41 protein-coding genes, 3 tRNA genes and 1 pseudogene (1 of these 45 cut by a window edge) are annotated in these 48,119 nt (G+C 62.5%); 32 read left to right on the top strand and 13 right to left on the bottom strand.

The window, feature by feature from the left end; genetic code table 11:
* Positions 1 to 312 precede the first annotated feature (312 nt).
* On the top strand, positions 313 to 1,248 hold the full coding sequence (locus tag NMG80_RS03390) for an IS481 family transposase (RefSeq protein ID WP_254016827.1): 936 nt from the start codon (positions 313 to 315) through the stop codon (positions 1,246 to 1,248).
* 87 nt (positions 1,249 to 1,335) lie between these two features.
* Here the strand turns inward: NMG80_RS03390 and NMG80_RS03385 are convergent.
* Positions 1,336 to 1,410, bottom strand: a tRNA-Asn gene (locus NMG80_RS03385).
* Between the two features lie 221 nt (positions 1,411 to 1,631).
* Between NMG80_RS03385 and NMG80_RS03380 the strand changes: the two genes are divergently transcribed.
* From NMG80_RS03380 to NMG80_RS03340, 9 genes are all read left to right on the top strand, one after another.
* Positions 1,632 to 1,892 carry a hypothetical protein gene (locus NMG80_RS03380; protein WP_254016826.1) on the top strand — a complete coding sequence of 87 codons (261 nt, stop codon included), beginning with the start codon at positions 1,632 to 1,634 and terminating at the stop codon, positions 1,890 to 1,892.
* 252 nt (positions 1,893 to 2,144) lie between these two features.
* A tRNA-Cys gene (locus tag NMG80_RS03375) sits at positions 2,145 to 2,218 on the top strand.
* Positions 2,219 to 2,330: 112 nt separating this feature from the next.
* Complete coding sequence (locus tag NMG80_RS03370; RefSeq protein WP_254016825.1) at positions 2,331 to 2,999, top strand: protein-L-isoaspartate O-methyltransferase family protein; 669 nt, start codon at positions 2,331 to 2,333, stop codon at positions 2,997 to 2,999.
* A gap of 186 nt (positions 3,000 to 3,185) precedes the next feature.
* Positions 3,186 to 4,586 carry a TolC family outer membrane protein gene (locus tag NMG80_RS03365; RefSeq protein ID WP_254016824.1) on the top strand — a complete coding sequence of 467 codons (1,401 nt, stop codon included), beginning with the start codon at positions 3,186 to 3,188 and terminating at the stop codon, positions 4,584 to 4,586.
* Between the two features lie 216 nt (positions 4,587 to 4,802).
* Positions 4,803 to 5,690 carry a PopZ family protein gene (locus tag NMG80_RS03360; RefSeq protein WP_254016823.1) on the top strand — a complete coding sequence of 296 codons (888 nt, stop codon included), beginning with the start codon at positions 4,803 to 4,805 and terminating at the stop codon, positions 5,688 to 5,690.
* Between the two features lie 218 nt (positions 5,691 to 5,908).
* Complete coding sequence (locus tag NMG80_RS03355; protein ID WP_254016822.1) at positions 5,909 to 8,692, top strand: valine--tRNA ligase; 2,784 nt, start codon at positions 5,909 to 5,911, stop codon at positions 8,690 to 8,692.
* A gap of 435 nt (positions 8,693 to 9,127) precedes the next feature.
* Complete coding sequence (locus NMG80_RS03350) at positions 9,128 to 10,360, top strand: OmpP1/FadL family transporter (protein ID WP_254016821.1); 1,233 nt, start codon at positions 9,128 to 9,130, stop codon at positions 10,358 to 10,360.
* Positions 10,361 to 10,656: 296 nt separating this feature from the next.
* Positions 10,657 to 12,381 (top strand): dihydroxy-acid dehydratase, encoded by a 1,725-nt coding sequence (gene ilvD, locus NMG80_RS03345; RefSeq protein ID WP_254016820.1) that lies wholly within the window; start codon positions 10,657 to 10,659, stop codon positions 12,379 to 12,381.
* Entirely contained in the window at positions 12,368 to 13,204 is an 837-nt protein-coding gene (locus NMG80_RS03340) for a tetratricopeptide repeat protein (protein WP_254016819.1), read from the top strand. The genes ilvD and NMG80_RS03340 overlap by 14 nt, the downstream gene beginning before the upstream one ends.
* Before the next feature lie 81 nt (positions 13,205 to 13,285).
* Here the strand turns inward: NMG80_RS03340 and NMG80_RS03335 are convergent, their stop codons facing one another.
* The 4 genes from NMG80_RS03335 to erpA all read right to left on the bottom strand — a co-directional run bounded on the left by NMG80_RS03335 (position 13,286) and on the right by erpA (position 15,220).
* Positions 13,286 to 13,576 carry a hypothetical protein gene (locus NMG80_RS03335; RefSeq protein ID WP_254016818.1) on the bottom strand — a complete coding sequence of 97 codons (291 nt, stop codon included), beginning with the start codon at positions 13,574 to 13,576 and terminating at the stop codon, positions 13,286 to 13,288.
* A 98-nt stretch (positions 13,577 to 13,674) separates the two neighbouring features.
* Complete coding sequence (xth, locus tag NMG80_RS03330; protein WP_254016817.1) at positions 13,675 to 14,469, bottom strand: exodeoxyribonuclease III; 795 nt, start codon at positions 14,467 to 14,469, stop codon at positions 13,675 to 13,677.
* Positions 14,470 to 14,476: 7 nt separating this feature from the next.
* Positions 14,477 to 14,869 (bottom strand): VOC family protein, encoded by a 393-nt coding sequence (locus NMG80_RS03325; RefSeq protein ID WP_254016816.1) that lies wholly within the window; start codon positions 14,867 to 14,869, stop codon positions 14,477 to 14,479.
* Positions 14,870 to 14,872: 3 nt separating this feature from the next.
* Positions 14,873 to 15,220, bottom strand: a complete 348-nt coding sequence (gene erpA / locus NMG80_RS03320; protein ID WP_006335221.1) for an iron-sulfur cluster insertion protein ErpA — start codon at positions 15,218 to 15,220, stop codon at positions 14,873 to 14,875.
* Positions 15,221 to 15,313: 93 nt separating this feature from the next.
* On the opposite strand from erpA, the gene NMG80_RS03315 reads away from it, so the two are divergent.
* From NMG80_RS03315 to NMG80_RS03255, 13 genes are all read left to right on the top strand, one after another.
* A complete protein-coding gene (locus NMG80_RS03315) occupies positions 15,314 to 16,528 on the top strand; it encodes a deoxyguanosinetriphosphate triphosphohydrolase (protein WP_254016815.1) in 1,215 nt (404 codons plus the stop codon).
* Positions 16,529 to 16,595: 67 nt separating this feature from the next.
* Positions 16,596 to 18,353, top strand: a complete 1,758-nt coding sequence (argS, locus tag NMG80_RS03310) for an arginine--tRNA ligase (RefSeq protein WP_254016814.1) — start codon at positions 16,596 to 16,598, stop codon at positions 18,351 to 18,353.
* Between the two features lie 104 nt (positions 18,354 to 18,457).
* On the top strand, positions 18,458 to 22,285 hold the full coding sequence (locus tag NMG80_RS03305; RefSeq protein ID WP_254016813.1) for an SPOR domain-containing protein: 3,828 nt from the start codon (positions 18,458 to 18,460) through the stop codon (positions 22,283 to 22,285).
* Positions 22,286 to 22,416: 131 nt separating this feature from the next.
* Positions 22,417 to 23,436, top strand: coding sequence for a beta-N-acetylhexosaminidase (gene nagZ / locus NMG80_RS03300; RefSeq protein WP_254016812.1), 1,020 nt, complete (start codon positions 22,417 to 22,419; stop codon positions 23,434 to 23,436).
* 126 nt (positions 23,437 to 23,562) lie between these two features.
* Entirely contained in the window at positions 23,563 to 24,363 is an 801-nt protein-coding gene (locus tag NMG80_RS03295) for a segregation and condensation protein A (RefSeq protein WP_077372688.1), read from the top strand.
* Positions 24,360 to 25,139 (top strand): SMC-Scp complex subunit ScpB, encoded by a 780-nt coding sequence (gene scpB, locus NMG80_RS03290; RefSeq protein ID WP_254016811.1) that lies wholly within the window; start codon positions 24,360 to 24,362, stop codon positions 25,137 to 25,139. The genes NMG80_RS03295 and scpB overlap by 4 nt, the downstream gene beginning before the upstream one ends.
* Before the next feature lie 179 nt (positions 25,140 to 25,318).
* A complete protein-coding gene (locus tag NMG80_RS03285; protein ID WP_023802572.1) occupies positions 25,319 to 25,540 on the top strand; it encodes a twin-arginine translocase TatA/TatE family subunit in 222 nt (73 codons plus the stop codon).
* A gap of 29 nt (positions 25,541 to 25,569) precedes the next feature.
* Positions 25,570 to 26,259, top strand: coding sequence for a Sec-independent protein translocase protein TatB (tatB, locus tag NMG80_RS03280; RefSeq protein ID WP_254016810.1), 690 nt, complete (start codon positions 25,570 to 25,572; stop codon positions 26,257 to 26,259).
* A 44-nt stretch (positions 26,260 to 26,303) separates the two neighbouring features.
* Positions 26,304 to 27,113: a twin-arginine translocase subunit TatC gene (tatC, locus tag NMG80_RS03275; RefSeq protein WP_254016834.1), complete on the top strand. Its 810-nt coding sequence runs from the start codon at positions 26,304 to 26,306 to the stop codon at positions 27,111 to 27,113.
* A gap of 128 nt (positions 27,114 to 27,241) precedes the next feature.
* Positions 27,242 to 28,546, top strand: a complete 1,305-nt coding sequence (gene serS, locus NMG80_RS03270; protein ID WP_254016809.1) for a serine--tRNA ligase — start codon at positions 27,242 to 27,244, stop codon at positions 28,544 to 28,546.
* Positions 28,546 to 29,304 (top strand): 5'/3'-nucleotidase SurE, encoded by a 759-nt coding sequence (gene surE, locus NMG80_RS03265; protein ID WP_254016808.1) that lies wholly within the window; start codon positions 28,546 to 28,548, stop codon positions 29,302 to 29,304. The genes serS and surE overlap by 1 nt, the downstream gene beginning before the upstream one ends.
* Positions 29,301 to 29,966: a protein-L-isoaspartate(D-aspartate) O-methyltransferase gene (locus tag NMG80_RS03260; protein WP_254016807.1), complete on the top strand. Its 666-nt coding sequence runs from the start codon at positions 29,301 to 29,303 to the stop codon at positions 29,964 to 29,966. Before surE ends, NMG80_RS03260 begins: the two co-directional genes overlap by 4 nt.
* 199 nt (positions 29,967 to 30,165) lie before the next feature.
* The gene (locus NMG80_RS03255; protein ID WP_254016806.1) at positions 30,166 to 31,671 is read left to right on the top strand and encodes a LysM peptidoglycan-binding domain-containing M23 family metallopeptidase; all 1,506 of its coding nucleotides are present in this window, start codon (positions 30,166 to 30,168) and stop codon (positions 31,669 to 31,671) included.
* A gap of 207 nt (positions 31,672 to 31,878) precedes the next feature.
* Here the strand turns inward: NMG80_RS03255 and NMG80_RS03250 are convergent, their stop codons facing one another.
* Positions 31,879 to 32,754 carry an ATP-binding protein gene (locus tag NMG80_RS03250; RefSeq protein ID WP_254016805.1) on the bottom strand — a complete coding sequence of 292 codons (876 nt, stop codon included), beginning with the start codon at positions 32,752 to 32,754 and terminating at the stop codon, positions 31,879 to 31,881.
* Positions 32,755 to 33,032: 278 nt separating this feature from the next.
* Between NMG80_RS03250 and yajC the strand changes: the two genes are divergently transcribed.
* From yajC to NMG80_RS03230, 4 genes are all read left to right on the top strand, one after another.
* Positions 33,033 to 33,371, top strand: coding sequence for a preprotein translocase subunit YajC (gene yajC / locus NMG80_RS03245; protein WP_065007771.1), 339 nt, complete (start codon positions 33,033 to 33,035; stop codon positions 33,369 to 33,371).
* Positions 33,372 to 33,695: 324 nt separating this feature from the next.
* Entirely contained in the window at positions 33,696 to 36,248 is a 2,553-nt protein-coding gene (secDF, locus tag NMG80_RS03240) for a protein translocase subunit SecDF (RefSeq protein ID WP_254016804.1), read from the top strand.
* 15 nt (positions 36,249 to 36,263) lie between these two features.
* Positions 36,264 to 36,653 carry an Mth938-like domain-containing protein gene (locus NMG80_RS03235; RefSeq protein ID WP_254016803.1) on the top strand — a complete coding sequence of 130 codons (390 nt, stop codon included), beginning with the start codon at positions 36,264 to 36,266 and terminating at the stop codon, positions 36,651 to 36,653.
* 1 nt (position 36,654) lies between these two features.
* Positions 36,655 to 37,506, top strand: coding sequence for a phytoene/squalene synthase family protein (locus NMG80_RS03230; protein ID WP_254016802.1), 852 nt, complete (start codon positions 36,655 to 36,657; stop codon positions 37,504 to 37,506).
* Between the two features lie 276 nt (positions 37,507 to 37,782).
* On the opposite strand, the gene NMG80_RS03225 is transcribed toward NMG80_RS03230, so the two are convergent.
* Positions 37,783 to 38,073: a type II toxin-antitoxin system ParD family antitoxin gene (locus NMG80_RS03225; protein ID WP_254016801.1), complete on the bottom strand. Its 291-nt coding sequence runs from the start codon at positions 38,071 to 38,073 to the stop codon at positions 37,783 to 37,785.
* Between the two features lie 73 nt (positions 38,074 to 38,146).
* Positions 38,147 to 39,556: a methylenetetrahydrofolate--tRNA-(uracil(54)-C(5))-methyltransferase (FADH(2)-oxidizing) TrmFO gene (gene trmFO / locus NMG80_RS03220; protein ID WP_254016800.1), complete on the bottom strand. Its 1,410-nt coding sequence runs from the start codon at positions 39,554 to 39,556 to the stop codon at positions 38,147 to 38,149.
* Positions 39,557 to 39,656: 100 nt separating this feature from the next.
* Here trmFO and NMG80_RS03215 point away from each other — a divergent pair, with 100 nt between their 5' ends.
* On the top strand, positions 39,657 to 40,256 hold the full coding sequence (locus NMG80_RS03215; RefSeq protein ID WP_254016799.1) for a hypothetical protein: 600 nt from the start codon (positions 39,657 to 39,659) through the stop codon (positions 40,254 to 40,256).
* 373 nt (positions 40,257 to 40,629) lie between these two features.
* Here the strand turns inward: NMG80_RS03215 and NMG80_RS03210 are convergent, their stop codons facing one another.
* Together NMG80_RS03210 and NMG80_RS03205 are read right to left on the bottom strand one after the other, a co-directional pair.
* The gene (locus tag NMG80_RS03210; RefSeq protein ID WP_023802557.1) at positions 40,630 to 40,770 is read right to left on the bottom strand and encodes a DUF1127 domain-containing protein; all 141 of its coding nucleotides are present in this window, start codon (positions 40,768 to 40,770) and stop codon (positions 40,630 to 40,632) included.
* Positions 40,771 to 40,824: 54 nt separating this feature from the next.
* The gene (locus NMG80_RS03205) at positions 40,825 to 40,965 is read right to left on the bottom strand and encodes a DUF1127 domain-containing protein (RefSeq protein WP_254016798.1); all 141 of its coding nucleotides are present in this window, start codon (positions 40,963 to 40,965) and stop codon (positions 40,825 to 40,827) included.
* A gap of 237 nt (positions 40,966 to 41,202) precedes the next feature.
* Between NMG80_RS03205 and NMG80_RS03200 the strand changes: the two are divergent.
* Together NMG80_RS03200 and NMG80_RS03195 are read left to right on the top strand one after the other, a co-directional pair.
* Positions 41,203 to 42,322, top strand: a pseudogene (locus NMG80_RS03200) (DUF2157 domain-containing protein).
* On the top strand, positions 42,319 to 42,900 hold the full coding sequence (locus tag NMG80_RS03195; RefSeq protein ID WP_254016797.1) for a GDYXXLXY domain-containing protein: 582 nt from the start codon (positions 42,319 to 42,321) through the stop codon (positions 42,898 to 42,900). Before NMG80_RS03200 ends, NMG80_RS03195 begins: the two are co-directional and overlap by 4 nt.
* 214 nt (positions 42,901 to 43,114) lie before the next feature.
* On the opposite strand, the gene NMG80_RS03190 is transcribed toward NMG80_RS03195, so the two are convergent.
* Positions 43,115 to 43,197: transfer RNA gene (locus NMG80_RS03190), tRNA-Leu, on the bottom strand.
* Positions 43,198 to 43,540: 343 nt separating this feature from the next.
* Between NMG80_RS03190 and NMG80_RS03185 the strand changes: the two genes are divergently transcribed.
* Together NMG80_RS03185 and tig are read left to right on the top strand one after the other, a co-directional pair.
* Complete coding sequence (locus NMG80_RS03185; RefSeq protein WP_254016796.1) at positions 43,541 to 44,389, top strand: hypothetical protein; 849 nt, start codon at positions 43,541 to 43,543, stop codon at positions 44,387 to 44,389.
* A 656-nt stretch (positions 44,390 to 45,045) separates the two neighbouring features.
* On the top strand, positions 45,046 to 46,518 hold the full coding sequence (tig, locus tag NMG80_RS03180; protein ID WP_254016833.1) for a trigger factor: 1,473 nt from the start codon (positions 45,046 to 45,048) through the stop codon (positions 46,516 to 46,518).
* 53 nt (positions 46,519 to 46,571) lie between these two features.
* On the opposite strand, the gene NMG80_RS03175 is transcribed toward tig, so the two are convergent.
* Both NMG80_RS03175 and NMG80_RS03170 read right to left on the bottom strand, forming a co-directional pair.
* Complete coding sequence (locus NMG80_RS03175; protein ID WP_254016795.1) at positions 46,572 to 47,321, bottom strand: FadR/GntR family transcriptional regulator; 750 nt, start codon at positions 47,319 to 47,321, stop codon at positions 46,572 to 46,574.
* A 65-nt stretch (positions 47,322 to 47,386) separates the two neighbouring features.
* Positions 47,387 to 48,119, bottom strand: the 3' portion of a protein-coding gene (locus NMG80_RS03170) for an SDR family oxidoreductase (protein WP_254016794.1). 44 nt of this gene lie beyond the right edge of the window; the window shows 733 of its 777 coding nt (coding positions 45-777); its start codon lies beyond the right edge, outside the window; its stop codon occupies positions 47,387 to 47,389.

The raw sequence follows: 48,119 nt of genomic DNA, 5'->3' as shown, positions 1-48,119 counted from the left end.
CTTGCCGTTTATGGACGCACACTAACTAGTGTCTCACCCAAGGGTGCAGTCCAATGGGTTACACTTTCCGGAGCCGAGCCGATGTCCGTTCAGGCGCAATCCCGCCGTGTGCATGTCTTTTCACGATGCCGCCGCCGAATCTACGATGAGGGCTTGCAGGCCTAGGCGAGGGCAGGGCGCCAAGCTAACTTACCGCTGACTTCGATTGGCCTCTCCGCTGTTAGCTAGCTGTGACCTTTCCATAGGTTGTCCATCCGGCCCGGACCGGGAAAGCTGAGGTTGTCGAAGCTTCAGTGATTCTCGGAGGACCGGATGAACATCCACAAGAATGCCCGTCTGACGCCGCGCGGTCGAGAGCGAATTGTAAGGCAGGTCGAGAGCGGGCAGACGCCGCAGGCCGTGGCCGAAGCCGCAGGCGTCTGCCCGCGGACGGTCCGCAAGTGGGTCGACCGATATCGCCGCGAAGGATCGGCGGGATTGCGAGATCGCTCATCCCGGCCGCATCGGCTGCGCCAGCCAACGCCTCAGGCGGTTGTCGAGACGATCGAACGGCTGCGCCGCCAGCGCTGGACGGGCAAGCAGATCGCTGCCGAGGTCGGCGTCTCGCCAGCAACCGTCAGCCGTGTGCTGCGCCGACTGGGCTTGAACAAGTTGAGCGCGCTGGAACAGGAACCTGTGCGCCGCTATGAACGCGAGCATCCCGGTGAACTCATCCATCTCGATATCAAGAAGCTCGGCCGGATCGGCTCTGTCGGACACCGCATCACCGGGCGATATCCTGGTGCAATCAACCGCCACCACGGCATCGGCTGGGAGTTCGTCCATGTCTGCATAGACGATGCCTCGCGCATCGCTTTCGTCCAGGTCATGCCCGACCAGCGCAAGGAGAGCACCGTTGCCTTCCTCGAGGCCGCCGTCGCTTACTACGCCAGCCTCGCAATCAAAGTGCAGCGGGTGATGACCGACAACGGCTCCTGCTACCGATCACGGGCTTTCCGGGCAGCCTTGCAAACGTCTCGGCCTGCGCCAGATCTTCCCCAAGCCCTATACGCCGAACGCTTCATTCAGACCAGCTTGCGCGAATGGGCCTATGCCCGCGCCTACAACACTTCCGACGAACGCAACGCCGAGCTGCCGCGATGGCTCCACCGCTATAACTGGCATAGACCTCATGGCAGTATCGGCTCAAAACCGCCCATCAGCCGACTCGGTCTGGCCGGGAACAACCTATTGAGGCTCCACAGCTAGCTATTCCAGCAGAAGCGAAGCGGATCAATGCGTAGGGAAAAATTCGTACGCTGGCGCGCAATATCGCGCGCTGGCGTGGAAGGGCGTTGGCTCCCCGGGCCGGATTCGAACCAGCGACCAACCGGTTAACAGCCGGTTGCTCTACCACTGAGCTACCGGGGAACAGAGGCTCTCATGTGAGTGGCGCAGCCTATAGCAAACCCGTTTCGGCTTTGCAAAGAAGCATTTCGTATTTTTCGGCGCTTTTTCGCGCCACGATTTCTGGCAATCATGTGCGCGCGTCCTCATATGAGCCGTCTGGCGGGGTGCGCGGAACCGAAAAGGCGGTTGCGGCTTTCGTCAGCTGATGCTTTTACTTTGCCCGAACGGACCACTAACCAGATATGAGCGCAGCAAGCCACAACCACCCACCGGCACGGAAAATATCGGTCTTCGGCCGTCAGTTCACCATGCCGCGCTCGCGCGGCCTCAGGATTGCAATCGGCGTCGTGCTGATCTTCGGCGGCATTCTCGGCTTTCTGCCGATCCTGGGCTTCTGGATGATTCCGATCGGATTGCTGGTGCTCTCCTACGAGTTTGCTGTGGTGCGCCGCCACCGGCGCCGGCTCGTCGTGTGGTGGGAACGGCGGCGGCGGCCGAACTGACGGGTTTTGCACCGCGGCCAGCCTGAAGGGGCGGCTCAACTCAACCTGGCTAATCCCCGGAACTCTTTTCCCAGCCCTCGCTGCTCTCCTTCAGAATGGCGGATCTTCTGCTTACCGCACGTAAGGACGGGGCCCGGGCTTTCCTTTGCGTGGCATCATGGCCGAGGGGAAACCGTCCGGAATGCACCATGGCCGCTTGACGGCATTTTCGCCGCAACCTATTGGAACCGGGTGGAACGCCGGGAGCAATGAGGCCTCGTGGCGGAGTGGTTACGCAGAGGACTGCAAATCCTTGCACCCCGGTTCGATTCCGGGCGAGGCCTCCAAATGCCAAGCTCCCGTGCATCCGCTCCGGGGGGCCGGTCGACATGAGCCGCGGTCCTGGCGCGGCAAGCGGAGTGGTCTTGGGCGGATTGGCTTGGGCAGAGTGGTTGGAAGATGAGCGCTGATTTCGCCGAACGTCGGGTGAAAATGGTCGACGGCCAGATCCGCACCACCGATGTGACCAGCGCGCCGCTGCTCGAGGCGATGCTTGTCGTGCCGCGCGAAGCCTTTGTCGCCCCCGGCCAGCGCGATCTGGCCTATATCGACGAAGACATCCGCATTGCCAATGGAGCGGACGGCCCACGCTATCTCATGGAGCCTTCGCCGCTGGCCAAGCTGATGCAACTGGCCGAGATCGGCCCTGGCGATTCGGCGCTCGATGTCGGTTGCGGCACCGGCTATGCGGCAGCGATCTTGTCGCGGCTGGCAAAATCCGTCGTTGCGCTGGAAAGCGATCCGGCATTGGCCGAGACCGCGATGTCGACGCTTTCGGCGCTGGGCTGCGACAATGTCAGCGTGGTCAAGGGACCGCTGCCGGAAGGCCATGCCGCGGGAGCACCCTACGACGTCATTTTCATCGGCGGCAGCGTGGAGAAAGTGCCGGAGACGCTGCTCGACCAGCTTGCGGAAGGCGGTCGGCTCGTCGCCGTCGAAGGGCAGGGGAATTCGGGCGTGGCCCGATTGTTCCTGAAAACAGGGGGGGGTGTAACCGGTCGAGGCGCCTTTAATGCGGCAATTAAGCCACTACCGGGATTCGAACGTATTCGTGCGTTCGAGTTCTGAGTGATTTTGGCTTGCAGCAAAGCCGTTGTCATGTTCGCTTGCGCTTGAACAATCGTTGCTGATCCGCACAATCGGGGTTTTCTTTTGGGGGCAGACAGCAGGGAACCTGAAACACACCGCGCCGGCTGCCCGAATGGGAGAAGCCGGCGCGGTGTGGTTCCCATGCAAAACGAACGAGGGAATAACGTGCCGTCTTTACGCAAGAGTCTTTTTGCCGCCGTCCTCTTCTCGGCGACCGCGCTTTCTCCGCTAGGCGCCTCGGCGGAAACCATTCTTGGTGCACTTTCAAAAGCCTATCAGAACAATTCCCAGCTCAATTCGGCCCGCGCCGGCGTCCGCGTCACCGACGAGGGCGTCGCCATCGCCAAGTCCGGCTGGCGCCCGGTCATCACCGGTTCTGCGGACATCGACTTCTCCAGAAGCCATTTCGATGCCCGTCGCGGGCCGAGTCGAGACCTTTCGTTAACCACCGGCAACTTCGGCGTCCAGATCGACCAGACCTTGTTCGACGGCTTTCAGACCAGGAACAACGTCGCCGCCGCCGAATCGCAGGTCCGCGCCTCGGTCGAGAGCCTGCGCAACACCGAAGAGAACATTTTGTTCAACGCGGCAAGCGCCTACATGGACGTGATCCGCGATCGGCAAGTGGCGGTGCTGACGGAACAGAACCTGCAATTCCTAACCGAGCAGGCACGCGCGGCGCGCTCGCGCTTCGAGGTCGGCGAAGGCACCCGCACCGACGTTGCGCAGGCCGATGCCGAGCGCTCCTCCGCTGTGGCGGAACTGGCCGCCGCCCGCGCTCAGGCGCTGGCGAGCGCTGCGACCTATCGCCAGATCGTTGGCGACGAGCCAGGCAGGCTCAGGGCCGCTTCGCCGCTGGCGAAGCTGTTGCCGTCGAACCTCGATGCGGCTATCGCGATTGCATCCAGCGAGCACCCGGCCATCCTCGCCACCCAGCACCTGGTCGACGCGGCGGCGTTTTCGGTGAAATCGGCTGAAGGCGCACTGCTGCCGCAGCTTTCGGCTTCCGCCGGCGTTTCCAGCGCCTATCGCAGAACAGCTCCGGGCTCCGCCGATACGGGGCAAGACGGCACAACCAATTCGGCCAGCATCGGCGCCACCTTGACTATACCGATCTATTCGGGCGGGCGGACGTCGGCGATAGTGCGTCAGAATAAGGAATCACTCAGCCAGGCCCGGATCGAGGTCGATGTCAGCCGCGACACCGTGCGGCAGGCCGTGACCTCGGCGTGGACGCAATATACCGCCGCTCAGCAAACCGTGGTGGCCAACAGGCAGGTGATCGCCGCCGCGCAGCTTGCCCTAAGCGGCGTCATTGAGGAGCGCAATGTCGGCCAGCGCACCACGCTCGACGTTCTCAACGCGCAGGCTACCCTCATCACCGCCAAGATCAACCAGGCCGGCGCCGAACGCGATCTGGTGGTGGCGAGCTATGCCATCCTGTCGGCTATCGGTCGTCTTTCGGTCGAGCGTCTCGCCCTTCAGGTAGTGAAATACAAGCCCGAAGAACATTACAATGCGGTCAAGGACAAGTGGATCGGCCTGCGCACGCCAGACGGCCGCTGATCACCTCACCAGTTTCAACTTCCGTCCAGTTTCAAGCTATTTAGAGCCCGCGCGTCCAAAAAAGGAGGCGCGGGCTCTAATCTGTTGAAATCCAACATGCCCTCAGATTGGGGATTCTCGTAAGGCGATCCGTCGGTTACGCTGTTGCCATGATTCGAATCCGGCTTTGGCCGGACAGGAAATCTGCAACGAGTCACAAGGGCGGCGGATGTGACGATGGCGACGGCAAGCAGCGTACAGCGCGAACCTTCCATGGAGGAGATACTGGCTTCCATCAGAAGGATCATCGAGGACAACGACACCGGCCGCAAGCAGCCGGACGAAACGGATGACCTGCTGCAGGATCTGACGTCGGTAGCTGTGCCGGCACCGGCGGCAGGCGGGACGCCGCCGGAGGTAGGCGGGACGCCACCTGAGGTGAGTGCGTTTCGCGCCGAGTTGCGTCCTGGGTTCGACGCCAGGAGGCCGGCCACGCTGACCGAGGTGCAGGCGCAGCCGTCGGCCGTCAAGCCTGTCTTCGCGCGCGTGGAGCCGCCGGCGCGTTCCGATCCGGCTCCGGTCAAATCGCCCGTGACGTTTGCTGGCGACAGGGTCGCGGCCGAAGCGGCCGCGGCCGCCAAGCTGGAGCCGGATGCGTCTGCGACGGCAAGGGTTGCGGAGACGACCGACAGTATCGTTGCCGGGTGGCGGCGTGATATCGCCGCAATTGGCGAAGCGAAGATCGTGGCCAAGCCGGACAGGGCCCCAGACAGGGCTGAGCTGCGACAGACGCCGGACGCCGAACCGAAGGCTGAGGTTTTGGAGGACGCGGCCGAACATGCTTTCGAGCCGGCCGCGCCGCGAAGCGGGTTGGCGCGCCCGGCGACGAGCGAGGCACCGTCCACGCGTCCGGCGATTCTTTCCGAACATACGGGCCGGCAAGTTGCCGCCGCCTTCGGCGAGCTTTCCGATGCGTTCGCCAGCCGCAGCAAGAAAACCTTCGACGAGATGGCCGAGGAGATGCTGAGGCCCATGCTGCAGGACTGGCTGGACAACAATCTGCCGACGCTGGTCGAGCGGCTGGTGCGCGAGGAAATCGAACGCGTAGCGCGCGGCGCACAGTAATAATTCCGACGGTCGACGGATGAACCCTGCCGCGGTGGGCGACGTCTTCGTTGATGCGCGATGCAATGCCTACGACCTCGGCAGTGGCATTGCCTGCGATCTTGTCCGATCTATCTGTATGCAGGCGAGCCCGCTTGCCTGCCGCTCGCGGTTGACTTGGCCAAAACCTTCCGATTTACACCGGACCAGCAAAAACCCGACAGCCCGGACGCCTTTCCATGCTCGAAAAAACCTACGACGCAAAAATCGTCGAGCCGAAGATCGCCAAAGTCTGGGAGGAGGCCGACGCGTTTCGTGCCGGCGTAGGCGCCGAGGAGGGCGCGGAAGCCTTCACCATCGTCATCCCGCCTCCGAACGTCACCGGCTCGCTGCATATGGGCCATGCGCTCAACAACACGCTGCAGGACATTCTGGTGCGCTTCGAGCGCATGCGCGGCAAGAACGTGCTGTGGCAGCCCGGCATGGACCACGCCGGCATCGCCACGCAGATGGTAGTCGAGCGCCAGCTTATGGAGAAGCAGATCCACCGCCGCGACCTGACGCGCGATGAGTTCATCGAGAAGGTCTGGGAGTGGAAGGCCGAATCCGGCGGCGCGATCTTCAACCAGTTGAAGCGGCTGGGGGCCTCGGCCGACTGGAGCCGAGAGCGTTTCACCATGGACGAGGGTCTGTCCAAAGCGGTGCTCGAAGTGTTCGTCACCCTCTACAAGGAAGGCCTGATCTACAAGGACAAGCGCCTTGTGAACTGGGACCCGAAGCTCTTGACTGCGATTTCCGACCTCGAGGTCGAACAGCAGGAGGTCAACGGCAATCTCTGGCATTTCCGCTATCCCGTCGAGGGCGAGGTTTTCGATCCGGAAAATCCAAAAACCTTCATCACCGTGGCGACGACGCGGCCCGAGACGATGCTGGGCGATACGGCGGTGGCGGTGCATCCCGACGACGAGCGTTTTCGGCATCTGGTCGGCAAGAACCTCGTCCTGCCGATCGTTGGCCGCAAGATCCCGGTGGTGGCGGACCAATATTCCGATCCGGAGAAAGGCAGCGGCGCGGTCAAGATCACGCCAGCGCACGACTTCAACGACTTCGAGGTCGGTAGGCGCCACAAGCTGCCGGCCATCAATATCCTCACCGTCGAGGCGGCGGTCACCCTCACCGACAATGACGAGTTTCTCGCCGGACTGGAGGTAACACCCGAGCGTCAGGCCGTCTGGGATGAGCTCAACGGCCTCGATCGTTTCGTCGCGCGCAAAAAGATCGTTGAGCTGATGGAGGCGGGCGGCTTCCTCGAAAAGGTTGAGCCGCATCGCCATGCCGTGCCGCATGGCGATCGCGGCGGCGTGCCGATCGAACCGTTCCTGACCGAACAATGGTATGCGAACGCGGCGGAGCTCGCCAAGCCGGCGATCGCCTCAGTGCGCGAGGGCCGCACCAGGTTCGTGCCGAAAAACTGGGAGAAGACTTATTTCGACTGGATGGAGAACATCCAGCCCTGGTGCATTTCGCGCCAACTCTGGTGGGGACACCAGATCCCGGCCTGGTACGGGCCGGACGGCCGCATCTTCGTCGAGAAGACCGAGGAGGAGGCGCTCGCCGCCGCAATTGAATATTATCTGGCGCTGGAAGGGCCGTGGAAGGCCTGGGTCGAGGACAAACTCGAAAATTTCAAGCCGGGCGAGATCCTGATCCGCGACGAGGATGTGCTCGACACATGGTTTTCCTCGGCGCTGTGGCCGTTCTCGACGCTCGGCTGGCCGGACCAGACGCCGGAGCTGAAGACCTACTACCAGACCGACGTGCTGGTAACCGGCTTCGACATCATCTTCTTCTGGGTCGCTCGCATGATGATGATGGGCCTGCATTTCATGGGGGAGGAGCCGTTCCACACCGTCTATGTCCATGCGCTGGTGCGCGACAAGAACGGGCAGAAGATGTCGAAGTCGAAAGGCAACGTCATCGACCCGCTCGATCTCATCGACGAATATGGCGCCGACGCACTGCGCTTCACGCTGACGGTGATGGCCGCGCAAGGGCGTGACGTGAAGCTCGATCCGGCTCGTATCGCCGGCTACCGCAACTTCGGCACCAAGCTGTGGAACGCGACGCGTTTTGCCGAGATGAACGACGTCGCGAGAAACGACGAGTTCTGGCTGAACGACGCCAAGCTGGCGGTCAACCGCTGGATACTGACCGAACTGACGCGCGCGGCGCGCGAAATTACCGATGGCATCACTTCATACCGGTTCAACGAGGCTGCGGGCGCGGCCTACCGCTTCGTCTGGAACCTGTTCTGCGACTGGTACCTGGAACTGCTGAAGCCGGTGTTCACAGGTCCGGACGAGGCTGCCAAGGCCGAGAGCCGGGCTTGCGTCGCCTTCGTGCTCGACGAGATCTACAAGCTGCTGCATCCGATGATGCCATTCATGACCGAAGAGCTGTGGGCTGAGACATCGGGTGGGGGCAAGGAACGGCCATCGCTGCTTTGCCATGCCGCGTGGCCGTCGCCCGACTTCGAGGACGAGGCAGCGGCCGCCGACATCAACTGGCTGGTCGATCTGGTCTCAGGCATCCGCTCCGTGCGCTCGGAAATGAACGTGCCGCCGGCGGCGATCGCGCCGCTGATGGTGATCGGCGCCAATACCGCAACCCGGGAAAGGCTTGAGCGTCAGGCCTCGGCCGTCAAGCGACTGGCGCGGGTCGGCGACATCTCGCTTGTCGATACGGCGCCCAAGGGCTCCGCCCAGATCGTGCTCAACGAGGCCACCATCTGCCTGCCGCTCGGCAGCCTGATCGACCTTGCCGCCGAGGCGGCGCGGCTGCAAAAGGAGCTGGTCAAGGTGACCGAAGAGATCGCCCGCCTGCACAAGAAGCTGTCCAACGACAAATTCGTCGCCAACGCGCCGGAAGATGTCGTGGAAGCCGAGCGCGAAAAACTCGCCGAATATCGCGAGGCGCAAGAGAAGCTTTCAGTGGCTCTGACACGCGTGCGCGAAGCCGGTTGAGCCATCCCTGGTGTTTGAGAAAAAAATTGGCTGAGGAGCGGATTTGCCAAACTCGGCTTCCGCTTTTTTGGCCTGATGCTCAGGAATCGCAAGTCCTGCGAACTCGCTTTTCGGACCGCCTTCCTGCACGAAAAATAGGCATTCCGCAGCGTAAATCTTGACGTAAACGGAATGTTTTAGCCCCATTGTTGCCATAATGTAACAACGGGCTCGGTTGCCGCAAAACGGGCGGTTTTTGCGCCGTTCCAGGTGAGTTTTCCGAGTTTTTTTCTCGATTTGCAACCGAACGGGCCATTTTCCGGCTCTGCGGTGAAGCTGTCACGCTGTCTGAAATGCGGTCGGCGAAGGTGTACATGTACGCATCGAGAATTCGTTGTTGCGCCGTTAACTTGAATTGGGTCTAGCTTAGTCCATTCGTACTAGGGGAGGAGATTCATGAACAATTTGCGTCTGAAAGCGCTGCTGGGGGCGGGGTGCTTTTCGCTGTTGACGTCGGGCGTTGCCAACGCTGGCGGCTTCGACCGGGGCGGTGTCAACATCGACCAGTTGTTCGATGCCGCGCCATATTCGTTCGACGCCGGCGTCACCTATGTTTCGCCACAGCGCAAACTGAAGAATGTGCAGCGCCTGGATTCCCCGCCAAACCCAGTTGCGTTGTCGTCCCCGTCAGTGGACGTTGGTGGCGACTATGCGGTGCCGCGCATCGGCATCAAGGCCAACATTTTTGAACCAGTGGATTGCCTTGCGACCTATACGGAACCGTATGGCGCGGAGGCGGACTTCGGAATGAACAACGCCTATTCGCCATCAGCGGTCGAATACTACGTCAGAACACATGATTTCGGCTTTACCTGCTCCTACAAGGTGAATGTCGGCAAGGGCGCCCTGCGGTTCATCGGCGGGGTCTCCTACCAGGAGGTCGATGCATTTCTGTCGCGCCAGACCTTGCTGGCCTTCGGCAATACCGGCCTCGGCAAGTTCCAGCTTTCCGACGAGGCGTGGGGCTGGCGTGCTGGCGCCGCCTATGAAATTCCCGAAATCGCCCTTCGCGCAAGCCTGGTCTACTCTTCGAGCTATAAATATGACGAACTGTCGGGAACCGTCGACACGACCGGTTTCAGGGGCGCCTTTCCGGCGGATCTGATTCCAGGCGCCACCGGGGTCTTCCCTGTCTCCGCCTCGGCTGAGATACCCCAGGCCGTGGAACTCAAGCTGCAGAGCGGCATAGCGCCCGGCTGGCTGGCGTTTGGTTCGATCCGCTGGCAGGAATGGAGCAAGCTTGGCGTCATCCCCATCAACGGTGTGCGCAGCCCTGTAACCGGTGCTCCCTCGCCAGTTTCCTTCGACCTGCTTTATCGCGACGGCTGGACGGTTTCGGGCGGCATAGCGCACAAGTTCACCGACCAATTGTCGGCCGCGGTTTCGCTGACCTGGGATCGTGGAACCTCGACGACCTCCGGCTATCAGTCGGACACCTGGTCCGTCGCCAGCGGCATCTCCTATTCGCCGAATGACAAGATCGAGGTCAGACTTGGTGGCTCGATCGGTGTCCTGACCAGTGGGTCGTCGACCTTCACCGGCGTTGGCGACACGGCAAATGCCGTCTCCTACACATATGACGACGATCTGCTCCTTGCCGGCTCAGCTTCGGTTAAGGTCAAGTTCTAAATACATGTTTTCAAATAGTAAAAAGCCGGGTCATACCCGGCTTTTTTACTTGAGGGGCTTCCCGGAGACCAAGCGGCGTTGCAATTACGCCGCTTCCCTCTGCCTCACGCGATCGTGATGTTTTGGCAACAGTTTCTGAACATCCCTCGCGCCACGACGGCGCCCGCCGACATTGCCTACTTCCCGCCATAAACCCGGCGCACCTCGAATTTGTCCGCACCTCGAATTTGTCCCGGGACACGTGCCAAAAGGCTCGGCAGTGGGGCAGGTCGCACCGCTCGCGGCAAGGGAAGAGTATGAACGCAAGAGTCATCTCCAAGGCCAAGCTGCCCAGCCGCTATGTGACCGTCGGTCCGGCGCGTGCGCCGCACCGCTCCTATCTCTATGCGATGGGCTTGTCGGCGGCCGAGATCGCGCAGCCACTGGTCGGCGTCGCGAGCTGCTGGAACGAGGCGGCACCCTGCAACATCTCGCTGATGCGCCAGGCGCAGGTGGTCAAGAAGGGCGTCGCCGCGGCTAACGGCACGCCGCGCGAATTCTGCACCATCACCGTCACGGACGGCATCGCCATGGGCCACCAGGGCATGAAATCGTCGCTGGTGTCGCGCGAGGTCATCGCCGATTCGGTCGAACTCACCATGCGCGGCCATTGTTACGATGCGCTGGTCGGCCTTGCCGGTTGCGACAAGTCGCTGCCCGGCATGATGATGGCCATGGTGCGGCTCAACGTGCCATCGATCTTCATCTATGGCGGCTCGATCCTGCCCGGTTCCTACAAGGGCAGGCAGATCACCGTGCAGGATGTGTTCGAGGCCGTCGGCCAGCACTCGGTCGGCACGATCGGCGACGCCGAACTCCTTGAAATCGAACAAGCCGCTTGTCCGTCGGCCGGCTCCTGCGGCGCCCAGTTCACCGCCAACACTATGGCCACCGTCGCCGAGGCCATCGGGCTGGCGCTGCCCTATTCCTGCGGGGCGCCGGCGCCCTATGAGATGCGCGACCGCTTCAATTTCGCCTCCGGCGAAAAGATCATGGAACTGATCGCTAAGAATATCCGCCCGCGCGACATCGTCACTCTGAAGGCGCTGGAGAACGCGGCGACCGTGGTCTCGGCCACCGGCGGCTCGACCAACGCAGCGCTGCATCTGCCGGCGATCGCGCATGAGGCGGGAATAAAGTTCGACCTGTTCGACGTCGCCAGGATCTTCGAGAAGACGCCTTATATCGCCGACCTGAAGCCGGGCGGCAAATATGTCGCCAAGGACATGTTCGAGGCCGGCGGCATTCCGCTCTTGATGAGGACGTTGCTCGACCACGGCTACCTGCATGGCGACTGCCTGACCGTGACCGGCCGCACTTTAGCCGAAAATATGGAGCACGTTGCCTGGAATGATAGCCAGGATGTGGTCCGTCCCGCCAACCGACCAATCACCCAAACGGGTGGCGTCGTGGGCTTGAAGGGAAACCTTGCCCCCGAGGGCGCGATCGTGAAGGTCGCGGGCATGTCGGAGCTTAAATTCTCTGGTCCGGCGCGCTGCTTCGATTCGGAAGAGGAATGTTTCCAGGCGGTTACGGATCGCAGCTACAGCGAAGGCGAGGTCCTCGTGATCCGCTACGAAGGACCGCGCGGCGGTCCGGGCATGCGCGAAATGCTATCGACGACGGCGGCTCTCTATGGCCAGGGCATGGGCGGCAAGGTGGCTCTCATCACCGACGGGCGTTTTTCGGGCGCGACACGCGGTTTCTGCATCGGCCATGTCGGGCCGGAAGCCGCCGTGGGTGGCCCGATCGGGCTGCTCAGGGATGGCGACTTGATCTCGATCGACGCGGTGAACGGCACCATCGAGGTGGCGCTGTCCGACACCGAACTGGCGACCAGGGCAAAGGCATGGAAGGCGCGCGCGACCGACTATCAGTCGGGCGCGATCTGGAAATATGCACAAACGGTAGGGCCTGCCCGCGACGGGGCGGTCACCCATCCCGGTGGTGCGAGAGAAACACATTGTTATGCGGATATCTGAGTTGCTGAGGTTGTCTGTCTTTTCGGCACTGGTCGCGATCGCCACTTTTGGCGCGACCTTGGGCGCCGCGGGCCAGGCCATGGCCTTCGACGACAAGGTGTTCGACGACAAGACCGGCGTGAAGCCGCAGTCGAGCCCGTGGGCGGTGTTCCAGTTCGGCTTCTCCGCCTACAAGAACGGCCGCAAGGAGCAGGCTGCTGAGGCTTATAAATACGCGGCCGAAAACGGCCAGATCGGCGCCACCTGGAAGCTTGCGCGCATGTATGCCGAGGGAGACGGCGTGGAGCGTGACGACTACGCGGCGTTCAAGTTCTTCAGCGAGATCGTCGATCAGGACGTCGAGCCCGGTTCGCCGGAAGAGAGCTATGTCTCGGATGCGCTCGTGGCGCTCGGCGACTATCTGAGGAAGGGCATCCCCGGCAGCCCGATCAAAGAGAACGAGGCGGCCGCCCAAGAGTACTACATGCGCGCCGCCGCCAACTACCGCAACCCGAATGCCCAGTTCGAGATGGGCCAGATCTTCCTGAATGGCAAGGGCGGCGTCAAGGCGAGCATCAAGCAGGCCGGACGCTGGTTCCAGCTCGCTGCGGAAAAGGGCCATGCCGGCGCGCAGGCGACGCTCGGCCACCTGCTCTTCCAGAGCGGCAAGATCGTTCGGGGGCTGGCGATGATGACCGCGGCGCTTGAACGGGCCGCGCCTTCCGACCAGCCATGGATACGCGGCATGCAGGAAGAGGCGTTTGCCGCCGCGGGCGAGGCCGACCGCCGCACCGCGATTTCGCTGGCCGACGACATCCTCACCAAGGGCGCTGGCGACCAGTAGTCGCGGAGCCAGCACGATGCCAACCGCCAGGAAAGACTGGGTCAATTGTCAGGAAGGTTGGGGAATCTCGAAAAGTCGAGATCAATTCTCGGTCGGTTTCGTCGGAACGAGACCGGACTTCGGCGTTGAAATCGGCGTGGCCGGCGGCGCTAGCGTGGTTTCAGGACAATCGTCCCGAATTCTTGTCCACGACGTGTTGTTGAGCACCATGTCGCAGCGGGCGAGATGGCTCCGGCCGGAAAGCGTCAGGCAGGCGACCTGGCCGATCTGGAATGATGTTCCGTTGGCCAGGCATGCAGGATCGGCAAACGCCGGCGTCGCCGCGAGGGCGAGCGCGGCGGCACATGGGCAAATCGCAAACCTGATCGTCATCCTGAACCCCGGCCGAACCCGGATTGCATCGGAAACCCCGATTGTGGCGATATGACGGTCTATCAACCGGGAGCCCGGCGGTCCGGGCTCCAAAATGATCAGATTGGCGCAAAACCCAGTTCGACGGCCACCGGCACGTGATCAGAGGGTTTTTCCCAGGCGCGCACGTGCTTTTCGATCGACCCCGAGGAAAAGCGATTGGCGGCCTCGGGCGAGAGCAGCAAGTGATCGATGCGGATGCCGTTGTTCTTCTGCCAGGCGCCGGCCTGATAATCCCAGAAAGTAAAGATGTCCGGCGAGTCGGTGACCGCGCGCACGGCTTCGGTGAAGCCGAGGTTCTTCAGCCGGCGGAACGCCTGCCTGGTCTGCGGCTGGAACAGCGCATCGCTGAGCCAGTTCTCCGGGAATTTCGCATCGATCGGTTCGGGGATGACATTGTAGTCGCCGGCCAGCACCAGCGCCTCTTCGAGCGCGAGCCTTTCCTCGGCCCAGCGCTCCAGCCGCGCCATCCAGGACAGCTTGTAGGGGAACTTCTTCTCGTCATCGATCGGGTTGCCATTCGGCAGATAGAGCGAGGCAACGCGCAACGCGCCCTTGTCGGTCGAGAACACGCCCTCGATGAAACGCGCCTGATCGTCGGCATCGTCGCCCGGTAGGCCTCTGATAACCTCGTCGAAGCGCAGCTTCGACAGGATGGCGACGCCGTTAAAACCCTTTTGGCCATAGATTTCGACGTTGTAGCCAAGCGCCTCGATCTCGGCCCGCGGAAATTGCTCGTCGACCGTCTTGATCTCCTGCAGGCAGGCAATATCGGGGGCGCTTTCCGTCAGCCAGTGGGTCAAATTGCCGATACGGGCCCGAACGCCATTAATGTTCCAGGTGACGATTTTCATGGCGGCCTCAGTGCTGTTCCGACGGATGACGTTCGACAAGGCCGATCGTATTGCCTGCCGGGTCCTTTAGGAAGGCCATCCATTCGCTTTCCCCCGCCGGCCCGAACAGGCCCTCGGTATCGCGGTGGACGAGCATCGGCGGCGCGGTGAAGGGGACACCGGTGGCTTTTGCCGAGGCGTGAAAATCGTCAAGGCCCGATATGTCGAGATAGACTGTGCCGGCCGGCAGGCCATCGGTGAACAGCAGCCGTACGTCGCCGGCCATGATGAAGGCGATGCCAGGCGGATCAAAGCGTGCGTGCACGGTCATGCCGAGCACGTCGTGCCAAAACGCCAGCGTTGCATCGAGATCGCGGCCGGCTGAAAGCGCGACCTGACGGACCGCGCCAATGGTAGGCATTTTCTAGATACTGAAGCTGGTGCCGCAACCGCACGAGGCGACCGCATTCGGGTTCCTGATCTGGAACGACTGGCCCATCAGATCGTCGACGAAATCGATCACCGAGCCGCCCATATAGACCAGCGAGAGGTCGTCGATCAGCACGGTGGCACCGTCCTTCTCAATGGCGACGTCGTCATCGTTGCGGGTGTCGACCAGGTCGAACTTGTAGGAAAAACCGGAGCAGCCGCCGCCCTCGACCGAAACGCGCAAGGCCGTCTTGCCGGCTTCGCCAGACACAATCTTGGCGATCCGCCTGGCGGCGGCGTCGGTCATTTCGACTTTCATGGCGGTCTTGGCATCAGCGCCCATGGGCGTCACCTTGCTTTCGGTTTCACATAATAGGTATGAAGCGCGAGGGGGCAAGTCAACTGCGGCATTGGCTATGGAAAACTGGTTGGGGCGATGACAAATGAGTTGGGCGACATCGGATTTGGTTATCGGCCACGCGCCGCCTATGCCTGCGATCCGGCAAAGTCGCGCGGGCGGCTGTTCGACGAGGTGGAGAGCCCGACCCGCACCCCGTTCCAGCGCGACCGCGACCGCATCATTCATTCGACGGCATTCCGCCGGCTGAAGCACAAGACGCAGGTGTTCGTCGCGCATGAGAGCGACCATTACCGCACCCGGCTGACGCATTCGATCGAGGTGGCGCAGATCGCGCGCGCCCTGGCGCGGGCGCTGTGCGGCGACGAGGACCTCGCCGAGGCGGTGGCTCTGGTGCACGATTTCGGTCACACGCCCTTCGGCCATACCGGCGAGGACGCGCTGAACGACAAGATGGCGGTCTGGGGCGGCTTCGACCACAATGCACAGTCGCTGCGCGTGGTGACGCGGCTGGAGAGCCGCTATGCCGAATTCGACGGGCTGAACCTCACCTGGGAGACGCTGGAGGGGTTGGTCAAGCACAACGGGCCGCTGACCGACGCCAGCGGAAACGGGCTGAAGGGGCCGGTGCCGCAAGCGATCCGCGACTATTCGGAGCTGCACGACCTCGAACTCGACCGCTTCGCCGGCATCGAGGCGCAGTGCGCGGCGATCGCCGACGACATCGCTTACAACACCCATGACATCGACGACGGCCTGAGGTCAGGCCTCCTGACACTGGACATGCTGGAAAAGGTCTCGCTGCCCGGCTCGATCCTTGAAGGCGTGCGTCGGCGCTATCCGGCCCTGGACGATGTGAGGACAGGGCACGAACTGATGCGCCGGCAGATCACGATGATGGTCGAGGATGTCATCGTTTCCACCACCGCCAATCTGGCCCGCATCAAGCCGGACAGCGCCGACGCGGTGAGGGCGGCAGGCGAGACGATGGTCACCTTTTCAGCCGAAATGGCTGCTTTCGAAAAGGAATTGAAGGCCTTTCTCTACAAGCATCTCTATCGGCATAACGAGGTCATGCGTGTGCGCAACGAGGCCGAGCAGATCGTCAACGACCTGTTCGAGGCCTATTTCGCCGATCCGCGCGCCATGCCCGATGGCTGGCGCGAAGGGCTCGACCGGGCTGACGATCGCATCAAGGCGCGCAGCGTCGCCGATTTCCTGGCGGGCATGACGGATACCTACGCTTTGAAGGAACACCGCCGGTTGTTTGACCATACGCCTGAATTAAGCTAGGCGGGGCTCGATTTTGCCGGCCAATAAGCCGGATTCCCGCAAAGCCGCCAGAGCCAGAGCCACCCCAATGAACATCTTCGCCGATTTCAACGCGCGAATTATAAAAGCCGTCGAAGCGCTTGATTTGAAAGACAAAGACGGCGGTTCGCTGGACTTGTCGCGCATCGCCGTCGAGCCGCCGCGCGACGCCAGCCATGGCGACTTGGCGACCAATGCGGCAATGGTGCTGGCCAAGCCGACCGGCCAGTCCCCACGCGCACTGGCTGAAAGGCTGGCGCAAGCGCTGCGCGCCGACGCCGACATCGCCGCTGCAGACGTTGCCGGTCCGGCCTTCGTCAATCTCAGGCTCAAGGACGCGTTCTGGCAGGTGCACCTGACTGCGCTGCTCGGCGAAGGCCGCAATTACGGCCGCTCGACCGTAGGCGGCGGCAAGAAGGCCAACGTCGAATATGTCTCGGCCAACCCTACCGGACCGATGCATGTCGGCCATTGCCGCGGCGCCGTGGTGGGTGATGCGCTCGCCAATCTGATGGCTTTCGCCGGTTACGACGTGACCAAGGAATATGTCATCAACGACGCCGGCTCGCAGATCGACGTGCTCGGCCGCTCTGCCATGCTGCGTTACCGCGAGGCGCTGGGCGACGACATCGGCGAGATTCCTGCCGGGCTCTATCCGGGCGACTATCTCGTGCCGGTCGGCCAGGCTCTGGCGAGCGAATTTGGCCGTTCCTTGCTGCAGATGCCGGACGAAGAAGCGCTTGCCATTGTCAAGGACAGGACGATCGATGCGATGATGGCGATGATCCGTGAGGATCTGGCGCTGCTCAACGTGCATCACGACGTCTTTTTCTCGGAGCGCACCCTGCACGCCGACAACGCCCGGAAAATCCGCTCGGCGATCAACGACCTGACGCTCAAGGGCCATATTTACAAGGGCAAGCTGCCGCCGCCCAAGGGCGAGAAGCCGGACGACTGGGAGGATCGCGAGCAGACGCTGTTCCGCTCGACAGCGGTCGGCGACGACATGGACCGGGCGCTGGTCAAGTCGGACGGCACCTTCACCTATTTTGCCGCGGACGTAGCCTATCTGAAGGACAAGGTCGATCGCGGTTTCGTCGAGCTGATCTATGTGCTTGGCGCCGATCATGGCGGTTATGTGAAGCGCCTGGAAGCGCTCGCCCGGGCGATTTCCGGCGACGAGGTGAAGCTTACCGTGCTGCTTTGCCAGTTGGTGAGGCTTTTTCGCGAGGGCGAACCGGTCCGCATGTCGAAGCGGTCGGGCGATTTCGTAACGCTCCGCGAAGTGGTGGAGGAGGTCGGTCGCGACCCGATCCGCTTCATGATGCTCTACCGCAAGAACGATGCGCCGCTCGATTTCGACTTCGCCAAGGTGACCGAGCAGTCGAAGGACAATCCGGTGTTCTACGTGCAGTATGCTTCGGCGCGCTGCCATTCGGTGTTCCGGCAAGCGAGCGAACAGTTGGGCGAGGCCAATTTCGACCGCAATCGGCTGGCCGCCGCCACCGCTTCGCTGACCGACGAAGGCGAGATCGGCCTTATCAGGAAGCTTGCGGAATATCCGCGGCTGATCGAATCCGCGGCACTTGCGCTCGAGCCGCACCGGCTGGCATTCTACCTCTACGATCTCGCCTCCAGCTTCCACGGACATTGGAACCGCGGCACCGAAAATCCCGACTTACGTTTTGTTAAGGTTAACGACCGACAATTGACGCATGCCAGACTAGGGCTGGTGCAGGCTGTTTCGGACGTTTTGACGTCCGGCCTGACGCTGATCGGAGCCGATGCGCCCACCGAAATGCGTTAGGTTTGACTAAAAAAACCTGTCACCTTTTGCCCACATTGCGCTGGTAAGGGCCAACCCTACGCGACGTCCACGGCGTCCGAATGAGTGCGAGTTCGGGAACAATAATGGCAGACAGAACCCAACTGAGAGCAGCCGCCCAAAACGATATCGCCAACGATGATCCGTTCGCGGAACTGACCAGGATCATGGGGTTCGACCCGCGCCAGCCGGTCAAGCCGCAGGCCCAGCCGAAGGCGGCTGCAGCAAGTCAGCCGGCGGACGAGGGCGACTTCGACATCGACCTCGAGAAGGAGTTGATGGGCGAATTCGGCGCCGACGACAATGACGGCGCAACCGAGCTTCGCGAGCCGACTTTCGAAGCGGCCGCCACTGACCCAATCGACGACGAGCTTGTCGCGTCACTCGAGCAGGATCTCCTGCTGGACGACGATGCGGCGGACGAAACCGCCGATGCCGTTGCTGCCGCCGACGAGCGCTCTGGCGTTGCCGGAGCATCCACGCCGGCTGTTGAAGCTGCTTTCGACGACGATTTCGACGATGCGCTCGCCAGTTCGCTCGAAGACGTGTCGCCATTCGAAGACGATTTACCAGTGAACGATGAGCTGGTGAACGACAGGCCTGCGAACGACGAGCTAGGCGCGTCGCTCGAACAGGATTTCCGGCTGGACGACGACACGGCCGACGAAACTGCCCATGCCGTTGCCGCCGCCGACGTGCGTTCTGGTGTTGCCGAACTATCCGAGCCGGCTGTTGAAGCGGCGTTCGACGACGATTTCGACCATGCGATCGCCAGTTCGCTCGAAGACGTGTCGCCGTTCGAAGACGATTTGCCGGTAGACGACGAACTCGCTGCGTCGCTCGAACAGGATTTCCGGCTGGACGACGATGCGACGGACAAGGCCCAACAGAATACCGCCGCCGACACCGCCGCGCCGGCCGCCGAACCCGTGTTCGACGATGAATTCGACAACGCAGTCGCAAGCTCGCTCGAAGACGAGCTGATGCTCGACGAGCACGTGCCCTTGGAGCAGGCTGCCGAAGCCGCCGACATCTCCGCGCCGGCCGCCGAACCCGCCTTCGACAATGAATTCGACAAGGCCGTCGCAAGCTCGCTCGAAGACGAACTGATGCTCGACGAACATGAGCCGACGGAGGCCGCTGTTGAAGCTCCTGCTGCGCCTGTTCGGGCCGTTTCGGATGGGTCCGATGAGGACTTTGCCGACCACGACACCATGGCCGACGTCGCCATGGATGACGTCGACATGGATTTCGACATCCGCACGGCTGAACCGGTCGAAATCGACGAGCCAGAAATTGACGAACCGGAGGCTATCGCCAAGGACCAGCCTTCCGCCGCGACCCCGGAAGATGCGTTCGACGCCGATTTTGAATTGAGCTTCGACGACGCGCTTGCCGAGGAAGCCGAGGAGCCGGCTACTCAGGCCCCCGGCGTTGCAGCCCAACCGACGGCGCCAGCCGCCGTGGCCCAGCCGGCAGCCCCAGCCCCCGTCGCTGAGGAGCGGAGCCTCGAAGACGAATTGAACGCGCTGTTGGGCACCATGAGGACACGGGCTGCCCCCGCGGCAGCGTCCGCGGCCAATGAACCCGCCATGGTTCAGCAACCTGTAGCCGCGGCTGGAAAAGCCGCCGACAAACCAGTGGATCCCACCGACGAACTGGTCTGGAGCCTTGACGAGCAAGACCTTTCGGAGCAGCCGAATGATAACGCGGTTCAGGCCGCCGACGCCGATCTCGACACCGTTCTCCTCGACGGGCTCGAGGGCCAGGATTTCGGCGCTGAAGATGCTGCCGGACCGGCTGATATCGATTTCGACGACGATGCATTGCACGCCGCCTTCGCCAAGGACATCGGTCTGGATCATGGCGACGGCGATGACGTTGCGGCCGCCGCTCCACAGCAGGATCCGAATGAATCGCTCAGCTGGATGGCGGCACCCTCCGCCGCGCCTGCGCCGGCCCGTTCGTGGAGCCGCGTAACGCCGGTCGCACAGCCGCAGCCTGCCTTTGCAGTCCAGCCGACGGCTTCGGCGACCACAGAAACAACGACACCGCCAACGACTGCGGCACCGTCCTATCAGGATGAGCCGGCTCAGGATGAGCCGGCCGAAGGCGATGCGGCCAATGCGGCACCTGCGCCAGCGCAAACCGAACAGGCCTCTGCATATGAAGAGATGCCCGATGTCGAGACGGTCGATGTGCCCGAGCGCGTCGTAGCGCTGGCGGACGACCTCGATATTCCGGAACTCGACTTCAACGAAGACGAACCGCCGGCGCCTGCCTATGACGATCTCGATGCCGAGTTCGCCAGCCTTCTCACGGAAATGAGTGCCGTGGACGTCGCTGCCGCCCCGGCGCGCAGCGCGGCGTATGACGACGAATCCTACAATGCCGGATTCGAGTCGGGGGCCGGATTCGAGCCGGGAGCCGGATTCGAGCCGGGGGCCGGACTCCAGCCGGGGGCCGGTTCCCAGTCAGGGGCCCGTTTCCAGTCAGCGGCCGGGTTCCAGTCAGGCTATGAGCCCGACCGCGTTGAAACGCGGACCTATGCGGCGAGACCCGCAGAAGCGCCCGTCAGTGCGTCTTATGCCGATGCCGCCAGCGGCTTCGATCTGGGCGACTTGCCCAGCGGCCGGCCGGTTTCGCAAGCGCAAGCCAACGACTTTGGCCTGGACGAACTCGACTACGACCCCGAACTGGACGAGGCCATGTCGGTTCCAGGCTTGTCCGAGCAGGAGCCCGCGAGGCACCGGCGCCGCGGCCTGCTGGTCGCCGCAGTCGTCGGCGCCGTGGCGCTCGCCGGCGGTCTAGGTGCCTTCGCGCTGTCTTTCGGCGGCAACGGCGGCACCGATGCGCCGGTCATCGTCAAGGCGGACAACGCACCGATCAAGGTCAGGCCGGAAAACCCGGGCGGCACAGTCGTGCCGAACCAGGACAACAAGGTTTACGACGCCGTGGCCAAGGGCGGCGCGAGGCCTGCCGAACCGGTCCAGGAAAAACTGGTCACCAACACCGAAGAGCCGGTGGACGTGGCGGCCAAGGAGCCGCCGCAGAGCCGTGTGGTCGAACTTTCGCCCAACGACTTCGACACGGCTGAAGCCGCCGACGCGGCCGGCGGCACGCAAGCGGCCGGAAATGCCGACGCCGCCGCGCCGGCACCCAAATCCGAGGATCGTATCGCCCAGGTTCTGCAAGAGGCTGAGCAGGGCATCGAACCGGATGTCGTCGCCGTTGCGCCACGCAAGGTGAGAACCATGGTGGTCAAATCAGATGGTTCACTGGTTGCGCGCGAGAATCCGGCGCCTACTGCATCGCAGGTGGCTGCCGTCGAGCCTGTCGATCCGGCGCCGCAGCTTGTGGCCCCGGCGGGTCAGGCCGGCGACGCGGCGCAGACCGGTACCGTACCGTCTGTTGCCGACCAGGCAAGTGGCGACCTGTTGGGCGGCGACCCAGTGGCCGGCGACCAGGCCGAAACAGTCAAGCCGGAAACAGTCAATCTGGTGGCCGCGCCCACGGCTGAGGCTGAAGCCCAAACCACCCAGCCTGCCAACACGCCGGCCACGGTTCCGGTGGCGCCGCAGCGTCCGTCCGACCAGCCGGTCGACGTCGTCGGTGAGGTCAAGCCCGACCAGGTTGCGTCGATCAGTCCGGCGGCGGCCTCGACCGGCGGTGGCTCGTGGTCGATGCAGATCGCTTCGCAGCCGACCGTCGAAAGCGCCCAGTCGACCTATCAGGATCTGCAGCGTCGCTATGGCAGCGTGCTCTCCGGCCACACGGCCAACATCGTCAAAGCCGAGATCGCCGGCAAGGGAACGTTCTATCGCGTCCGCGTCCCGGCGAAGTCGCGTAACGATGCGATCAACCTGTGCACCAACTACAAGGCGGCCGGCGGCAACTGTTTCGTGTCGCGCTAACCATTTTCAAATCGCCCGCCCTTGGGCCGAAAGAACCGGCGCGGTCACAGACCGCGCCGGTTTTCCATGTGGGAGGGCGATGTGGCTCGATGCGATTCCCTTTGTCTGCGTGAAGCTCTAAACTCCCGCCCATGACCGAATCAAAATCCATGATCCTTGGCTGCGCCGGGAAATCGCTCACACGCGACGAAATCAATTTCTATCGCAGCGAATGCCCGTGGGGATTCATCCTGTTTGCGCGCAACATCGGCGAGGCCGAGCAGATCCGCGATCTGGTCGCCGCGATGCGCGATTGTGTCGAGCGCCCGGACGCCCCGGTGTTCATCGACCAGGAAGGCGGCCGTGTGCAGCGCCTGCGGCCGCCGTTGGCACCGAATTATCCGGCCGGTGGCGCGCTCGGCGCCTTGTGGCGCAACGACCACGACGCCGGCAACCGCGCAGCATGGCTGATGGCGCGGCTGCATGCCTTCGACCTGCTGCGCTACGGCATCACGGCTGATTGCCTGCCGGTGCTCGACGTGCCAATCGAGGGCGCCAGCGACGTCATCGGCGCGCGCGCCTATGGCAAGGAGCCTCGTGCTGTCATCGAACTGGGCCGCGCCGCGGCGGAGGGCTTGATGTCGGGAGGCGTGCTACCGGTGATGAAGCATATTCCCGGACATGGACGGGCCTTTGCCGACACGCATTTCGAACTGCCGACCGTCGATGCCTCGATGAGCGAATTGCAGCGGCACGATTTCGCCCCGTTCAGGGAGCTCAATCATTTGCCGATGGCGATGACGGCGCATGTCGTCTACAGCGCGATCGACCCGAAGAACCCGGCCACGACCTCCGGCAAGGTCATCGACGAGATCATCCGCGGCGAAATCGGTTTCGACGGGCTGCTGATGAGCGACGACACCTCGATGAAGGCACTTTCTGGGGATTTCCCGACAAAGGCGGCGGCGATCCTTGCGGCGGGCTGCGATCTGGTCCTTCACTGCAACGGCGTTTTCGAGGAGATGGTCGGCATTGCGTCGCGCACAACCGGGCTTGAAGGCACGTCGCTGCAACGCGCGCAACGGGCACTGACCTATATAAAGAACCGCGATCGGGCTGATGAAGCCGAGATACGCGCCGAATTCGCCACCTATTTCGATGCGGTGGCCTAGACCATGTTCCCGAAAAGTGGGAGCCGGTTTTTCCGAACAGATCACGGTCAAACAAGAAGATAGAAGCAAAGGACGCGACAGGAAGTGGCGGAAACATTGGACAGTAAGGCCGGCAAGGCCGCACCGATGGACCGTCTTTGGGCCGAGAACGACGATTCGCGGCTGACCGGCGATCCCGCGCTGGTCGTCGATGTCGACGGTTTCGAGGGCCCGCTCGATCTTCTGCTGCATCTTGCCCGCAACCAGAAGGTCGATCTGTCGCGCATCTCGATCCTGGCGCTGGCCGAGCAATATCTGGCGTTTGTCGAGAAGGTGAGGGCGCTCAGGCTGGAGCTTGCCGCCGACTATCTGGTGATGGCGGCGTGGCTGGCGTTTCTCAAGTCGAAGCTTTTGATCCCCAAGCAACCCGGCGACGACGGTGAAAGCGGCGAGGAACTGGCGGCGGTGCTGCAATTCCGGTTGAAGCGGCTGGAAGCGATGCGCGACGCTGCGGCACGACTGGTCAACCGCAACCGGCTCGGACGCGACGTGTTCGCCCGCGGCATGCCGGAAATGGTCATCGTCGAGAAACGCAACGCTTATTCAGCCTCGCTCTACGATCTGCTGACCGCCTATGCGGCGCAACGCCAGAAGCAGGCGATCACCAATGTGACGATCGCCAGGCGCGGTGTGTGGTCGCTCAAGGATGCGCGCGACATCCTGAACAGGCTGATCGGCACGCTTGCCGACTGGACGGCGCTGGACAGTTTCCTGGTCGAATATCTGACCGACCCGGACGAGCGGCGTACCGCGATTGCCAGTTCGTTTGCGGCGACGCTGGAACTGGTGCGCGAAGGCAAAATGGAAATGCGGCAGGACGAGGTGTTCGCGCCGCTCTATCTGCGCGGCCGTGCGCAAGGCATCAGGGCAGTTGAGGTGGCATCATGAGCGAGCGCGCCAACGCTTCGGTCATTCCTTTCAAGGTCGACGACGAGACCGAAGACGGCGTGCTCGCCGAGGTGCCGGCAGAAAGTCAGGCCCAGAACTTGTCCCAGAATCCTGGCGAGCGGCTGCATATGGCGGAAGCCGTGCGCATGGCCGAGGCGATCGTTTTCGCCAGCGCCGAGCCGGTCAGCGAAAAGCAGCTTGCCGCGCGCCTGCCCGGCGGCATCAATATTGCCGCGGCGATGGCTGAACTGCAGCAGATTTATGAGCGGCGCGGCGTCAATCTGGTGCGCGTCGGCGAGGCTTGGGCGTTCCGCACCGCCGGCGATCTCGCTTTCCTGATGAGCCGCGACACGGTGCAGCAGAAGAAGCTTTCCCGTGCGGCGCTCGAAGTGCTGGCGATCATCGCCTACCACCAGCCGGCGACGCGCGCCGAGATCGAGGATATCAGAGGCGTCGAGACCTCGAAGGGCACGCTGGACACGCTGATGGAGACCGAATGGGTGAAGATGCGCGGCCGGCGCCGCACGCCCGGCCGTCCCGTCACCTACGGAACCACCGACATCTTCCTCGACCATTTTGCGTTGGAGGAGATTCGCGATCTCCCCGGCATGGAGGAATTGAAGGGTGCTGGGCTGCTTTCGGGCCGCATGCCGTCGAATTTTTCCATTCCGCTGCCGCCGGCCGACCCGGATGCGCTGACCGACGACGAGGATCCGCTGACCGACATCGACCTTGAGGAACTCGGCCTGTTGACGCCGCGCGTCGAGGAAGATTGACCGCAAACGACGTGCCGAAAGCGATTGGTATTTAGCGGCTGCGCCGATTGGTAGCGGGCCGGGGCGCCGAAAGGGCGTGACTTCGGCCACTCATTTATAAACTCTGTCGCGGTTGTGTTTGAATCCCGGCGCGAAAGCGCATAGATCATCGTCAGAGAAAACTTTCGAGAGAGATTGTTATGGGTTCATTTTCGATTTGGCATTGGCTGATCGTGCTGGTGATCGTGCTGCTGGTGTTCGGTCGCGGCAAGATTCCCGAGCTGATGGGTGACATGGCCAAGGGTATCAAGAGCTTCAAGAAGGGCATAGCCGACGACGAGGTTGCCGAGGACAAGCGTACCGTCGAGCACCGTGCCGACGAAACCGTTTCGGCAGCGAAGGAAAAGGCCAGCAAGAGCTGAGCCCAAAACTTTAGTCGGAACGTATCGCCATGTTCGACATCGGCTGGACCGAGATGCTGGTGATCGCGATCGTCATGATCGTGGTCGTCGGGCCCAAGGATTTGCCCAAGATGCTGCGCACTTTCGGCCGCACGACGGCGAAGATGCGCGGCATGGCAGCTGACTTCCAGAAACAGTTCAACGATGCGCTGAAGGAGGCCGAGCTTGACGACGTCAAGAAGTCGGTCGATTCACTCAGAAGCCTCAACCCCGCCGCCGAGATCAGGAAACAGCTCAACCCGTTCGAGCAGGCGGCGGCCGACGTCCGTTCAGGCGTCGACGCGGTGATGAAGCCGAAGCCGGCCGCAGACCCGGTCGCGCCGGCTGCTTCAACGCCGCAGGATACCGAGCCGAAGAATGGCGCGACGGTGCTGCCGGGCGTCGATGCCCCGGAAGCGGCGCCGGCAGCGCCGACCTTTCCGGCGATGACCGATGGTTCGGTGACACCGCCTGTCGCGAAGGCGACGCCGGCTGCATCGCAAAAGGCCTCGGCGGCGAAGACGAAGGGCGCGCCAGCGAAAGCGATGCCGGCCTCCAAGGCCGCAGCGAAGCCAGCGGCAGCGGCGGCAAAACCTGCTGTGACAAAGACCGCGGCTAAAAAAGCCGAGCCGAAGCCTGCACCGGCTGCGGTGAAGAAGCCGGCTGCAGCCGCCAAAAAGACGGCGGGAGCCGCCAAGTGAGCATTTCGGAAAAGGACGAGATCGATAAATCGGCGGCTCCGCTGATGGAGCATCTGATCGAGTTGCGCCGGCGGCTGATGTGGTCGATCGGCGGGTTCTTCATCGCCTTCCTGTTCTGCTTCTTCTTCGCCAAGCAACTGTTCAACCTGCTGGTCATCCCGTTCAAATGGGCGACCCAATGGGCAGGGCTCGACCCGCACAAGGTCGAGCTGATTTACACGGCGCCGCAGGAATTCTTCTTCACCCAGGTCAAGCTGGCGATGTTCGGCGGCATGGTGATCGCCTTTCCGCTGATCGCCACCCAGATCTACAAATTCATCGCGCCCGGCCTCTACAAGAATGAACGCAACGCTTTCCTGCCGTTCCTGATCGCTTCGCCGATCCTGTTCCTGATGGGCGCGTCGCTGGTCTATTTCTTCTTCACGCCGATGGTGATGTGGTTCTTCCTCGCCATGCAGCAGGCCGGCACCGACGACCAGGTGCAGATTTCCCTGCTGCCGAAAGTGTCGGAATATCTCAGCCTGATCATGACGCTGATCTTCTCCTTCGGGCTGGTGTTCCAGTTGCCGGTGGTGACCAGCCTGATGACGCGGGTGGGGATGCTGTCGTCCGAGGCGCTGGTCGAAAAGCGCAAATGGGCAATCGTCATCGCCTTCGTGGTCGCGGCTATTCTGACGCCGCCCGACCCGATAAGCCAGATCGGTCTGGCCGTTCCCACCATCCTTCTCTACGAGGTCTCGATCTGGTCGGCCCGGCTGATCGAGCGCAGCAAGGAACGGGAACGTCTGGCGCGCGAGAAGCGGGAGGCTGCGGAAGCGGCGGCCGAAAAGGCCGCGGACGCGTCTTCGACGTAGGCTGCCTGAGAGCTTTATCTTCAGGTTTGCGGGACAGAGGGGGGCGCGAAGGAACTCGACCTTCACATCTTGCATCGGTCAAGGATGCGGTTTACGCCCCCTCTATCCTACTTGAGGACGAACAGACCATGCTTGACATCAAATGGATTCGCGACAATCCGAAGGCCCTTGTCGAGGCGCTCCAGAAGCGCTCGTGGCCGGCTGCGGAGGCGCAGTCCACGGTCGATGATCTGATCGCCAGGGACGAGGCGCGGCGCGAACATCTGACCGAGCTGCAGACCAGGCAGGAGCGCCGCAACGCAGCCTCGAGAGAAATCGGCAACGCCATGCGCTCGGGCGACGCCGCCCTAGCCGAAAAACTGAAAGCCGAGGTCGGCGAGATCAAGGCCTTCATCCAGAACGGCGAGGCGCGCGAACGCGAGCTCGACAGGGCGCTGAACGACGCATTGGCGGTGCTGCCCAACGTGCCGCTCGACGACGTGCCGGTCGGCAAGGACGAGCACGACAACGTCGTCAAGCGCATCGTCGGCGAGGTGCCGGCCCGCCCGAACTGGGTGAAGGAGCATTTCGAGATCGGCGAAGCGCTCGGCATGATGGATTTTGAGCGGGCGGCGAAACTGTCCGGTTCGCGGTTCACGGTGCTCAAGGGCGGACTGGCACGGATGGAGCGCGCGCTCGGTCAGTTCATGCTGGACCTGCATACGACCGAGCATGGCTACGAGGAGATCCAGCCGCCGCTGATGGTGCGCGACGAAGCTCTTTTCGGCACCGGGCAACTGCCGAAGTTCGAGGAGGATCTCTTCTTCGCCCCGCGCGGAGACGGCAGGCTTGGCCTCATTCCCACCGCCGAAGTGCCGCTGACCAATCTCGTGCGCGAAGACATCACGCTGCATGAAAAACTGCCGCTGCGCTACACCGCGCTGACCTCGTGCTTCCGATCGGAAGCGGGCTCGGCCGGGCGTGACACGCGTGGCATGCTGCGCCAGCACCAGTTCTACAAGGTCGAGCTGGTGTCGATCACCGACCAGGACTCCTCGCTTGCCGAGCACGAGCGGATGACCGAATGCGCCGAGGAAGTGCTGAAGCGTCTCGGCCTGCCGTTCCGCACCATGACGCTGTGCACCGGCGACATGGGCTTTGGCGCGCGCATGACCTATGACATCGAGGTCTGGCTGCCGGGCCAGAACGCCTATCGCGAGATTTCGTCCTGCTCGGTCTGTGGCGATTTCCAGGCGCGGCGCATGGATGCCCGCTACAAGGACAAGGACGGCAAGGGCAACCGCTTCGTCCACACGCTGAACGGTTCCGGCACCGCCGTCGGCCGCGCCCTTATTGCTGTCATCGAAAACTACCAGAATGAGGATGGCAGCGTGACCATTCCTGAAGCGCTTCGGCCTTACATGGGCGGCCTGGAAAAGATCGAATCGAAATAATGCGCATCCTCCTGACCAATGATGACGGCATCCATGCCGAGGGCCTTGCATCGCTCGAACGCATCGCCCGCACGCTGTCGGACGATGTCTGGGTGGTGGCGCCGGAGCAGGATCAGTCCGGCTATGCGCATTCGCTGTCGATCTCGGAGCCGCTGCGCCTGAGAAAGATCGGCGAAAAGCACTTTGCCGTGCGCGGCACGCCGACCGACTGCGTCATCATGGGCGTGAAAAAGATCCTGCCCGCAGCACCAGACCTGATCCTGTCCGGCGTCAATTCCGGCGCCAACATCGCCGACGACGTCACCTATTCGGGCACCGTTGCCGGCGCCATGGAAGGCGCGCTGCTCGGCGTGCGCTCGATCGCGCTCAGCCAGGCTTATTCCTATCTCGGCGAGGATCGCGTTGTTCCTTACGAGACCACCGAGGCGCTGGCGCCGGCGCTGCTCAAGAAGCTGGTGGCCATGCAGCTGCCGGATGGCGTGCTGCTCAACGTCAATTTTCCCAATTGCCTTCCCGAAGAGATCGCCGGCACGGTGGTCACATCGCAAGGCAAGCTCGTCCATAGCCTGTGGGTCGACGAGCGCCGCGACGGCCGCGGGCTTCCCTATTATTGGCTGCGCTTCGGCCGCGAGCCGGTCGAGGGCAAGCAAGGCACCGATCTCCATGCCATGCGCAATCGGCTGGTGTCGGTGACGCCGCTGCAGCTCGATCTCACAGCGCATGAAATCCGCGATCAACTGACCAAGGCGCTTGCATGAACCTGAACCATGGTCCGACGGTCGATGACCGCGAAGGCTTCGCCGCTTTCCTGCTCCGCCTGCGTGGCAAGGGCGTGGTGCCGAAGGCGCTGATCGCCGCCTTCGAGGCGACGCCGCGGCGCGGCTTCCTTTCCGCACAGTTCCATCCGATTGCCTGGTCGGACCGCATGCTGCCGATCGAATGCGGCGAGGCGATCGAGGGCTCCGATCTGCAAGCTGCGGTGATCGCAGCACTCGCCATCGAGCCGGGCAACCGGGTGCTCGAGATCGGCACCGGGTCGGGCTACACGGCGGCGGTGATGTCGCGGCTCGCCGCGCGCGTTGTCACAATCGACCGCTACAAGACGCTGGTCGAGCAGGCCAAACAGCGCTTCGAGGCGCTCGGCATCGGCAATGTCATCGTGCGCCAGGCGGACGGCTCCAACGGACTGGCCAATGAAGCGCCGTTCGACCGCATCGTCGCATGGGCGGCCTTCGACAGCCTGCCGCGCTTCCTGCTCGATCAATTGTCGAGCGGCGGCATCGTCATCGCCCCGATCGGACCCGAGGAGGGCGAGCAGGTGCTGGCCAAACTGACCAAGGTCGGCAGCCGCTTCGAACGCGAGGACATCGGTCTCGTACGCCTGCAGCCGATCCTGCGCAGCGTAGCCGCCGTCATCTAGGATCTGTCGATATTCAGGTGATGCCCGCAACTCACCTGTCTGGTCCGTCTCCGGCTTACCCGAGCTGAATCACACCCGTCCGATGCAGCTTTAAATATTTTAAGAAAATTTGCGTCTGATTCTATAGGTTTAACCGACCAGTAACATTAACGCGCTTTAATCACGGTCAGTCTGTACCGGGTATCTGCGGGTAAATGCGATGCAATTCAGTATTTTGAAGGCAAACGGACGCAACCTGGCGCGGGGTATCGCCGTCCTGGTGCTTGCGGGCACTGCGGCGGGATGCAGTTCCCAGGTTTCGCGGTTCAACAGCGTCGACGACGTCTTCACGTCGTCGACCAACAATCAGCGCGCCATCATCGACAAGCAGGACGCCGCCCAGCCCTATCCCGGCGATGCCGCAGATTCGGCCGCGCCGCTCGACGGCAGCCACACCCAGTCGGTAAGCCGTTCAAGCCTCGAACCGGTCACGACGCAGCAATTGCCGCCAGTCGACCAGTCGCAGCCGGCCACCGCGTCGGCGCCCGCCGCCAGTCCGGCCCGCACCGCTTCGGCGCCGGCCGCTCCCCGGGTCGACCGGACTGCGGCCGGAACCGTGGCAAAGCCGTTCAAAGAGTCACGGCCCGATGCTCCGCGCATGGCAACGGCGGGCGGCGAACCACGTGCTGCCGAGATCATCGTCAGGGATGGCGAGACCATTTCCGGCCTGTCGCGGCGCTACAGCGTGCCCGCCGACGCGCTTATGAAGGTCAATGGGCTAAGCGCGACCAACGGTCTGAAGGCCGGCCAGAAACTCGTCATCCCGGCCTATGCCTATTCCGGCAAGAAACCGGCGCCGAAGCTTGCCGACGCCAGGCCCGCGAACGACACCAAGCACGATTTGCCGGGCAAGGCGCCGGAGATGGTCGCCGTGCTGCCGCAGCAGCCCAAGCTCAAGGAGGGCAAGTCCGCCGTGCAGGTGGATGGATCGGCCGCAGCAAGCCAGCCGAAGGACGCCGCACCGAAGGCGGCTGGTGCCGGTGGCTCCTACACCGTCCAGCAGGGTGATACGCTGTCGGCCATCGCCAGGAAGACCGGCGTCGGCGTGGTTGCGTTGAAGCAGGCGAACGGCATGCAGGACGGTCTGCTCAAGATCGGCCAGACATTGAAGGTGCCGGCCGGCGGAACCGCGACGGTGGCAAATGCCAAGCCGGCAAAGGTCGATCCGGTAACGACTGCCACCACCCCGCCTGCGGCAAAGACCACGCCTTCGGAGACGCTCGCCGCCTACACGCCGCCGAAGAAGGATGCGAAGGTCATCCAGCAGGCCGAGGACGACGACTCGGTCGCGCCAAACGCCACCGGTATCGGCAAGATGCGCTGGCCGGTGCGCGGCCGCGTGATCTCAAGCTTTGGCGGCGGCAAGGACGGTGTCGACATCGCCGTGCCGGAAGGAACGCCAGTCAAGGCGGCCGAGAACGGCGTCGTCATCTATGCCGGCGATGGCCTCAAGGAATTCGGCAATACGGTGCTGGTGCGCCACGAGAACGGGTTGGTCACAGTCTATGGCCACGCCCGTTCGATCGAGGTCCAGCGCGGCCAGAAGGTCAAGCGCGGCCAGGAAATCGCGCAGTCCGGCATGAGCGGCACCACCGACTCGCCGAAACTGCATTTCGAAGTGCGCAAGAATTCGGCGCCGGTCGATCCTTCGACCTATCTTGAGTAAAAGAAGTCGATCCTTCGACCTATCTTGAGTAAAAGAAGTCGATCCTTCGACCTCTCTTGGAATAGAACAAGAAAAGCGATTGCGCGCCGCCTGACCTCCAGTCCGGCCCGCCGGCTCAGCCCGCTCCGCAAGGGGCGGGCTTCTTCAGTGGCTTTTCCGGACCATGATCTTGTCCGAAAACCGGGCTCCACTTTTCGGGATCATGGTCTAATCTTGGAGCGATTTGCCGAGCCGGCCTGCCAGATCCTGGGTGTACTGCCAGGCGACGCGGCCCGATCGGCTGCCGCGCGTCGTCGCCCATTCCAGCGCCTCGGCGCGCAGCGTCTCGGGATCGATGGCAAGACCGTGATGGCGGACATATCCGTCGATCATATTGAGATACTCGTCCTGCGAGCATTTGTGGAAGCCGAGCCAGAGGCCGAAACGGTCGGAGAGCGAGACTTTTTCCTCGACCGCTTCCGACGGGTTGATGGCGGTCGAGCGCTCGTTGTCGATCATGTCGCGCGGCAGAAGGTGCCGCCGGTTCGACGTGGCGTAGAAGATCACATTGGCCGGGCGGCCCTCGACTCCGCCTTCGAGCGCCGCTTTCAGCGACTTGTAGGACGTGTCGTCGTGGTCGAAGGAGAGGTCGTCGCAAAACAGGATGAAACGGTAAGGCGCCGCCTTCAGCAGCGCCATCAGCTTCGGCAGCGTGTCGATGTCCTCGCGGTGGATCTCGATGAGCTTGAGCGGCAGGTCCAGCTTTGCCGATGCGTTGACCGCCGCATGCACGGCCTTGACCAGCGAGGATTTTCCCATGCCGCGTGCGCCCCACAACAGCACGTTGTTGGCTGCGTAACCGGAGGCGAAACGCTCGGTGTTGTCGACCAGTATGTCGCGGACGCGGTCGACCCCGCGGATCAGACCGATGTCGACGCGGTTGACCTTGCGCACCGGCTCCAGATAGCCGGGATCAGCCTGCCAGACGAAGCAGTCGGCCCCGCCGAGATCGGTTTGCGGCACCGGTGGCGGGGCGAGGCGGGCGACCGCCTCGATCAGGCGATCGAGCTTCTTGTTCAGGGCTTCGATGGTGCTGTCGGTCATTTTTGTCTTTTGTTTTTGCATTCAGGAAGGCAACGGGACCTATTGATTCCGGCGGTTTCGGAACCGGCTCCAACCTTTTGTTACGGCACGGTCTTTTCCGAGAACCGCGCTCCATCTTTCGGGACCATGCTCTAACACGGCTCAACCAGCCGGAAAAGCAGCTGAAATGCTCGGCCGCAGTTGCATTGGCAACTTTACCGACTATATTCCGGCCAAATTTCACGGGGCCGTCAAATTACCCGTTTGGCGGCTGTTTTTCAAAATTCAGGAGTACTTCGATGTTCGTGACACCGGCATATGCCCAAGGCGTCGGCACCTCCCCGGATATGTTCATCAGCATTTTGCCGTTTGTCCTGATTTTCGTGATCATGTATTTTCTGATCATCCGGCCGCAGCGCACGCAGTTGAAGAAGCGCGGTGAGATGCTGGCGGCGGTTCGTCGCGGCGACACGGTCATCACTGGCGGCGGTTTCGTCGGCAAGGTGACCAAAGTGATCGACGACAACGAACTCGAGATCGATCTCGGCGGTGGCACCAAGGTGACGGCGCTGCGCTCGACGATCGCCGATGTGCGCGTCAAGGGCGAGCCGGTGGCGAACCAGAACGCCAAGAAATAACCGAATTGTCGGCGGAACGATCCGCCAGGAACGCCCTGACCGAAAATGCCATTTGCTGTATTTTCGCGCTCAGGACGACTCTGGTCTGGCTGGCCACTTGTCACAGGGCGCCAACGATATCGTGATGCCATTGCGCGCTGGCCTCTTGCCGTCAAGATTGACAATAGTTGAAGAAAGCCCGATGGCAGCACCAAAGTGACTGACCCGTGCTCGACAATTGCCCATGTGCGGACCAACGGCGAGCCGCTGGCGAACCAGAACGCCAAGAAATAACCCAATTCCAGGCGGAACGATCCGCTAGAACGCCCTGACGGACGACGCCATATGCTTTATTTCTCGCGCTTCAAGATGGTCCTGATCTGGCTGGCCGTGGCCGCCACAGTGATCTTCGCTGCGCCCAATCTTTTCTCTGCCAGCACGTTGGCCAAGCTTCCCGACTGGGTGCCGAAGCGCCAGATGACGCTCGGCCTCGATCTGCAGGGCGGATCGCATATCCTGCTCAGGATGGATCCGAACGATCTGACCAAGGATCGGCTGGAGACGACGCGCGACCAAATCAGGACAATGCTGCGCGATGCCAAGATCGGTTATACCGGCCTTGCCGGATCAGGCCGGACCGTGCAGGTCCGCATCACCGATCCCGGTCAGGTCGATGCCGCCAAGACTGCCCTGAAGACACTGACCGACCCGGTGGCCGCCGGCCTGTTTAGCGGCGGCTCCGTCCAGGAGATGTCGCTGGATGATTCCGAGCCCGGCCTGCTCAAATTCACCGTGACCGATGCCGGCATCAAATACCGCACGTCGACGGCGCTGGCGCAGTCGCTCGAGGTCGTTGAGCGCCGCGTCAACGAACTCGGCACCACCGAGCCGATCGTGCAACGCCAAGGCGACGACCGCATTCTGGTCCAGGTGCCGGGCCTGCAGGATCCGCAACGGCTGAAGGACATTCTTGGCCAGACCGCCAAGTTGACCTTCCAGATGGTCGATCAGACCATGCCGGTGCAGGACGCGCTCAACGGTCGTCCGCCGGCGGGATCCTCGGTTCTGTATTCGCAGGATGATCCGCCGGTTCCGTATCTGATCGAGAACCGCGTCATCGTTTCGGGCGAAAATCTCGTCGACGCGCAGGCGACATACAATTCCCAGACCAATGAGCCGGTGGTTTCGTTCACCTTCGATTCCAAGGGGGCGGCGCGTTTCGGCCAGGCCACCTCGCAGAATGTCGGCAAGCTGTTTGCCATCATCCTCGACAATCAGGTGATTTCGGCGCCGCAGATCCGCGAACCGATCCTTGGCGGCAGTGGCCAGATCTCAGGCAATTTCACCGCCGAGAGCGCCAACGACCTCGCCGTGCTGTTGCGTGCCGGCGCGCTGCCGGCGACGCTGACGGTGATCGAAGAGCGTACGGTAGGCCCCGGGCTCGGCGAGGATTCCATTCACGCCGGCAAGGTCGCCGGCGTGATCGGCTCCATACTCGTCGTCGTATTCATGTTCGTGGCCTATGGCTTTCTCGGTTTCATTGCCAACATCGCGCTGGCGGTGCATGTGGCGATGATCATCGCGTTGTTGTCGTTGCTTGGCGCGACACTGACATTGCCCGGCATCGCCGGCATCGTCCTGACCATCGGCATGGCGGTCGATTCAAACGTTCTGATCTACGAGCGCATCCGCGAGGAGCGGCGAAACGGTCGCTCGGTGATCCAGGCGATCGACACGGGCTTTTCCAAAGCGCTGGCGACCATCGTCGATTCGAACGTCACCTCGCTGATCGCGACCGTCGTGCTGTTCTGGCTCGGGACCGGGCCGGTGAAGGGCTTTGCCGTGACCTTCGCCATCGGCATTCTGACAACGGTGTTCACCGCCTTCACCTTCACCCGCCTGCTGGTGTCGATCTGGCTTCGCCGCGCCCGCCCGAAGGAGTTGCCGCGCGCGCCGGTGACCTTCGTCCCGCCGGGCACGCGAATTCCGTTCATGGGCATCCGCCGCTGGACATTCGCGCTGTCCAGCGTGCTGTCGATCCTGGCGGTCGTGCTGTTCATGACCGTCGACATCAATTACGGCATCGACTTCAAGGGCGGTTCGCTGATCGAGGTGCAGGCCAAGGATGGCACCGCCGATATTGCCGACATCCGCGGCAGGCTTTCGGAACTCAACATCGGCGAAGTGCAAGTGCAGCAGTTCGGCGACCCGAACGATGTCTTGATTCGCGTCGGCACGCAGGAGGGCGGCGAGAACGCCGAACAGACCGTCATCGACAAGGTGCGCGGCGAGTTGCAGGACCATTACGATTTCCGCCGCGTCGAAGTGGTGGGACCGACGGTTTCCGGCGAGCTCGCAAAGCAAGGCACCATCGCCATGCTCATCGCGCTGCTCGGCATCCTGATCTATGTCTGGTTCCGTTTCGAATGGCAGTTCGCAGTCGGCGCCATTATCGCCACGGTCCACGATGTGGTCATGACGATCGGCTTCTTCGTCATCACTGGACTCGAATTTAACCAATCGTCGCTTGCGGCGATACTAACCATCATCGGCTATTCGCTCAATGACACGATCGTCGTCTATGACCGTGTTCGCGAAGACTTGCGAAAATACAAGCGGATGCCGCTGCCGCAATTGTTGAACAACGCCATCAACGAGACGCTGTCGCGAACGACGCTAACCTCGGTGACGACGATGCTGGCGCTGCTGGCGCTGGTGCTGTTCGGCGGCGAGGTGATCCGCTCGTTCACGCTGGCGATGCTATTCGGCGTCGTCTTCGGAACCTATTCGTCGATCTTTATCGCCGCGCCACTGCTCATCCTGTTCAAGCTTCGGCCGGGGACCGCGACGGCCGATGAGGAGAAGCCGGTGAGCGGCGGCAAAGCTATAGCAACTTGACGGGCGGCCAATGGGATGACCAAAGGCATTGTCATCCGTGAAGCGCATTTCCCCGGCCGCGCGCCGATCGAGTCCTATGGCAACGGCGGATTTCGCTTCGCCGACATGTCGCACCGCGGCTCGCTCCTGTGCCTGCCGTCGGGCATCTATGGCTGGGAGCCGGCTGATCCCCTGGCACTGACGCCAGCGGATTTCGCCAAGCTGCTCAACGAGGCTGACCAGGTCGAGATCCTGCTGGTCGGCGCCGGCAAGGATCTCAGGCCGTTGCCGGCGGCGCTGCGTGCTGCGATGAAGGCGGCGGGCATTGCGGCCGATCCGATGTCGACTGGTGCTGCCGTGCGGACCTACAATGTTCTTCTGGCAGAAAACCGTGCGGTGGCCGCCGCGCTGATTGCCGTCGAGTGACGTGAGCGAAAACGCCAAAATCGTCATGGAAACGGTGCGCGTTGCCGACCACGACCGCTATCTCGCGGCGCTCTACGCGCCCGAGGACAAGCGTGATGCGCTGTTTTCGCTCTATGCCTTCAATGCCGAGATATCAGGCATTCGCGACCGTGTCCGGGAGGCACTGCCCGGCGAGGTGCGGCTGCAATGGTGGCGCGATGTCATCGCCGCCGAGGACGCCGGGGTAGGCACAGGCCATCCGGTCGCCGACGCGTTGAAGGCGACGATTTCCGCCCACCACCTGCCGAAGCCCGCCTTCGAGAACATGCTCGAAGCCCGTATTTTCGATCTCTATGACGATCCTATGCCGTCGCGCACCGATCTGGAAGGCTATTGCGGCGAGACCGCAGCGGCGCTTATCCAGCTTGCAGCGATGGTGCTTGATCCCGTCGAAGCGCCACGGTTTGCCGAACTTGCGGGCAGGGCAGGTTGCGCACAAGCGATGACCGGACTTTTGCTGCTGCTGCCATTGCATCGCAAGCGCGGGCAATGCTTTGTCCCGGCCGACATTCTGGCTGCGGCAGGGTCGTCGCCGGAGGAGTTCGTTGCGGGCGATGGCGGGCCTGGAGCGCAACGCGCCGTCGCCGCGATGATCGCGCTGGCGCAAGAACATCTTGCGGCATTCGAGCAGGGCGCATCGTCGTTGCTGGCTTCGCTCAGACCAGCATTTTTGCCGCTGACCTTGTCGCGTGCCTATCTCGGCAAGATGGAAAGTTCTCGTCAGTCACCTCTGAGTGGCGTGGCGCGGCTCTCGGCCTGGCGCCGGCATTGGCTGCTGTTGCGCCGCGCGACGCGAGGCTGGCCGGACACCTGAAGGCTGACAAGTAAGAAGGAATCCGGAAAGGAACTGAAAGTCGGAACTGCCACCGCGATCATTGAGGTGCGCGAGTAAAAGTCCATCACGATGATCGGTCGATCTGGCGCGGTGTCGTCGCTCCGCCGGCCAGCGAGAGGGGCATTGCCGATGTTTTGGCAGCGGTCTTCGATACGCAGAACGAACTTCAGTGCGATGTCAGCACTTCCGCTAGCCTCGGCCATGTGTCTGAATGTCGCTGCCAGATCACCGCTGGCGCTTTTGCGATACTCGACCTCAAGCCGCCGAATCATCGGCGCAGCTCGAATACTGCGCGAAAGAGCCCTTAAGGCGGTCGCGAACCTCCTCCCCAGAAAGGTTTGGTCTCGTATCTTCAATTGACGCCTTGACGCGCGCCCTGATCGACGCCATGCGCTCGGCATGCTCTTCCTCCTCGCGCTGGAAGGCGCGAAGTGCTGCGCGGATGACTTCGCTCGCCGAGCCGAATGAGCCGTCCTCGACCTTTTCGCGGATCATGCGCGCCATGGCGGGCGTGACAGTGACTGACAGTTTCTCGGCGGGCTCCATGGAATTGCTCCCTTTGATGGAGGTAGGATAATATCCTACTCTCCGGTCACTTGATCGACAAGTCCGGAAGAGGCTACTCCGCTGCCTCCGCCCGCGAGGGCAATCGCAGCCATTCGCGGCAGTCGGCCAGCGCGCGCGACGTCACCGCACGCCGCTTGGCGACGGTCTTGTCCTTGCCGCGCAGGCGCTTTCCCTCGGCCTTCGGCGCTTCCACCGGGGGGAACAGGCCGAAATTGATGTTCATCGGCTGGAACGAACGCTTTCCCGGCTCGTCGTCCGAAACGATGTGGCCGCCGGTAATGTGGTTGAGCAGTGCGCCAAAAGCTGTGGTCAACGGCGGCAGCGCCGGCGCCTGGCCCAGCCGCTCGGCAGCGGCAAAGCGCCCAGCAAGCAGGCCGATGGCGGCACTTTCGACATAGCCCTCGCAGCCGGTGATCTGGCCGGCGAAGCGCAGGCCGGGCCGTGATTTCAACTGCAGCGAATGGTCGAGTAGCGTCGGCGAATTGATATAGGTGTTGCGGTGCAGGCCGCCGAGGCGGGCGAATTCGGCGTTTTCGAGGCCCGGTATGGTGCGGAACACGCGCACCTGATCGGCGTGCTTCAGCTTGGTCTGGAAGCCGACCATGTTGTACAGCGTGCCCAGCGCATTGTCCTGGCGAAGCTGCACGACGGCATAGGCCTTTACCGACGGATTGTGCGCATTGGTCAGCCCCATCGGCTTCATCGGCCCATGGCGCAGCGTCTCGACGCCGCGCTCGGCCATAATCTCGATCGGCAGGCAGCCGTCGAAATAGGGCGTGCCTTCCCATTGCTTGAATTCGGTCTTTTGGCCCTCCAGAAGCGCCCTCACGAAGGCAAGATACTGCTCCTTGTCCATCGGGCAGTTGATGTAATCCTTGCCGGTGCCGCCGGGCCCGACCTTGTCGTAGCGTGACTGGAACCAGCAGATGTCCATGTCGATCGTGTCGAAATGGACGATCGGCGCTATGGCATCGAAGAAGGCGAGCGCATCGGCGCCGGTCACATCCGCGATCGATTGGGCGAGCCCAGGTGCGGTCAGCGGGCCGGTGGCGATAATCGCCTGGTCCCAATCCGCCGGCGGCAGGCCGGGCACTTCCTCGCGCTGGATGGTGATGAGCGGATGCGCTTCGAGGTTTTTTGTCACGGCTCCGGAAAACCCGTCGCGGTCGACAGCCAGCGCACCGCCGGCCGGCACCTGGTGCGCGTCGCCGGCGCTCATGATCAGCGAACCGGCGAGCCGCATTTCGGCGTGCAGCAGCCCGACGGCGTTGGTCTGCGCATCGTCGGAGCGGAAGGAATTGGAACAGACGAGCTCGGCCAATCCATCCGTCTTGTGCGCATCGGTGCCGCGGACGGGACGCATTTCATGCAGCACGACGGGAACGCCGGCTTCGGCCGCCTGCCAAGCGGCTTCGGAGCCGGCGAGACCACCGCCGATGACGTGAATGGGATCTTTGTTCATGAGCCGAAATAGTCGCTTGTAGCTGCGATTGCAATTGCCTGAGTTGGCCGCGCTGTTGCCGCCAAGCGCTGCAATCGTCTACTGTCGGAGAATGGACGGGATGCTCGGGATCTTTGCCAGAGCGACATTTCTGACAGTCGTGATCGCCGTGGGCGGATCAGCGGCCGCCGGCGAACTGGCCGCGACGGCTTCCAAGCGGATCCCCATCTGCCACGGCTACAGTTGCAACTATCGCACGATGCTGGCGCTTGGCCCCGGAGACGGCGAGCGTTTCCGCTCTATATTGCGTGCCGGCGCGGGTTCGCCCCCGGCCGAGCGTGCCGCCATTTCGAAGGCTGTCCGTTATTTCGAGCAGCGCATTTTCCGGGCCACCGGCATTCGCGATCTGCCGCAGTCGGAATTTGGCGCATCGCGCATCAGGGGCCAGATGGATTGTGTCGACGAATCGACCAATACGCATGCGCTGCTGGTCTATCTTGCCGAGCGAAAACTGCTCAGGTTTCACAAGGTCGAGGACAAGACTTCGCGAGGCCTGTTTGTCGACGGACGCTATCCCCATTGGACGGCGGTGATCAGCGACCGCGGGGGCACCGAATGGGTGGTGGATTCCTGGTATGCGCCGATGGGCGGCGCACCGGACATTTTTCCGCTGAGCCAGTGGAAAAAGCGAGGCGTGCTGGAAAGTGGTGCGCTCGACTGACGACAAGGACTTCCCCGCCAGAACATTCTCAGAGTGCGTCGACCCTGGAAAACAACAACACCCGCCGGGGGAGGAGGTCCGGCGGGTGTCGTTTTGCTGGTCGATCCTCGGGAGGAGGTGAAGATCGACCGTATTCGTCATCGCCGGGGAGGAGGTCGGCTTTGACGAAATTCCTTTCGCCTGGTGAAAGGGGGCGAAACCCTTTTGGACGAAATTTGCTTCGCCCGAAACGATTTTTTCGCCCTGGCGGAACAGCGCCCGCCGCGGGAGGAGGTGCGGCGGGCGCCGTTTTTGTGGTCAACCCTCGGGAGGAGGTGAAGGCTGACCGTATCCGTCAGGGTCGGGGAGGAGGTCGACCCTGGCGAAATTTCTACTAGATCGCCTTGCGGGCGATGCTCTTGATCTCTTCGCGGACGATGCCGAGATCATGCAGCTGGCGGTTCGAAAGGCGACCCAGCTCGGTAACCGTCGAGCGATAAACGCGCCAGTTACGATAGTTGCGGATCAGGTTCATTGTCGTTCTCTTTTCAAGTCAAACTGGTTCGGACCATTTGCGGTCCGAAGAGGATTAGACCGTCTTGCGGGCGACGTAGTGGATGTCGCTGCGGCTGATGCCGAGGTCGGTCAGTTCGCGGTTGCTCAGGCGGCTCAGCTCGGAAACGGTGTCCCGGTAGCGGCGCCAGTTGCGGTAGTTGCGGATGAGGTTCATGGTATTTCTCGTTTCGTCTTTCTTTCGGATCATTCCGTCTTTGTGTACGCCCTGAAGATAGGTCGGGTCATATCGATTTAAAAGCGCTATTGGTGCATGGCAGCAATGCAAATTGTGCAATGCACCATCACCGGCAATTCGCGTCTTCGCCATAGATAGGCCCGAATCGGAAAATGCCATAGCGTCAACGGTTTGGTCGGGTCGGCTGAAGAAACGACCAAGCTGGGGAAGAAAGGCATGGCGAGCTATTCGTCGCGGGTCAGGGCCGATATCGCACGGTGGCTGCAGGCCGGACTGATCGATGCCCCGACGGCCGACGCGCTGAGGCGCGACGTACGAGGCCAATGAGCGCAAATCACTGGGCTTCGGCTCGATCCTGGCGATGATGGCGGCGCTGCTTCTCGGTGCGGCCGTCCTGATCTTCGTCGCTGCCAACTGGGAAGCCATCCCGCGGCTGGCGCGAGTGGCGGCGCTCTTCGCTATCATCTTCGCCGGCTATGTCGGCGGCGCCGTGCTGAAGACACGCGACCATGCTGCAATCGGCGAGGCATTCTGGATCGTCGCCTCAGCGGCATTCGGCGGATCGATCGCGCTGATCGGCCAGATGTATCATTTGTCCGGTGACGAAGCGTCGGCCTTGATCACCTGGGGCGCGGGCACCGCCTTGGCGGCAGTTGCGCTGCGCTCGAACCCGCTGACCGTCGCGTCTGTCGGCATTGCCGACGCATGGCTGTTCCTGAGAGGGTTCGACTATTTCAGGCGCACGGAATTTCCGCACCTCTTCGTCGTCATGGCGATGGTGTTGTTCGCCATTTCGTTCTGGACCCGCAGCCAGGCGGCGCGGCATCTGATCATCCTGTCGGTCATCTTCTATCTCGTGCTGTTGTTTACGGAATACGAAACGCTGCGGGTCGCCGTCCCGCTCATTATCGTGTCGGCTCTGCTTTTCGCGGCTGCGATCTTCGCTGCCGGGCCCGTCGACCGGATATTGCAGCTTGGCGGCCGGCTGCCCTTGCACGCGCTGATCGGATTTCTCACCGGCCTGGCGATGATCCAGTTCGAGTTGGCCGATTCAAGCGGCAGCAACAGCGGCTTTGGCATTGCCTCGGCTGTTGCGCTTGCCGGCATTGTCGCGGCAATCGTGCTGGGCGGCCGCGAGAGCAGGGGCTTGCGCTGGGTTGCCTATGCCGGCTTCGCCTTCGAACTCGCCATCATCTATATGGTGATGTTGCAGTCGATGCTCGACACGGCAGGGTTCTTCCATGCAGCCGCTGTGCTTCTTGGCCTGCTTGCCCTTGTCATCCTCCGCGTGGAGAAGCGCATGAGGGCCCCCGATGCGGAAGGAGCGGCGGCATGATGACCGGCAAAAAACTGATCATTTCGGCGCTGGTGCTGGCGCTCGTCCAGATCGGCTTCCTGAGCTGGATCATCGCCGGCCGGGCGGCGATCCTGCGCGACGGCAAGCAAGTGCTGCTGAGGGTCGAACCGAGCGATCCGCGCGATCTCCTGCGCGGCAACTACATTATGCTCAGCTATGATATTTCGCGCCTGCCGGTGAAGCTGATCGCCAACATTCCGGCCGGCAAGCTGACGAGCGACGATACGCCGATCGTGGTCAGGCTGAAGCAGGGCGCCGACGGCTATTGGAGCGCAACCACGGCCTGGTTCGGGCAAGCGCCGGCCCCGGCAGCATCCGACGAAGTCGATATCGTCGGGCATGTGTCAGAAGGGTGGGATCTCAGCGCAGCCACGACGATCGCGCCGGATTATGGCATCGAGCGCTTCTATCTGCCGGAAGGCGAGGGGATGGCGATCCAGAATGACATGCGGGTGCGGCCGTTCGGCGTCCGCGTCGCAATCGCAGCCGATGGCGCCGGGCAGATCAAGGCGCTGATGGACGGCGACAAGACGCTGTTCGAGGAACCGCTCTATTAGTATTGGCCCCCGGATTAGTATTGGGAAAGCGTGGTCGGCTCGGACAGCATCAAACATGACGGTGACTACACGAGAAGATGTATCGACGAAGGAAGCACGCGCCGGCCGCTGCCTCAATGCCGCGATGGCGATGCTGGCGATGATCGCCTCGCAGGCGGACTTGACCTCCAGCCTTCCGGTACCGGAACCTTAATCCACTGTTCGAGGGGAGTAGTGGTGCGGGTAGAGGGACTCGAACCCCCACGTTCTCACGCCAGAACCTAAATCTGGTGCGTCTACCAATTCCGCCATACCCGCTGGCTTCGTGTCACCGTGACATGTCTATGTCACAACCCATGTCACAAGTTCAACACTTAGATTTGCGAGGTTTTTGGGCCTCGCGTTTGCGTCCGGCGGCCACGGCGCGGACTTTCTGTCCAAAGTAGGCGACGGCGGCGCGAACGAACTCGTCGGCGGCCGGGTCTTCCTGCCCAAGGATGAATTCAAATTCATTCAAATTGATTCGGAATATTTTTCTAACCGTAAGTCACGACTGCAAACATTGTTTCGTGTTAGCGATTCAAACACTCTCTGAGTTCGTTATTTCTAAAGTAGCAGCTTTGAAACTGCTGCTGTGGGGTACTTATCAAAGGAGAGTGTCATGGCAAACGTCGTCAAGAGTTTCGCCGCAGCTTTGGCCTGTGGTGCACTTGTTTTATCTCTTTCTCTTCCCTCCAGCGCAGGCGGCATTAGCGTCGGCGCCGGCGCATCGGTTGGCGGCCGAGGCGGTGTAAACGCCGGTCTCGGCGCGTCGGTTGGCGGCCGAGGCGGTGTAAACGCCGGTCTCGGCGCCTCGATCGGCGGCAGTGGCGGCGTCAACGCGGGAGTCGGCGCCTCGATCGGCGGTAGCAGCGGGGTAAATACTGGAGCCGGCAAATCGATCGGCAGCAAGAAACGCATTATCGCGGGAGTCGGCGCCTCGATCGGCGGCCGAAGAGGGGTGAATGCCGGCGCCGGTGCATCGATTGGCGGCAGCAGGGGCGTTAGCACTGGTGCCGGCGTCAATGTCGGCGGCACTCGTGGCGTCACGGCTGGCCTGGGTGCCAATGTCGGCGGCACCCGTGGCGTCACGGCTGGCCTGGGCGCCAATCTCGGCGGCACTCGTGGCGTCACGGCCGGCCTGGGCGCCAATGCCGGCGGCACCGGTGGTATCACTGCTGGCGCAGGCGCAAATCAGGGTGGCACCGGCGGCATTGCGACGGGTGTGGGTGCCAATGTTGGTGGGACGAGCGGTGTCGGCGTGGGCGCTGGTGTAGGCGTCGGCGGCGGGACCCTTGCTGGCACACCCGGGACCCCTGGAACGCCCGGCACTCTCGCCATGAGCGGGGTCGCGCAGATGTCCAGCAGCCAGTTGATACGGATGAAGAAGCGCTGCGTCGACGTGCTCGGGAGCGGCAGCACATACGATCGCGACCTACGTGAGCTTTGCTTGCTGATTGCACGCCGCTGAGAAGACTGTTGCGCAAACGGGAGTGTCGCACGGCCGTGGGGCTTTGACAGCACTCTCCTGGCCTCGCGGCCGGCCCGCCACTCGTAAGTGGCGGGCTTCTCTGCGTCAGGACCGCTGCGCTGAGCGGCTGACTACTTCGGGGTAGCTACACCAGCGGAGCCAAGACGCAGTGGAACCTAAATCCAGCGCGTCCACCAATTCCGCCACATCCGCGTTGCCCGGCAATCCCAGGCAGCCATCATTCTGTCAATGTCGCGGTCAAAATAGCGGCCGTTCGCCGGCGCACGATCCCGAAAAACGAAAAATCGTATCTCGGGATCAAGCGCCAAAATCAAGGTGCTACAGCATCCTTTGCGCGTCTAAGAGGACGCGCGGCGCTGTAGACGCGAAGATGGTTGAAAATCGGCCGCGCCTGTGACAAAAGGCGTGTCGAATGTGACGGGATGCGACGATCCACTTCTGCAGAATGTGACAAGAAGTCGGAAAAAACAAAGACTTATTCACATTTTGGAGCGTGTTTTTGGACGATTTGAACCGCGTGAGTGGACAGATCGCCAAGTCCCGCACCAAAAGCCATTCCCGGCAAGATCATACCGGCAGGCTGTAAACGGCAAGAGCCGTTTGGCTGCCTCATTGGTGGAAACGAAGGTTCTATGATGCAGGTCACCGAAACGCTCAACGCCGGTCTCAAGCGCGAGATCAAGATCACCGTGCCGGCCGGTGACATGGAAGCCAAGCTGATGGCACGGCTTTCCGATGCCAGGAGCAAGGTCCGCATCAACGGCTTTCGCCCCGGCAAGGTGCCGGTGCAGCACCTGCGAAAGGTCTATGGCAAGTCGTTCATGGCCGAAGTGGTCAACGAGATCCTCAACGATTCGACCCGTTCGATCATTACCGGCCGCGGCGAAAAGGCTGCCATGCAGCCCGAAGTGATCATGACCGAGGACGAGAAGGAGGCCGAGAAGATCCTGGCCGGCGGCGCCGACTTCGAGTTCCGCCTGAACTACGAGATCATTCCGCCGATCGAGATCAAGGATTTCTCCGACATCAAGGTGACGCGTCAGGTGTTCGACGTGCCGGATTCGGAAATCGACGAGCAGGTCCGCCGTGTCGCCGAATCGGCTCGCACCTACGAACCGAAGACCGGCAAGGCCGCCGAAGGCGACCGCGTGACGATCGACTATGTCGGCAAGATCGACGGTGAAGCCTTCAGCGGCGGCGCCGGCACGGACCAGCCGCTGGTGCTCGGCTCCAAGGAATTCATTCCCGGCTTCGAGGATCAGCTCATCGGCAGCAAGGCCGGTGACGAGACGCAGGTCACGGTCACATTCCCGGAAAACTACCAGGCGGCGCATCTTGCCGGGAAGGAAGCCACCTTCGACGTCACCGTCAAGGAAGTTTCTAAGCCCGGCGCGTTGGAGATCAACGACGAAATGGCCAAGAATCTCGGCCTGGAGTCGCTGGAGCGTTTGCGTGAAGTGGTGCGCGGCCAAATCGAGAACCAGTTCGGCTCGATGACCCGCCAGAAAATCAAGCGCCAGCTGCTCGACCAGCTCGATGCCGCGTACGCGTTCGAGGCGCCGTCGAAGCTCGTCGAGGCCGAGTTCAACAACATCTGGAACCAGGTCAACCGCGATCTGGAAGCCGCCGGCCGCACCTTCGCCGACGAGGAGACGACGGAGGAAGAGGCGCGCGCCGAATATATGCGGCTTGCCGAGCGCCGTGTGCGTCTCGGCCTGGTTCTCGCCGAAATCGGCGAGAAGGCCGGCGTCACCGTGTCGGACGAGGAACTGCAGCGTGGCTTGCTCGAGCAGGTGCGCCGCTACCCGGCCAACCAGCAGCAGGAAGCCTTCGAATTCTACCGCAGCAATCCCGAAGCGCTGAACACGTTGCGCGCGCCGCTGTTCGAGGAGAAGGTGGTCGACCATCTGCTCAGCCAGATTTCGGTCACCGACGTCAAGGTCAGCAAGGAAGAACTGATGGCCGACGACGAGGACAGCGAGACGGCCAAGGCGAAGCCGGCGAAGAAAGCCGCAGCGAAGAAGGCCGACGCCAACAAGGCCGAGGATGCGGAAGAACCCAAGAAGAAGGCCGCTCCGAAGAAGAAAACTGCCAAGGACGCCGAGTAACACCACATTCTGCTGGATGTGAAAGGCCGCCCTCGAGGCGGCCTTTGCATTTTCTAGGCGACCTGCAGGTCGTCGGCGGCGATGTCGAGCAGCCGGTTCATCGCGGCCCTGGCTCCGGCCGTGTCGCGCATGCGGATCGCCTCGAGCACGGTTTGATGCGCCGCCAGCGCCCGCGACTGCGCTTCCATCAGCCTGTTGGTGACGAGGAAGGACGCGCTCAGCGCCGCCTCCAGCATCCCGATCAATCCTTTTAAAACGACGTTGTGGCTTGCCGCGATCAAGCTGCGGTGGAAAGCCAGGTCCGCCCGGCAGACCCCGTCGAGGTCGTGCGGGATCGAATCGCGCATGGCGTTGAAGGCAGCCTCGATCGCTGCGAGATCGGAGCCGGTGGCGCGCCTGGCGGCAAGTTCGGCCGCAGCCGGTTCAAAGATGCGGCGTGCCTCGATCAGGCCGGAAATCAGCTCGCTGTCATTCTTGATATCCGGGTGCCAGCTCAGCACCACGGGATCGAGCAGCCGCCAGTCATCGCGCGACAAAACGCGTACGCCGACCCGGCGGCGCGCCTCCACCAGCCCCTTCGCCGACAGCACCTTGATCGCTTCGCGTATCGAGGTGCGGCTGACACCCAACATGGCGCAGAGCTCTTCCTCGCGCGGCAGCATTTCGCCTTGCCGATAGACGCCGCCAAGGATGCGACTGCCGAGAACGTTGACCACGGAATCGTGGATGCGGCTGCCGCCGGCCCCTTCGGTCTCGACGCGGCGCCACGAACCGTCTTCAGCCACGCCAAGGTCAGATGCCATGTCTTCCCAGCCCTTCTCCAGCCTGCAACTCATAGGCGCGACCGGCACCCTGCGCAACGCCGCCGTCATTCATGGTAGAGCACCGAGCGGCCGCCATCGATGACGATGCAGGCGGCGTTGAGGAAAGGTGCCTCATCAGAGGCGAGGAACAGCGCCGTCATCGCCACCTCCTCGGGTTTGCCGATGCGTTTTTGCGGGTGCAGATCGTAGGTACGCCGGCGCTCGGACTCGGGGTCCGGAAAAGTGTTCCAGTAGTCGACGGCGATCTGCGTCTCGATATAACCGGGCGCAATGGCGTTCACCCGCACACCCCTGGCTGCGTAGTCAATGCCGAGCGCCCGGGTGAGGCCCAAAAGCCCGTGCTTGGCGACGGGGTAGGGGAAGCAACCGGGAATGATCGAAAAACTGTGCGTGGACGCAATGTTGACGATCGAGCCGGCGCCCTGGTCGAGCATAGCCGGCAGCACCGCTTTGCTCATGCGCCAGACGCCATCAAGATCGATGTCGAAGCAGCGCCGCCATTCGGCTTCGCTTGTCTCCAGCGGATCGTGGAAGACGTTGATGCCGGCATTGTTGACGAGGATGTCGATCCGGCCGAAGGTCTCCCTCGCCAGCGCGGCGACGGCTTCGACGGAAGCGGTCTGGCGGACGTCACATGGCACGAACAGGGCGCTTGCCCTGTTTGGCGAAAGATCCGTTGCGACCGCTTCGCCGGTCGTGTGATCGATCTCGGCGATGACGACTTTGGCGCCTTCGCGGTGGAAGGCCCGGGCGATTGCCTCGCCGATTCCGCGCCCG

It is taken from the genome of Mesorhizobium escarrei (genome assembly GCF_935825525.1).
Taxonomy (GTDB): Bacteria; Pseudomonadota; Alphaproteobacteria; order Rhizobiales; family Rhizobiaceae; genus Mesorhizobium; species Mesorhizobium escarrei.
The sequence above is the reverse complement of the archived record's forward strand: the minus strand, read 5'-3'. Positions and strand labels throughout refer to the sequence as shown.

Bases quoted from the DNA above. Each gene is read 5' to 3' on its own strand.
- NMG80_RS03390 (WP_254016827.1), top strand. From the start codon at position 313: ATGAACATCCACAAGAATGCCCGTCTGACGCCGCGCGGTCGAGAGCGA.
- NMG80_RS03380 (WP_254016826.1), top strand. From the start codon at position 1,632: ATGAGCGCAGCAAGCCACAACCACCCACCGGCACGGAAAATATCGGTC.
- NMG80_RS03370 (WP_254016825.1), top strand. From the start codon at position 2,331: ATGAGCGCTGATTTCGCCGAACGTCGGGTGAAAATGGTCGACGGCCAG.
- NMG80_RS03360 (WP_254016823.1), top strand. From the start codon at position 4,803: ATGGCGACGGCAAGCAGCGTACAGCGCGAACCTTCCATGGAGGAGATA.
- NMG80_RS03355 (WP_254016822.1), top strand. From the start codon at position 5,909: ATGCTCGAAAAAACCTACGACGCAAAAATCGTCGAGCCGAAGATCGCC.
- NMG80_RS03350 (WP_254016821.1), top strand. From the start codon at position 9,128: ATGAACAATTTGCGTCTGAAAGCGCTGCTGGGGGCGGGGTGCTTTTCG.
- ilvD (WP_254016820.1), top strand. From the start codon at position 10,657: ATGAACGCAAGAGTCATCTCCAAGGCCAAGCTGCCCAGCCGCTATGTG.
- NMG80_RS03340 (WP_254016819.1), top strand. From the start codon at position 12,368: ATGCGGATATCTGAGTTGCTGAGGTTGTCTGTCTTTTCGGCACTGGTC.
- NMG80_RS03335 (WP_254016818.1), bottom strand. From the start codon at position 13,576: ATGACGATCAGGTTTGCGATTTGCCCATGTGCCGCCGCGCTCGCCCTC.
- xth (WP_254016817.1), bottom strand. From the start codon at position 14,469: ATGAAAATCGTCACCTGGAACATTAATGGCGTTCGGGCCCGTATCGGC.
- NMG80_RS03325 (WP_254016816.1), bottom strand. From the start codon at position 14,869: ATGCCTACCATTGGCGCGGTCCGTCAGGTCGCGCTTTCAGCCGGCCGC.
- erpA (WP_006335221.1), bottom strand. From the start codon at position 15,220: ATGGGCGCTGATGCCAAGACCGCCATGAAAGTCGAAATGACCGACGCC.
- NMG80_RS03315 (WP_254016815.1), top strand. From the start codon at position 15,314: ATGACAAATGAGTTGGGCGACATCGGATTTGGTTATCGGCCACGCGCC.
- argS (WP_254016814.1), top strand. From the start codon at position 16,596: ATGAACATCTTCGCCGATTTCAACGCGCGAATTATAAAAGCCGTCGAA.
- NMG80_RS03305 (WP_254016813.1), top strand. From the start codon at position 18,458: ATGGCAGACAGAACCCAACTGAGAGCAGCCGCCCAAAACGATATCGCC.
- nagZ (WP_254016812.1), top strand. From the start codon at position 22,417: ATGACCGAATCAAAATCCATGATCCTTGGCTGCGCCGGGAAATCGCTC.
- NMG80_RS03295 (WP_077372688.1), top strand. From the start codon at position 23,563: ATGGACCGTCTTTGGGCCGAGAACGACGATTCGCGGCTGACCGGCGAT.
- scpB (WP_254016811.1), top strand. From the start codon at position 24,360: ATGAGCGAGCGCGCCAACGCTTCGGTCATTCCTTTCAAGGTCGACGAC.
- NMG80_RS03285 (WP_023802572.1), top strand. From the start codon at position 25,319: ATGGGTTCATTTTCGATTTGGCATTGGCTGATCGTGCTGGTGATCGTG.
- tatB (WP_254016810.1), top strand. From the start codon at position 25,570: ATGTTCGACATCGGCTGGACCGAGATGCTGGTGATCGCGATCGTCATG.
- tatC (WP_254016834.1), top strand. From the start codon at position 26,304: ATGGAGCATCTGATCGAGTTGCGCCGGCGGCTGATGTGGTCGATCGGC.
- serS (WP_254016809.1), top strand. From the start codon at position 27,242: ATGCTTGACATCAAATGGATTCGCGACAATCCGAAGGCCCTTGTCGAG.
- surE (WP_254016808.1), top strand. From the start codon at position 28,546: ATGCGCATCCTCCTGACCAATGATGACGGCATCCATGCCGAGGGCCTT.
- NMG80_RS03260 (WP_254016807.1), top strand. From the start codon at position 29,301: ATGAACCTGAACCATGGTCCGACGGTCGATGACCGCGAAGGCTTCGCC.
- NMG80_RS03255 (WP_254016806.1), top strand. From the start codon at position 30,166: ATGCAATTCAGTATTTTGAAGGCAAACGGACGCAACCTGGCGCGGGGT.
- NMG80_RS03250 (WP_254016805.1), bottom strand. From the start codon at position 32,754: ATGACCGACAGCACCATCGAAGCCCTGAACAAGAAGCTCGATCGCCTG.
- yajC (WP_065007771.1), top strand. From the start codon at position 33,033: ATGTTCGTGACACCGGCATATGCCCAAGGCGTCGGCACCTCCCCGGAT.
- secDF (WP_254016804.1), top strand. From the start codon at position 33,696: ATGCTTTATTTCTCGCGCTTCAAGATGGTCCTGATCTGGCTGGCCGTG.
- NMG80_RS03235 (WP_254016803.1), top strand. From the start codon at position 36,264: ATGACCAAAGGCATTGTCATCCGTGAAGCGCATTTCCCCGGCCGCGCG.
- NMG80_RS03225 (WP_254016801.1), bottom strand. From the start codon at position 38,073: ATGGAGCCCGCCGAGAAACTGTCAGTCACTGTCACGCCCGCCATGGCG.
- trmFO (WP_254016800.1), bottom strand. From the start codon at position 39,556: ATGAACAAAGATCCCATTCACGTCATCGGCGGTGGTCTCGCCGGCTCC.
- NMG80_RS03215 (WP_254016799.1), top strand. From the start codon at position 39,657: ATGCTCGGGATCTTTGCCAGAGCGACATTTCTGACAGTCGTGATCGCC.
- NMG80_RS03210 (WP_023802557.1), bottom strand. From the start codon at position 40,770: ATGAACCTGATCCGCAACTATCGTAACTGGCGCGTTTATCGCTCGACG.
- NMG80_RS03205 (WP_254016798.1), bottom strand. From the start codon at position 40,965: ATGAACCTCATCCGCAACTACCGCAACTGGCGCCGCTACCGGGACACC.
- NMG80_RS03195 (WP_254016797.1), top strand. From the start codon at position 42,319: ATGATGACCGGCAAAAAACTGATCATTTCGGCGCTGGTGCTGGCGCTC.
- NMG80_RS03185 (WP_254016796.1), top strand. From the start codon at position 43,541: ATGGCAAACGTCGTCAAGAGTTTCGCCGCAGCTTTGGCCTGTGGTGCA.
- tig (WP_254016833.1), top strand. From the start codon at position 45,046: ATGCAGGTCACCGAAACGCTCAACGCCGGTCTCAAGCGCGAGATCAAG.
- NMG80_RS03175 (WP_254016795.1), bottom strand. From the start codon at position 47,321: ATGGCATCTGACCTTGGCGTGGCTGAAGACGGTTCGTGGCGCCGCGTC.